The organism is Microbacterium sp. ZOR0019 (assembly GCF_000800925.1).
Lineage (GTDB): Bacteria > Actinomycetota > Actinomycetes > Actinomycetales > Microbacteriaceae > Microbacterium > Microbacterium aurugineum.
This window is the reverse complement of sequence record NZ_JRKC01000010.1, coordinates 1-56,107: the sequence shown is the minus strand read 5'-3', so window position 1 is coordinate 56,107 and position 56,107 is coordinate 1. Positions and strand designations below refer to the sequence as shown.

Annotated in this window: 59 protein-coding genes and 1 tRNA gene (1 of these 60 cut by a window edge); 45 read left to right on the top strand and 15 right to left on the bottom strand. The window is 68.0% G+C overall.

Features of this window, described 5'->3' with window-relative positions; all coding sequences use genetic code 11:
* A protein-coding gene (cydD, locus tag L978_RS03295; RefSeq protein ID WP_047520247.1) for a thiol reductant ABC exporter subunit CydD crosses the window boundary here: on the top strand, positions 1–739 show its 3' portion. The gene continues 920 nt to the left of window position 1, outside the view; the window shows 739 of its 1,659 coding nt (coding positions 921–1,659); its start codon lies beyond the left edge, outside the window; its stop codon occupies positions 737–739.
* Complete coding sequence (gene cydC, locus L978_RS03290) at positions 736–2,403, top strand: thiol reductant ABC exporter subunit CydC (protein WP_047520245.1); 1,668 nt, start codon at positions 736–738, stop codon at positions 2,401–2,403. The genes cydD and cydC overlap by 4 nt, the downstream gene beginning before the upstream one ends.
* 18 nt (positions 2,404–2,421) lie before the next feature.
* Here the strand turns inward: cydC and L978_RS03285 are convergent, their stop codons facing one another.
* Complete coding sequence (locus tag L978_RS03285; RefSeq protein WP_047520243.1) at positions 2,422–3,198, bottom strand: hypothetical protein; 777 nt, start codon at positions 3,196–3,198, stop codon at positions 2,422–2,424.
* A 130-nt stretch (positions 3,199–3,328) separates the two neighbouring features.
* Here L978_RS03285 and L978_RS03280 point away from each other — a divergent pair, with 130 nt between their 5' ends.
* Positions 3,329–4,375 (top strand): hypothetical protein, encoded by a 1,047-nt coding sequence (locus L978_RS03280; protein WP_047520242.1) that lies wholly within the window; start codon positions 3,329–3,331, stop codon positions 4,373–4,375.
* A 54-nt stretch (positions 4,376–4,429) separates the two neighbouring features.
* Positions 4,430–4,520 (top strand) — tRNA-Ser (locus L978_RS03275).
* A gap of 132 nt (positions 4,521–4,652) precedes the next feature.
* On the opposite strand, the gene L978_RS03270 is transcribed toward L978_RS03275, so the two are convergent.
* Positions 4,653–5,087, bottom strand: a complete 435-nt coding sequence (locus tag L978_RS03270; RefSeq protein ID WP_052193294.1) for a Fur family transcriptional regulator — start codon at positions 5,085–5,087, stop codon at positions 4,653–4,655.
* Positions 5,080–6,081, bottom strand: coding sequence for a GTP-binding protein (locus L978_RS03265; protein ID WP_052193293.1), 1,002 nt, complete (start codon positions 6,079–6,081; stop codon positions 5,080–5,082). The genes L978_RS03270 and L978_RS03265 overlap by 8 nt, the downstream gene beginning before the upstream one ends.
* Positions 6,082–6,155: 74 nt before the next feature.
* Here L978_RS03265 and ykgO point away from each other — a divergent pair, with 74 nt between their 5' ends.
* Positions 6,156–6,278 (top strand): type B 50S ribosomal protein L36, encoded by a 123-nt coding sequence (gene ykgO, locus L978_RS03260; protein WP_023951906.1) that lies wholly within the window; start codon positions 6,156–6,158, stop codon positions 6,276–6,278.
* Between the two features lie 421 nt (positions 6,279–6,699).
* Here ykgO and L978_RS03250 read toward each other — a convergent pair whose 3' ends face one another.
* The 3 genes from L978_RS03250 to L978_RS03240 all read right to left on the bottom strand — a co-directional run bounded on the left by L978_RS03250 (position 6,700) and on the right by L978_RS03240 (position 8,903).
* The gene (locus L978_RS03250) at positions 6,700–7,335 is read right to left on the bottom strand and encodes a hypothetical protein (RefSeq protein WP_047520237.1); all 636 of its coding nucleotides are present in this window, start codon (positions 7,333–7,335) and stop codon (positions 6,700–6,702) included.
* Between the two features lie 491 nt (positions 7,336–7,826).
* Positions 7,827–8,096, bottom strand: a complete 270-nt coding sequence (locus tag L978_RS03245; RefSeq protein ID WP_047520235.1) for a hypothetical protein — start codon at positions 8,094–8,096, stop codon at positions 7,827–7,829.
* Positions 8,097–8,252: 156 nt separating this feature from the next.
* The gene (locus L978_RS03240) at positions 8,253–8,903 is read right to left on the bottom strand and encodes a response regulator transcription factor (protein ID WP_047520233.1); all 651 of its coding nucleotides are present in this window, start codon (positions 8,901–8,903) and stop codon (positions 8,253–8,255) included.
* Between the two features lie 378 nt (positions 8,904–9,281).
* Between L978_RS03240 and L978_RS03235 the strand changes: the two genes are divergently transcribed.
* Positions 9,282–10,394 carry a sensor histidine kinase gene (locus L978_RS03235; RefSeq protein ID WP_231554959.1) on the top strand — a complete coding sequence of 371 codons (1,113 nt, stop codon included), beginning with the start codon at positions 9,282–9,284 and terminating at the stop codon, positions 10,392–10,394.
* A 108-nt stretch (positions 10,395–10,502) separates the two neighbouring features.
* The gene (locus L978_RS03230; protein WP_047520231.1) at positions 10,503–10,970 is read left to right on the top strand and encodes a hypothetical protein; all 468 of its coding nucleotides are present in this window, start codon (positions 10,503–10,505) and stop codon (positions 10,968–10,970) included.
* A 134-nt stretch (positions 10,971–11,104) separates the two neighbouring features.
* On the opposite strand, the gene L978_RS03225 is transcribed toward L978_RS03230, so the two are convergent.
* Together L978_RS03225 and L978_RS03220 are read right to left on the bottom strand one after the other, a co-directional pair.
* Positions 11,105–12,301, bottom strand: coding sequence for a 4-hydroxybenzoate 3-monooxygenase (locus L978_RS03225; RefSeq protein ID WP_047520229.1), 1,197 nt, complete (start codon positions 12,299–12,301; stop codon positions 11,105–11,107).
* An 87-nt stretch (positions 12,302–12,388) separates the two neighbouring features.
* Positions 12,389–13,141: an IclR family transcriptional regulator gene (locus L978_RS03220; RefSeq protein WP_047520228.1), complete on the bottom strand. Its 753-nt coding sequence runs from the start codon at positions 13,139–13,141 to the stop codon at positions 12,389–12,391.
* Positions 13,142–13,258: 117 nt separating this feature from the next.
* On the opposite strand from L978_RS03220, the gene pcaH reads away from it, so the two are divergent.
* The 10 genes from pcaH (at position 13,259) to L978_RS03170 (ending at position 22,620) form a co-directional block, all read left to right on the top strand.
* Positions 13,259–14,080 (top strand): protocatechuate 3,4-dioxygenase subunit beta, encoded by an 822-nt coding sequence (gene pcaH, locus L978_RS03215; RefSeq protein ID WP_197055609.1) that lies wholly within the window; start codon positions 13,259–13,261, stop codon positions 14,078–14,080.
* Positions 14,077–14,637 carry a protocatechuate 3,4-dioxygenase subunit alpha gene (gene pcaG / locus L978_RS03210; protein WP_047520227.1) on the top strand — a complete coding sequence of 187 codons (561 nt, stop codon included), beginning with the start codon at positions 14,077–14,079 and terminating at the stop codon, positions 14,635–14,637. Before pcaH ends, pcaG begins: the two co-directional genes overlap by 4 nt.
* A gap of 36 nt (positions 14,638–14,673) precedes the next feature.
* Complete coding sequence (locus tag L978_RS03205; protein ID WP_047520225.1) at positions 14,674–15,957, top strand: lyase family protein; 1,284 nt, start codon at positions 14,674–14,676, stop codon at positions 15,955–15,957.
* Positions 15,954–16,730, top strand: a complete 777-nt coding sequence (locus tag L978_RS03200) for an alpha/beta fold hydrolase (protein ID WP_047520223.1) — start codon at positions 15,954–15,956, stop codon at positions 16,728–16,730. The genes L978_RS03205 and L978_RS03200 overlap by 4 nt, the downstream gene beginning before the upstream one ends.
* Entirely contained in the window at positions 16,727–17,140 is a 414-nt protein-coding gene (gene pcaC / locus L978_RS03195; protein ID WP_047520222.1) for a 4-carboxymuconolactone decarboxylase, read from the top strand. Before L978_RS03200 ends, pcaC begins: the two co-directional genes overlap by 4 nt.
* Positions 17,137–17,886, top strand: a complete 750-nt coding sequence (locus L978_RS03190) for a 3-oxoacid CoA-transferase subunit A (RefSeq protein WP_047520221.1) — start codon at positions 17,137–17,139, stop codon at positions 17,884–17,886. The genes pcaC and L978_RS03190 overlap by 4 nt, the downstream gene beginning before the upstream one ends.
* Entirely contained in the window at positions 17,883–18,518 is a 636-nt protein-coding gene (locus L978_RS03185; protein WP_047520218.1) for a 3-oxoacid CoA-transferase subunit B, read from the top strand. The genes L978_RS03190 and L978_RS03185 overlap by 4 nt, the downstream gene beginning before the upstream one ends.
* Complete coding sequence (locus tag L978_RS03180; protein WP_047520216.1) at positions 18,515–19,684, top strand: thiolase family protein; 1,170 nt, start codon at positions 18,515–18,517, stop codon at positions 19,682–19,684. The genes L978_RS03185 and L978_RS03180 overlap by 4 nt, the downstream gene beginning before the upstream one ends.
* Positions 19,685–19,804: 120 nt before the next feature.
* Positions 19,805–21,112: a C-glycoside deglycosidase beta subunit domain-containing protein gene (locus tag L978_RS03175; RefSeq protein WP_047520214.1), complete on the top strand. Its 1,308-nt coding sequence runs from the start codon at positions 19,805–19,807 to the stop codon at positions 21,110–21,112.
* A 29-nt stretch (positions 21,113–21,141) separates the two neighbouring features.
* Positions 21,142–22,620, top strand: coding sequence for a C-glycoside deglycosidase beta subunit domain-containing protein (locus L978_RS03170; RefSeq protein ID WP_047520212.1), 1,479 nt, complete (start codon positions 21,142–21,144; stop codon positions 22,618–22,620).
* 14 nt (positions 22,621–22,634) lie between these two features.
* Here L978_RS03170 and L978_RS03165 read toward each other — a convergent pair whose 3' ends face one another.
* Entirely contained in the window at positions 22,635–23,564 is a 930-nt protein-coding gene (locus tag L978_RS03165) for a LysR family transcriptional regulator (RefSeq protein ID WP_331437060.1), read from the bottom strand.
* A 235-nt stretch (positions 23,565–23,799) separates the two neighbouring features.
* On the opposite strand from L978_RS03165, the gene L978_RS03160 reads away from it, so the two are divergent.
* The 14 genes from L978_RS03160 to L978_RS03100 all read left to right on the top strand — a co-directional run bounded on the left by L978_RS03160 (position 23,800) and on the right by L978_RS03100 (position 35,903).
* Complete coding sequence (locus L978_RS03160) at positions 23,800–24,705, top strand: ABC transporter substrate-binding protein (protein ID WP_231554958.1); 906 nt, start codon at positions 23,800–23,802, stop codon at positions 24,703–24,705.
* Entirely contained in the window at positions 24,705–25,124 is a 420-nt protein-coding gene (locus L978_RS19100) for a hypothetical protein (protein WP_231554957.1), read from the top strand. Before L978_RS03160 ends, L978_RS19100 begins: the two co-directional genes overlap by 1 nt.
* Positions 25,125–25,195: 71 nt before the next feature.
* Positions 25,196–26,134 (top strand): carbohydrate ABC transporter permease, encoded by a 939-nt coding sequence (locus L978_RS03155; protein ID WP_231554956.1) that lies wholly within the window; start codon positions 25,196–25,198, stop codon positions 26,132–26,134.
* A 1-nt stretch (position 26,135) separates the two neighbouring features.
* Positions 26,136–26,972 (top strand): carbohydrate ABC transporter permease, encoded by an 837-nt coding sequence (locus tag L978_RS03150; RefSeq protein WP_047520208.1) that lies wholly within the window; start codon positions 26,136–26,138, stop codon positions 26,970–26,972.
* Between the two features lie 4 nt (positions 26,973–26,976).
* Positions 26,977–27,351 (top strand): nuclear transport factor 2 family protein, encoded by a 375-nt coding sequence (locus L978_RS03145; protein ID WP_052193291.1) that lies wholly within the window; start codon positions 26,977–26,979, stop codon positions 27,349–27,351.
* Positions 27,352–27,364: 13 nt separating this feature from the next.
* Positions 27,365–28,159, top strand: coding sequence for a TIM barrel protein (locus L978_RS03140; protein WP_047520206.1), 795 nt, complete (start codon positions 27,365–27,367; stop codon positions 28,157–28,159).
* The gene (locus tag L978_RS03135; RefSeq protein ID WP_047520202.1) at positions 28,156–29,688 is read left to right on the top strand and encodes a GMC oxidoreductase; all 1,533 of its coding nucleotides are present in this window, start codon (positions 28,156–28,158) and stop codon (positions 29,686–29,688) included. Before L978_RS03140 ends, L978_RS03135 begins: the two co-directional genes overlap by 4 nt.
* A gap of 92 nt (positions 29,689–29,780) precedes the next feature.
* A complete protein-coding gene (locus L978_RS03130; RefSeq protein ID WP_047520201.1) occupies positions 29,781–30,176 on the top strand; it encodes a C-glycoside deglycosidase beta subunit domain-containing protein in 396 nt (131 codons plus the stop codon).
* On the top strand, positions 30,173–31,288 hold the full coding sequence (locus L978_RS03125; RefSeq protein WP_047520198.1) for a sugar phosphate isomerase/epimerase family protein: 1,116 nt from the start codon (positions 30,173–30,175) through the stop codon (positions 31,286–31,288). Before L978_RS03130 ends, L978_RS03125 begins: the two co-directional genes overlap by 4 nt.
* 14 nt (positions 31,289–31,302) lie before the next feature.
* Positions 31,303–32,340 (top strand): sugar phosphate isomerase/epimerase family protein, encoded by a 1,038-nt coding sequence (locus L978_RS03120; RefSeq protein WP_047520196.1) that lies wholly within the window; start codon positions 31,303–31,305, stop codon positions 32,338–32,340.
* Positions 32,341–32,389: 49 nt separating this feature from the next.
* A complete protein-coding gene (locus L978_RS03115) occupies positions 32,390–32,806 on the top strand; it encodes a C-glycoside deglycosidase beta subunit domain-containing protein (protein WP_047520194.1) in 417 nt (138 codons plus the stop codon).
* Complete coding sequence (locus L978_RS03110; RefSeq protein WP_197055608.1) at positions 32,803–33,963, top strand: Gfo/Idh/MocA family protein; 1,161 nt, start codon at positions 32,803–32,805, stop codon at positions 33,961–33,963. The genes L978_RS03115 and L978_RS03110 overlap by 4 nt, the downstream gene beginning before the upstream one ends.
* A gap of 52 nt (positions 33,964–34,015) precedes the next feature.
* Positions 34,016–35,032, top strand: coding sequence for a sugar phosphate isomerase/epimerase family protein (locus L978_RS03105; RefSeq protein WP_047520192.1), 1,017 nt, complete (start codon positions 34,016–34,018; stop codon positions 35,030–35,032).
* Between the two features lies 1 nt (position 35,033).
* A complete protein-coding gene (locus L978_RS03100) occupies positions 35,034–35,903 on the top strand; it encodes a ThuA domain-containing protein (protein WP_047520190.1) in 870 nt (289 codons plus the stop codon).
* A 42-nt stretch (positions 35,904–35,945) separates the two neighbouring features.
* Here L978_RS03100 and L978_RS03095 read toward each other — a convergent pair whose 3' ends face one another.
* The 3 genes from L978_RS03095 to L978_RS03085 form a co-directional block, all read right to left on the bottom strand.
* Positions 35,946–36,929: a restriction endonuclease subunit R gene (locus L978_RS03095; RefSeq protein WP_047520187.1), complete on the bottom strand. Its 984-nt coding sequence runs from the start codon at positions 36,927–36,929 to the stop codon at positions 35,946–35,948.
* A gap of 32 nt (positions 36,930–36,961) precedes the next feature.
* Positions 36,962–37,375 (bottom strand): hypothetical protein, encoded by a 414-nt coding sequence (locus L978_RS03090; RefSeq protein ID WP_047520185.1) that lies wholly within the window; start codon positions 37,373–37,375, stop codon positions 36,962–36,964.
* A 74-nt stretch (positions 37,376–37,449) separates the two neighbouring features.
* The gene (locus L978_RS03085) at positions 37,450–38,712 is read right to left on the bottom strand and encodes an ROK family protein (RefSeq protein ID WP_052193290.1); all 1,263 of its coding nucleotides are present in this window, start codon (positions 38,710–38,712) and stop codon (positions 37,450–37,452) included.
* 124 nt (positions 38,713–38,836) lie between these two features.
* On the opposite strand from L978_RS03085, the gene L978_RS03080 reads away from it, so the two are divergent.
* From L978_RS03080 to L978_RS03030, 11 genes are all read left to right on the top strand, one after another.
* A complete protein-coding gene (locus L978_RS03080; RefSeq protein WP_047520183.1) occupies positions 38,837–39,889 on the top strand; it encodes a Gfo/Idh/MocA family protein in 1,053 nt (350 codons plus the stop codon).
* The gene (locus L978_RS03075) at positions 39,886–40,641 is read left to right on the top strand and encodes a hypothetical protein (RefSeq protein ID WP_047520181.1); all 756 of its coding nucleotides are present in this window, start codon (positions 39,886–39,888) and stop codon (positions 40,639–40,641) included. Before L978_RS03080 ends, L978_RS03075 begins: the two co-directional genes overlap by 4 nt.
* Before the next feature lie 65 nt (positions 40,642–40,706).
* Positions 40,707–41,723 (top strand): VOC family protein, encoded by a 1,017-nt coding sequence (locus L978_RS03070; RefSeq protein WP_047520344.1) that lies wholly within the window; start codon positions 40,707–40,709, stop codon positions 41,721–41,723.
* A 77-nt stretch (positions 41,724–41,800) separates the two neighbouring features.
* Complete coding sequence (locus tag L978_RS03065) at positions 41,801–42,778, top strand: fumarylacetoacetate hydrolase family protein (protein ID WP_047520179.1); 978 nt, start codon at positions 41,801–41,803, stop codon at positions 42,776–42,778.
* The gene (locus tag L978_RS03060; RefSeq protein WP_047520177.1) at positions 42,775–43,767 is read left to right on the top strand and encodes a cyclase family protein; all 993 of its coding nucleotides are present in this window, start codon (positions 42,775–42,777) and stop codon (positions 43,765–43,767) included. Before L978_RS03065 ends, L978_RS03060 begins: the two co-directional genes overlap by 4 nt.
* 40 nt (positions 43,768–43,807) lie before the next feature.
* On the top strand, positions 43,808–44,941 hold the full coding sequence (locus L978_RS03055; protein WP_047520175.1) for an FAD-dependent oxidoreductase: 1,134 nt from the start codon (positions 43,808–43,810) through the stop codon (positions 44,939–44,941).
* On the top strand, positions 44,938–45,960 hold the full coding sequence (locus L978_RS03050) for an amidohydrolase family protein (RefSeq protein WP_047520173.1): 1,023 nt from the start codon (positions 44,938–44,940) through the stop codon (positions 45,958–45,960). The genes L978_RS03055 and L978_RS03050 overlap by 4 nt, the downstream gene beginning before the upstream one ends.
* Positions 45,957–46,946, top strand: a complete 990-nt coding sequence (locus tag L978_RS03045) for a fumarylacetoacetate hydrolase family protein (protein ID WP_047520171.1) — start codon at positions 45,957–45,959, stop codon at positions 46,944–46,946. The genes L978_RS03050 and L978_RS03045 overlap by 4 nt, the downstream gene beginning before the upstream one ends.
* Positions 46,947–47,071: 125 nt before the next feature.
* A complete protein-coding gene (locus tag L978_RS03040; protein WP_047520342.1) occupies positions 47,072–48,589 on the top strand; it encodes an MFS transporter in 1,518 nt (505 codons plus the stop codon).
* A 20-nt stretch (positions 48,590–48,609) separates the two neighbouring features.
* On the top strand, positions 48,610–50,190 hold the full coding sequence (locus tag L978_RS03035) for a GMC oxidoreductase (protein WP_047520169.1): 1,581 nt from the start codon (positions 48,610–48,612) through the stop codon (positions 50,188–50,190).
* 9 nt (positions 50,191–50,199) lie between these two features.
* Positions 50,200–50,964 carry an SDR family NAD(P)-dependent oxidoreductase gene (locus tag L978_RS03030; protein ID WP_047520166.1) on the top strand — a complete coding sequence of 255 codons (765 nt, stop codon included), beginning with the start codon at positions 50,200–50,202 and terminating at the stop codon, positions 50,962–50,964.
* Between the two features lie 52 nt (positions 50,965–51,016).
* Here the strand turns inward: L978_RS03030 and L978_RS03025 are convergent, their stop codons facing one another.
* Positions 51,017–51,661, bottom strand: a complete 645-nt coding sequence (locus L978_RS03025) for a TetR family transcriptional regulator (RefSeq protein ID WP_052193289.1) — start codon at positions 51,659–51,661, stop codon at positions 51,017–51,019.
* Between the two features lie 101 nt (positions 51,662–51,762).
* On the opposite strand from L978_RS03025, the gene L978_RS03020 reads away from it, so the two are divergent.
* Positions 51,763–52,581: an SDR family oxidoreductase gene (locus L978_RS03020; protein ID WP_047520164.1), complete on the top strand. Its 819-nt coding sequence runs from the start codon at positions 51,763–51,765 to the stop codon at positions 52,579–52,581.
* 66 nt (positions 52,582–52,647) lie between these two features.
* On the opposite strand, the gene L978_RS03015 is transcribed toward L978_RS03020, so the two are convergent.
* Entirely contained in the window at positions 52,648–53,100 is a 453-nt protein-coding gene (locus L978_RS03015) for a DUF805 domain-containing protein (RefSeq protein WP_047520162.1), read from the bottom strand.
* A 61-nt stretch (positions 53,101–53,161) separates the two neighbouring features.
* Positions 53,162–53,941 carry a CPBP family intramembrane glutamic endopeptidase gene (locus L978_RS03010; protein WP_052193288.1) on the bottom strand — a complete coding sequence of 260 codons (780 nt, stop codon included), beginning with the start codon at positions 53,939–53,941 and terminating at the stop codon, positions 53,162–53,164.
* Between the two features lie 200 nt (positions 53,942–54,141).
* On the opposite strand from L978_RS03010, the gene L978_RS03005 reads away from it, so the two are divergent.
* Positions 54,142–55,191: a type IV toxin-antitoxin system AbiEi family antitoxin gene (locus L978_RS03005; protein ID WP_047520160.1), complete on the top strand. Its 1,050-nt coding sequence runs from the start codon at positions 54,142–54,144 to the stop codon at positions 55,189–55,191.
* A complete protein-coding gene (locus L978_RS03000) occupies positions 55,181–56,023 on the top strand; it encodes a hypothetical protein (protein ID WP_047520158.1) in 843 nt (280 codons plus the stop codon). The genes L978_RS03005 and L978_RS03000 overlap by 11 nt, the downstream gene beginning before the upstream one ends.
* Positions 56,024–56,107 lie beyond the last annotated feature (84 nt).

Sequence of the window (56,107 nt, the reverse complement as noted above, 5' to 3'; positions counted from 1 at the left end):
GTTCGAGGTGCTCGATGCGGCGCGGACAGGTGCACGGATGCAGGAGCTTCCGACGGATGCCGGACGAATCGCCGTCGAAGCTCCCGACATCCGTTCATCCGTCCTGCAGGTGGACCGACTGGAAGGCGCGGCGCTCGTGGTCGAGGGGGTGCAGGTGCGCGATCTGCCCCCGGTGTCCTTCACCGCGACGCCGGGGACGATCACGCTGATCGAGGGACCCAGTGGCTCGGGCAAGTCGTCGCTTCTCGCGGCGCTGCGGGGCGCTGCCGACTACGAGGGGACGGCCGTGTTCGCCGGGCAGAGTCTTCGCGGGCTCGCTCCGGCCGGGTGGCTGGCCTGGGCAGGGCAAGCACCGGGGCTGATGCGCGGCACGGTCGCAGACAACGTCGCCCTCGGAGACCCGGCACCGGATGCCGGCCGCGTCCGCTCAGCGCTGGATGAAGCACGTGCCGAGAGCATCGACGCAGCACTCGAACTCGGTGTGCAGGGGAGTGGGCTCTCGGGCGGTCAGGCGCAACGGGTGGCCGTGGCGCGCGCGCTGTATCGGCAGCAGACCGATCCCGGACGTGTGCTCGCCCTGGACGAGCCCTCGAGCGCGCTGGACTCGGAGACCGAGGAACGGTTGTGGCAGTCGTTGCGCGCGCGGGCGGATGCCGGAGCGACGATCCTGCTCGTGTCGCACCGGCGGTCGGCGCGCCGCATCGCGGATCAGGTCGTGGCGCTGGGGGTGGACGCATGACCGGACTGACGCGCGGACAGCGGGTCCGCAGCATCCTTCGGCTCGCGCAGCCGTCGGTCGGACGCTTCGTGCCCGGTCTCGTCTGGGGTGTGCTGTCCGCGGCGGCCGCCGTGAGCCTGCTCGCGGTCAGTGGCTGGTTGATCGTGAGCGCCTCGATCGTCGACTCGCTGGTTCCGCTGTCGATCGCCGTGGTCGGCGTCCGGTTCTTCGCTGTGTCGCGCGCCGTCACCCGCTACCTCGAACGTCTGAGCGGGCATGATGCGGCACTGCGTCAGCTCGCCTCCACACGCGCCGACATGGTGCGTCGACTGATCCCGCTCTCGCCGGCCGGACTCGGCTCGACCGACCGCGGTCAAGTGCTCACGGCCCTCGTCGACGACGTCGAGAACCTGCAGAACCTCCCGCTGCGGGTGGTACAGCCGCTGGGGGTCGCTGCGCTCGTCGCGGTGGGTGCCGTCGGTTTCATCGCGTTCGTCTCGCCGCCCGCCGCCCTCACCCTCGCCGTCTGCCTGCTGGTCGCCGCGGCCGCGGCGATCGGACTCGGCTGGGTGTTCGGCTCCCGCGCCGAAGCACTCGTGTCCGCGCGTCGGGCTGAGCTCTCGGCGGCGCTGGTCGATTACTTCGCGAGCCTCGATGTCCTCCTCGCGTATGGGGCGGAGGAGCAGGCGCGGGCACGGATCACCGCCGCCGACGGGGAGCTGCGTCGGCTCGTCTCCCGCGCATCGCTGGCGCAGGCCGTCGCTGCCGGGGTGGTCTCCGCGGTCGCCGGAGCGGCGTCGGTGTGGGCGCTCGCCGCCGCGTCACCCGGCCTCGTCGACGGGGCGATCGACGGGCCGTGGTTGGCCGTGGCGGTGCTGGTGCCGATGGTGGTGTTCGAGATCTTCGGCGCCGTGCCGATCGCTGCGGCGTCGTGGCGGAGTGTCCGATCGAGCGCGGAGCGCATCGTCGACGTGCTGCCCGACCGGATGCCGCCGGAGCTGCGTTCCGACGCGGGCGAGGATGTCGAGGTCGACGGCACGCCGGTGGTGCGGATGCGCGACGTGCGCGCGTCCTGGCCGGGGGGAGCTCCGGCGCTCTCCGGCGTAGACCTGGATCTCCGACCCGGTGAGCGGGTGCTGGTGACGGGATCGAGCGGGGCCGGGAAGAGCTCGTTGGCCGCGGCCCTCGTCGGTTTCCTCCGTGTGGAGGGCGAGTACCGGATCGGGGACCGCGACGCGTCGGAGTTGTCCGGTCCGACGCTGCGCCGGGTCATCGGCCTGTGCGAGCAGAGCCCGCAGCTGTTCGACGAGGACATCCGTCAGAACCTGCTCTTCGCGCGCGACACCGCGGATGATGCGGAACTCTTCGCCGTGCTCGACCGGGTGGGGCTCGGGGAGTGGGCGCGGGAGCGCGGCGGTCTCGATGCGCGGGTCGGCGACCGTGGCGCACTCGTGTCCGGCGGGCAGGCGCAGCGGATCGCGCTCGCCCGGGCCCTGTTGCGCGGTTTCCCGGTGCTGGTGCTCGACGAGCCGACGGCCGGGGTCGACCCCGAGGCGTCCGATGCGCTGCTGCGTGATCTGCTGGCGGCTGCGGGGTCGCAGTCCGTGCTGCTGATCTCGCACGTGGTGCCGCCTGCGGGCACCGTCGACCGCGTGGTGCGACTCGACGGCGGACGCACGCTCTGAGTGAGCAACCCGCGCGGGTCAGGCGTTCATGTCGACGGGCGGTTCCATCACGATGCCCTGCGCTTCGAAGGCACGGCGGCGCTCTTCGATGCGGCGGTGCAACTCGACCTGCGCCTCATCGACGAACTGCGGATCGAGGTCGACGGAGGGCGGATGCGGGTCGCCGTGGTTCGCGGCGATATACGCGTCGAGTTCGGGGCCGCTGGTCCAGGAGGTGATGAGCGCGTAGCGGGGTGCGGTGCCGCGATGCCAGACCGCGTGCCAGAAGCGTTGGGTGTCGACGATGATGCGCGAGCCGGCGCGGAGCGGCAGCCGGACCTCGGTCGCCGGGTCGAAGCGGTCGGCGCGCAGGATCAGCATCGACTCGGTGTCGTCGGACAGATTGAAGAATCCGCGGACGACCCAGCCGGTGCCCTCTTCGTTGAGGCGGTTGTTGTCGTCCTGATGCAGGTTGTAGATCGCATCGGCGTACTCGTTCGGCTGCAGCTCGATCACGCGGCACCGTCCGATGCCCGCGCCGGGCTCCAGTGCGCGACGCTGCAGGGTGGGCGCGATCGCCACCTGGGAATCGATCCACACGCCGTCCTTGTCGGTGCGCGGCGGCGTGTGGTTCCAGAAGCCGTTGCAGTCCACATCACCGGCGTAGCTGGCGAGCGGGGCGAAGCGCGTGACGCCGGAGGAGCGCCAGCGGACGTATTCCAGGTCGAGCCATTCGGCGGGGTTGCCCGGCGCGGAGTGATCGTCGAGGACGACGTAGCCGGTGTCGGCCAGCGCCTCCGAGGTGATGAAGCCCATACTGCGTACCCTTCCCGTCATCGCTGCCCCCACAGGCGGCGGGTTCTTAGGACATCCTAACTCTTCGGGCGTCACGGCGCCCGGTGGCCGGCCGGGGAAAAGCGCGGAATCCCGCCGATATCCTGGGGTGATGACTCAGCCGCAGGGCGCCCTCCTCGTGGGCAGTGTGAACTTCGACGATGCCGAGACGACGATCCGCACAGCCGTGGATGTGCTCGGCGCCCGCCTCCGGCGCATCCCGGACGGCGAAGTCGGCAAGCGATTCCACTGGATCATGTTCCAGCCCGATGTGATCGGCCAGGCCGAGGGAATCGAGCGCATCGGCGACGAGCCCATCCCGTTCCCGGCCGGGATCGACGCCCGTGGTCTGCGCATCGGTGAGGGCGTGGACGCAGCGGGCATCGAACTTCCCCCGCTCGGATACGCGGCGGCCGCGATCGAGTCGTACGCGGTGTTCACGCGCCTCCGTGCGGAGGGTCTCGTGTCGGCCGAGGTGCGGTTCCAGGTGTCGCTGCCGACACCGCTCGCTGTGATCTCCTCCTTCTTCCGTGGGGACGACCGGGCGGCGATCGAGCCCGTCTACACCGCCGCGATCCTGCGTGAGCTCGAGGAGATCCTCGAGGCGATCCCGCACGATGACCTTGCTGTGCAGTGGGATGTGGCCAGCGAGATGGGCATCATCGAGCGAGCAGCCGGTTACGGAGCGGTCATGGAGGCCTGGTGGCCCGGTGATCCGTTCGACGGCCTCGTCGCGCGGCTGGCCGAACTGATCGACGCCGTGCCGGCAGGCGTGGAGGTCGGCGTGCACCTCTGCTACGGCGACGCGGGGGAGAAGCACTTCATCGAGCCGACCGATTCCGCGACCCTGGTCCGCTACGCGAACGCGGTCCTGGCGGCGACGGCGCGTCCCCTCACCTGGTTGCACCTGCCGGTGCCGATCGAGCGCGACGACGAAGGCTACTTCGCCCCTCTCGCCGACCTCGCACCCGTCGAAGAGCTGTACCTCGGACTCGTCCACCGCGAAGACGGCGCGGAAGGAGCCGCGCGCCGTGTCGCCGCCGCCCGCCCGTTCGCGGAGCGGTTCGGGGTCGCCACCGAGTGCGGCATCGGTCGTGCACCGGCCGGATCGACCGAGGGCATCCTGCGAACGCACGCAGAGGTCGCCGCCGCCTGGTGAACGCTCCGAGCGCCCGATTCGCGCGCTCGCCCGCTCTCGCGTAAGCTATTCCGCGGTGACGTGTCCGAGCGGCCGAAGGTGCAACTCTCGAAAAGTTGTGTAGGGTAACCCCCTACCGTGGGTTCAAATCCCACCGTCACCGCCATGGAAACCCCCGAGAAATCGGGGGTTTTTCCGTATCCTGGGGCGGGGCGTGGTGCTTTTTTGGTGCGGATTCTGGCGGTGCCGCTCGTGGTGATGAGCGGCCTCACCAGTGTGCGAGGCGTCGACGGGGCATTCACACAGTGCAGAGCGCGCAGCGTCCCTCCACCTCGAGCACCACATGCTCGAGGTGGAATCCCTCGGCTTCGACCGCCTCGTTCAGCCAGTCGACGGGCGGTTCTATGTCGGCGCCGCGAGCGCAGGATCGGTACACCACGTGATGGTGGCTCACGGCGACACTGCACGCGCGGAACGACTGGTGGCCGGACCGCCACAGCGTGTCGGCGAGCCCTGACTCGGCGAAGGCGTTCAAGTGCCGGTACACCGTCGCCAGCGCGACGGGAACCGGCCCGTCCTGCAGACGGTCGTACAGACTCTGCGCCGACACGAAGGACGGGCTCTCACGGAGTGCCGCGAGGACGGCGTCACGCTGCACCGTCCGTCGCGCGGCGGCGGGTTCGTGTTCGTCGGAGGCGCCGCTGATGTGGGTGGACGGTGCGTTGTCAGTCATCGGAGTGCACGTGTGTCGTCCACTGTGGGAAGGGGTCCGCGAAGCGCATCCAGGTACGCACGTCGGTCAGGAGCTCCTCGTCGTCGAGCAACGCGGCGTCGAGCGCGCCTGAGAGGGCGACGGCATCCATGTCGATGCCGATGAACGCCAGATCCTGCCCGAGAGCGAGGGGAGGCGTGGGGGAGTCGTCGTCACGCGCGAGCGGCTCGAGCGAGATCATCTGGCCGACCTGATCCCAGCGGCCGACCAGGCCGGGTCGCGTGGCGAGTCGACAGAATCCTGCCGATCGGATGATCGCTCCGTGTCGACCGCTGCCGAACTCGTCGTTGAGAAGGCGGTGCAGTCGGCCGGGGTGGAAGGGGCGCAGCCTCTCGTAGCGGAACGCGGTCACGCGGGCGTCTCGCATGTGTGGGTCATGCTCCTCGTTGAGCACGTGGACCCAGCCTGGTTGGTGGGCCTGCTCGGAGTGCGGTGCGGGTGTGGCCGTTGCAGCGGACCGCTCCAGGCTGATTCGCGCGGCGGGAGCCAGATGGCTCAGTGTCGCCAGAAGGATGGACAGGTCCCGCGTCTCGACCGAACCCCAGCCGGTCACCATGACGGTGCTCGCGTGCTCGACATGCTGCACGAGCCGCAGAGCCCGCGCGACGTAGAGAGTGCCGTCCGCATACGACGCCGCGACGTAGTCCTCCGCCATGAGGTCGTCGAAGAACGTGCCGGCATCCACGACGCAGACGAGCTCGGCAAGTCGCACGCACTCATCGTCCGTGAACGCGCCGATCGCCGCTTCGACGGCGGCATCGGCGGGTATCTCGACCACGAGACGACCCGTCGCGGGGATGTCGCGAACGAGAGCGGCGGCGTCGTTGACCGACGCGCGACGGAGCGCGGACGCGGTCACGTGCGCGCATCGCTGAGCACGCGCGTGGCGTCTCGCGACGGCGGTCCGGGCGCGTTCGCGGTGACCGGTGATGAGGGTGACTTCGGTGAACGACAAGGGGGCTCATTTCCATCGGGGGCGCTCGATCGTCTATGTTGAACATGATAACCGTTATCAATAGGGAGGTGACAATGAAGGTTCGCGCATCGATCAAGTCGCTCAAGAACCAGCCCGGCGCCCAGGTGGTGCGTCGTCGGGGCCGTGTGTATGTGATCAACAAACTCAACCCCCGATTCAAGGGCCGACAGGGCTGAATCGCCCTCGACAGGCTGATTCGCCCCCGCCTGCACTCGTATCCGGCCGGACGATCGTCACGGGCACCCTTCCCTCAGAACCCTCGCCGGCCTCGCCCGGCTATGAAAGGTGCATTATCTGACCACAAGCACCACAGAGCCGCCCGGGCAGCGTTGCCACGGGCGGCTCATCTCGACGCGGTCTAGTCGGTGACCAGTTCCCAGCTAGAGGTTCTCACTTCTCATGGTCCTGTTCCTGCGCTGGACGAACTTGGCTCCCAAACCTGCACCGACGACGACGACCGGAGTGCCGATGAGGAAGATGGTCGATGATGCCGACGGAAATCCAGTCGCAAGCAGCGCGAGGAGTACCAGGGCCGCGATGACGACCCCTGTGAAGATCAGCCAAGAACGCATGAGCCTACCTCTTTCAGATGCCTACTCAGAACGGTGCGGACGAACGACAGTTGATCACGGAACCACCCTGGACGTCGTACCACCACAGAGTGCGACCACCGCTGCAGATCCCATTCGCGACGAGGTAGGTGGTGGCGACGCCGACGACGATCCCGATGACTGTGCAGGCAGCCCAGCCGACGGCCGGGATCAGACACAGAGCCGCGGCGACCGCAGCTCCACCTCCTGCAGCGAGAGCCTGTTGGTCGACGGTGTTGAAACCGACGGCCATCTTGATGCCGGAGAAACGCACCTCGAGGAAGGGCGTGATCACGTCGCTCGGCACTGTGGTGGACGCCGAGGCATCCGCTTCGATCGCTGCGCGGACATCAGCAGCGCTCGGTAGCGTCAGCGAGCCTTCGGGTACGACGTATTGGTAGAACGTGTAGCCGTCTTCGGTGACCTCGTTTCGCTCCACAGGCGAGGCTTCGAGCTCTTCCAGTCCTTGGAGGAACACATCGGGGTCCAGTGCGGCCCCACCGTTCGGCGACATCGCATCGAGGTCTTCCGAGGAGAAGAACATCGAATCGTCCGGTAGCGGTTCCGACGCTTGCGCCGGCGTGGCGATCGTTCCGAGCGCGAGCGCCGCCACAACCCCGAGCACAGCGGTTTTGAACTTCATCGTTGCTCCTCCGTCTCTCTGCGGTTCCGTGCTGAACTGCGCTCTCAACCTACGAGCGAAACGCGACGCGAAACGGGTTCATAGCCCTGGGGCTACAGAAATCAGAAAGGGCGGTGCGTCCACGCATGCTGTGCCATCTTCACCCTCGCGGGGACGCAAGAACAGGGGAGGAAATGAGACTCAGAAGAAGGAAGTCGGGTTCGCCATCGCGACCGCCCTCACCCTGATCGATGTTGCGCCTGCTGCTGCTCAGGCGGCGACGGCGGACTCGGCACGGGGAACAACGGCTGAGAGTTCAGACTTCTCCAGTCAGGTCCCGGGTCTTTCCCGTGGGACGAGTATGCGCAGGCCGCGAGGCTCCGCGGAATCGACGTGGACTCGGAGTCGCTACGGGATCCGCCCCGCACCGTGCTCATCTCGGACGAGTCGCCCATCGCGGATGCCGGCTTCACCATGGCGTCGTCGTAGTGGCGCTCGCGGCCGAGCGTCCTTCAGGGTGTGGCGTCGTCCGCTGCCGTGCCCAGCCTCAGGGGCATCGGCCGCGCGTTGCTGGGCACCAACTCGCGGCTCATCACTTTGGCGTGCCCCTGATGGCGCTGGACGGCGATCGCCGTCGCGAGGGCGATGACAAAGCTGGCCATCGCCACGCCCCACGCGACCGCGGCGAGCTGGACGGGGAGGAGCATCGATGCCAGCAAGAATGCGACCCCGACGAGCGGAAGGATGATCGTAAGACGCTGCGTGATGGTCCGAGTCATCATCGCCTCTCTTCTGGAACCGGAGATGTGGCCAAGCAGTCGCCGACGGCGATGACCGCCTACATCGTGCGTGCCTGTGCTGTGCCGGATCAAGGGATCCGGGTGTTTCGTAGCCCCAGGGCTACCGATCACTTCCGAGTCCACGCAGGCGCAGGAAGTTCAGAGGGCGATGATCCCGAGCTCCGTCGCGCGGAGGACGATCTGGAGTCTGTTCTCGACGTCCCACAGCTGATTGATGTGGCGGATGTCCGCCTTCACGGTGCTCTCGGCGTAGTGGAGTTCGTCTGCGATCTCGGCGTTGGAGCGACCCTTTGCGATCAATCCGATGATCTGCCGCTCGCGGTCACTGAGCGCAGGCACGTCGGAGACGTGATCGTCGCCCGCTTCGATAGCCGCGCGGACGAACCTCTCCTGCACCTCTGGGGAGACCACCCGGTCACCGGCGTGGGCGGCGACGATGGCGTCGATGATCTGCGCAGGGGTGGAGTTCTTGACGAGGTACCCGCATGCACCGGCGCGCAGGACCTCGAGCGCCTGCCACTCCGTGGTGAACGTCGTCAAGGCGAGGACGCGGCAGCGAGGGTTCCACTCGAGAATGCGGCGGGTCGCCTCGACGCCGCCGATCTCGGGCATCCTGATGTCCATCAAGACGACGTCGGGATCTGTGGCTTTCGCGGTGTCGACGACCTCGGACCCGTCGGTCGCTTCCCCGACCAGAATGACGCGATCGTCGTCAGAGAGGAATGCGCGCAGTGCGTGCCTGACCAGGGCTTCATCGTCGACGACGAGAACGCGTGCGGCTTCACTCACGTCTTCACGGTATCGCGGGCCTCGAGCTGGATCTCTAGCCCTGGGGTCATGACTTCTCGACCTGACGAGCATCCCTCGTAGGGTGGACGGAGCTACCGTAGCGCCTGTCGATGCTGATCTGAGGCTCGGCGAAGGTGGTCGGCCGAATGGAGGAGACCAGCGTGGGACTCATCAGCGGATATGTCGTGAACGTCCTGGGGCGTGTGCTCACGGAGCAGAACGCCGACCTCGGCGACTGGCTATGCAAGGTGATGGGCATCTGTGCCTGACGGCCTCGCGCCGTCCGGTCGTCGCCGGGAACCGCTCCTCGCTGGGCGCGGATCGGTCGGGAGGATGCTGCGTTCGCCGAGGTTCTGGGAGCCTCGGACACTCCATCCTGTGGCGCGTCTACTTCTGATCGTCATCATCGGCGTCCTCCTGGCCGTCGCCATCGGGTTCGCCGTCGAGGGTGGTGAGTTCACCCGGTACGACCTTCTCGCCATCGTCTTCTACCTGGGGCTCGCGGCGTTCGCGTGGCATCCGATGACGGCGGCGTTCATCGTCATGCTGATCAGTAGCGTCGGCGTCGTCTTCACCGGGAGCGGCGGCGATCTCCTCGAGCTGGCGATCTCGCTCGGACTGGTCGCCGTGACATGCGCGCCGTGGGTGATCATCATCCACATCGTGGTGCTGGGAGCGCTGACCGCATATGTGGCGGTCGAAACGACGACGCTCGCAGCCGGCGGCGTTTACGGCATCGCCGGCATCGCGACGATCGCGTTTCTCGTCGGCGTCGCCTTCAGGCTCGTGACCGCGAGAGAAACGATCCTTGTCGCTGAGCGTGCTCGTGTCGAGCGAGACCTGGAAGCCCTTGCCCGAGAAGACCAGGAACGCATCGCCGACGAGCTCCACGATGGAATCGCACACGATCTCACGCTCATCCTGTTCCATGCCCGCGCCCTGCCCCGCCAGCCCGACGATGCCGCACGACAGGTGTCACTCACCACGATCGAAGACTCCGCCGAGCAGGCCCTGCAGAGCATCCAGTCGTTGCTCTCGCTCATGCGCGACACGACCACAGAGGCTCCGCCACCACAAGAGACCCGGTACGAAGGAAACATCATCGTTGCGATCGCGGCTCTCAGCGAGCTTCTGCGTGATGCGGGGATCCCGGTCACGCTCGATGCGCCGAGCACAGCACTCGACGTGCAGCCGGTTGTGGAGCGCGTTCTGATCGAGACGGGGATCGAGGCCGTCATGAACATCATCAAGCACGCCCCGAAGTCGAGATCCGCGAGGATCCATATCGATAGTCGGCCCGATCACGTCGAGCTGGTTGTCACGAACGTCGGCGCTTCGTCACACCGTTCGAATCTGCCCTCGGGCGGGCGCGGGTTGAGGCGCGCACGTCAGCGCCTCAACCAGATTCACGGGCGCCTGCAGGCAGGGCCGACCGACGGCGGATGGGAGCTGCGAGCGATCATCGCGACGGAATCCGACGTCAACGCCTGAGCCACGAGCGGCGTCGGCAATGATGTGCGACGTGGGGTGCGGCGCAGCTGTGCGAGCCCTCAATGTTCAACACTGAAAAGCGGACCCTGTGGGCGGTAGCCTCCGGGTGTGGGATTCTCGACCCTGGGCCTGATCATCAGCCTCGCTGTGCTCGCCCCCATCCTGCTGCTGGTGCTGTTCCCGCCACAGACCCCGCCGCCCGTCGCACATGTGCCACGCGCGCTCGGATGGATCGAACGCGCGGGTCAGGCCCTGTGCCTGGTGGTGCCCGCGATCACCCAGCAGGGCGAACTCGCCGGTTGGTGGGCGATCCCCACGTTCTGCGGCCTAGGTGGCTACTACGCACTATGGGCCCGCTACCTGCTCACGGGGCGGGAAGGGGCGACACTCTATCGGCCGTGGTGGGTCGTTCCCGTGCCGATGGCGGCCCTCCCGGTCGTCGTGTTCCTCAGCGCCGCTGCCTGGCTGAGTAACCCGTGGATCGCCGCCGCTGCTGTCGTCCTCGCCGTCGGCCACATTCCCGCGTCCGGGGTCATCGCACGCGCGCTCGCGCCCGCCGACAACGACAACTCCTGATATCGCCTGACGGTGTTGCCTTGCTGCCACGCTCCGTAGCGACTGCCGGCACCCTCGCGAACAGCGTGTCCGGGGTGCGGTGCATCACTATGCCGCGCTGGGTGCGCGCAAGCATGTCCTCGCCGCGAAGCCGTTCACGAGCGCCCGGGCGAACCTTCGTGCGGCCAACCCGTGTACGCCTCGGCGAGGAACGTCTGCCCCGCCTCCGACTCGACGACCGATCGCAGCTCGCCGATCTGGCGCCGACGGTCGAAGTCGCTCGCATCGCGTGCGGTGTGCAGCATGCTCGTCATCCACCAGGAGAAGTGCTGCGCTTTCCAGATGCGCTGCAGTGCCGTCTCGGCGAAGGCGTCGATGAGGCGGGCGTCGTTCTCGAGAAGAAGCGCCTGCAGAGCGCGGTCGAGCAGCACGACGTCGGCGACCGCGAGGTTCATGCCCTTCGCCCCGGTCGGCGGAACCGTATGGGCCGCATCGCCGACGAGCACCGCGCGCCCGTGCCGCAGCTCGTGCGCCACGAAGCTGCGGAACCGGAGGACGTCGCGCTGGATGACGGGTCCGGTCGCGAGGGCGGTGCCCGGCACCCGCGCCTGCAAGGTCTCCCAGATCTCCTCGTCCGACAGGGCGCCCGGGGCAGCGTCCGGATCGCATTGGAAGTACATGCGCTGCACGGTCGCGCTGCGCTGACTGATGAGTGCGAAACCCTCGGCGGAGTTGCTGTAGATCAGTTCGTCCGCGCTCGGCGGGGCCTCGCACAGGATGCCGAACCACGCGAACGGGTACTCCCGGAAATAGCCGCCGGTCGACGAACCGGTGACCGCGGGGCGGACGACGCTGCGCGAGCCGTCGGCGCCGACCACGAAGTCGGCGTCGATCCGCACCGCGTCGCCGTCCGCAGTGGTCGCCGTCACCCACGGCCGATCGGTCTCGACGTCGCCGACACCGGTGACCTCGGTCTCGAATCGGAGGTCCTGGCCAGCCGCGAGCCGCGCGGCGATCAGGTCCTTGAGCACCTCGTGCTGCGGGTACAACCAGACGCTCCGCCCCGTCAGTGACGGGAAGTCGATGCGGTGTCCCTCGCCCTCGAAGCGCAGTTCGATGCCGTCGTGGCGGGTGCCGACCGCGAGCACCCGCTCGCTCGCGCCGGACTCACTCAGCACCCGGACGGTCTCCTGTTCGAGGATGCCGGCGCGGATGGTCGACTCGATCTCCGCACGGCTCCGGCGGTCGAGCACGATCGATTCGATTCCGGCCTCGGCGAGGAGGTGTGACAGCAGAAGACCTGCGGGCCCGGCGCCGACGATCGCGACACGGGTGCGGACGGTAGTGGTCATGGCGTCTCCTTCGACGGATGTTCGCCAGTCAGTGTGGGCGACTCCGTGGAGCCGGACTCAAGCTCTACCGTTGAATGGGATTCCGCGTCATCGGCGTCCGCCGAGTGCGCGCTCGATCTCCCGTGCGGCGGCGAAGAGCTCCCGGAGCGCGGGTTCGGTCGGTGCATCCCTTCGGAGCACGACCGAGAGCGCGGCCGCCACGTCACCGGTCTCGTCGTGGACGGGCACGGCCACGCCCGTGGATACCGCCTCGATGTAGCCGGGGGCGACGGCATGTCCGATCGTGCGCACCTCGGCGAGCTTGCGGCGGAGGAGCGACGGCTCCGTGATGGTCTCGCTCGTCACCGACATCAGCGGACCCGAGAGCACCCGCTCCTGCAGCGCGCGATCCGCGTAGGCGAGCAGCACGAGGCCGGAGGACGACGCGTGCAGCGGAAGGCGCCCGGCGATGCGTGTCACGTTCGATCCGGACTCGGGACTGCTCAACCGCTCGAGGAACAGCGCCTCGTCCTGTTCGAGGATCGCGAGCTGGGTGTGCTCGCGCACCCGCGACTGCACACGCTCCATCGACGGCATCGCGGCCTGTCGCAGCCGCAGGGCGTGCGACGACCGGGTGGCGAGCTCCCACAGCCGCATGCCGATGCGGATGCGCCGGTCATCATCGCGTTCCAGCATCCCCGCGTCCACCAGCTCGCCGACGATGCGATGCGCGCTGGAGGCGGGGAGGCCGGCGCGCCTGCCGATGTCGGCTGCGGTCTGCACCGTACGCGCCGGGGTGAAGGTCTCGAGGACGCGGATCAGACGCTCCGTCACGGAATCGCCGGAGGGGGAGTTGGCCATGCCGAGATCATGCCACACCCGAGAGTATCGACTCCCATTCAGTGGGAATGTGCCACCGATGCTGAGCGGGAGGGAACAGGATGCTGTCATTGTCACCGCCGTGTCGAAGGAGACGCCATGACCTCTGCACCCGGAACCGCCGTCGCGGCTCCCGAGACGCTGCTGGCCTCACCGGACCAGGTGACGCAGGCCAGCATCACACAGGAGATCGCCGACGTGCACGCCTCGCTCGCCGACCGCGCGGCGACGGGGGAGCGGCTTCCCGCCACGATCCGTGATTTCCGTCCGTACCGGTCGAGCATCCTGAGGCATCCGACCAAGAACCCCCAGCTCGTCGATCCGGAGACCATCGAGCTGCTCTCGCCCGCGTTCGGACAGCGCGATGTCGCGGCGATCGAATCGGACCTCACGATCCAGCACTCCGGTGAGCCTCTCGGCGAACGGATGACGGTGCGCGGGCGACTGCTCGACTCGTGGGGGCGCCCGATCGCGAACCAGCTCATCGAGATCTGGCAGGCGAACTCGGCCGGTCGATACATCCACCAGCGCGATCAGCACCCTGCTCCGCTCGATCCGAACTTCACGGGCGCGGGAAGAGCGGTGACGAACGACCACGGCGAATACCTCTTCACCACCATCAAGCCGGGCCCGTACCCGTGGAAGAACCACGTGAACGCCTGGCGCCCCGCGCACATCCACTTCTCGGTGTTCGGCTCTTCTTTCACCCAGCGCCTCGTGACGCAGATGTACTTCCCCGGAGACCCGCTCTTCGCGCTCGATCCGATCTACAACACCATCTGGCGGCAGAAGGACCGCGACGCCCTCGTCGGGGTGTACGACCACGACCTGACATCGCCGGAGTGGTCGACGGGCTACCGCTTCGACATCGTCGTCGACGGTCCCGATGCGACCTGGTTCGAACAGGAGGACGACGCATGACCGTGCCCGCGAGGACCCACCGGCCCACACCGGGCCAGACCGTCGGCCCGTTCTTCGCCTACGGCGTCGAGTATCCGAAGATGCACGAGGTCGCGTTCCCGCACGCGCCGGGAAGCATCCTGCTCGGCGGCACCGTGCGTGACGGAGCGGGGAACCCGATCCCCGATGCCTTCATCGAGATCTTCGGAGCGGACGCCGACGGCGCAGTGCCCCGCGTACGCGGAGCCTTCCGCCGCGACGACCACTCCTTCACCGGCTTCGGCCGGGCCTTCGCGAACGACGATGGTCACTACGAGTTCTGGACGAGGAACCCGGGTGCCTCCCCTGGGCGTGCCCCGTTCTTCGCCGCGACCATCTATGCGCGTGGTCTGCCCGACAAGCTGCACACCCGTATCTACCTGCCGGACGACGTCGCCGCGCTCGCCGCCGATCCGCTGCTCTCATCGCTGACCCCCGAAGAGCGGAACACCCTGATCGCGATCCGCACCGACGAGGGAGGGTTGCAGCACGACATCCGCCTGCAGGGCGAGGGGGAGACGGTGTTCCTTGTCTATTGAACGCATGAGCCGCGCCGTGCAGGAGAGAGGACACGGATGACTTCCTTCGACCTCGGACTGCTCTCCCCGCTCACGGTCGGGCATGATCGCCTCGTCGGCGACAGGGCGGTGCTCGATGCGCTCCTCGCCGCCGAGCGGGCGCTGGTCGCGGCATACGCGGACATCGGGATGCTGGCGTCCGACGAGCATACGATCATCGACGCGGTGTTCGACCACGTGATCGACGCGGACGCGCTTGCGGCGGATGCCGTCGCGGGCGGCAACCCGGTGATCCCCCTGGTCGGTCAGCTCAGGGCCCTCGTCGCCGCCGATCAGCGGGTGTGGGTGCACCGCGGCGCCACCAGCCAGGACATCATCGACACCGCACTCATGATCGCCGCCCGCGCCGCCGTCGACCGGCTGCGGGAGTCGCTGAGCAGCGTCACGGCGAACCTCGACGACGTCGTCACGCGACACGGCGACACCGTGGTGGCGGCACGGACGCTCACGCAGCACGCCGTGCCGATGACTCTCGGTGCCCGCATCGCCACCTGGCGGCGCGGCATCGATCGCGCCCTCGTGCGCCTGGACGCGCTCACCCTCCCCGCCCAACTCGCCGGTGCCGCGGGGACACGCGCCTCGTTCCTCGAGATCACGGGATCCGCGGTCGACGCCCGGGCTCTCGTCACAGCGTTCGCCGCGCGGGTCGGTCTCGACGACGCCCCGGAATCCTGGCAGATCACCCGGTGGCCCGTCACCGAACTCGGCGATGCGCTCGTGCAGGCACTCGATGCGCTCGGCAAGATCGCCGGCGACGTCGCGACCCTCAGCCGCACCGAGATCGGAGAGCTCAGGGAAGGCACGCGTGGCGGATCGTCGACCATGCCGCAGAAGCAGAATCCGGTCGCGTCGACCCTCATCCGCTCGGCAGCGCTTCGTGCCCCGCAGCTCGGTGCCACGCTTCACCTCGCGGCCGCGCTCGCCGCGGACGAGCGCCCGGCCGGTTCCTGGCATGCGGAATGGCCGACCCTGCGCGAACTCCTGCGCCTGGCGCTCGGCGCTTCGGCCCATGCCGTCTCACTGTCCGAGAACCTCCGGGTGGACCCCGACGCCGCGGCGCACAACCTCGCGCTCACCGGTGGCCTGCTGGTCAGCGAACGTCTGGCGCTCGTGCTCGTTCCGCTGATCGGGCGCGACCGCTTCGACGCGCTCATCCGAGAGGCGGACGCGGGGGCGGACCTCGGTTCGCTGCTGCGCGCGCTCCCCGAGGCCGCCGACCTCGACATCGCCGACCTGATCGACCCCGCTGCCTACACCGGCGAGCGCGGAGACCGCTCATGACCACGATCGCCGTCACCGACCCGGTCGGCCCCGCCGATGCCCCGCTCCTCGTGCTCGGCCCCTCGCTCGGCACGTCGACGATCCTCTGGGAGGGCGTCGTCCCCGCACTGGCACGGACTCACCGCGTGGTCCTCTGGGATCTGCCGGGGCACGGGGCGGCGCCCCCGGCGGATGCGCCTTTCTCCGTCGCGGATCTCGCCGATGCCGTCGCCGATGTCGGGGCGGATCTCGGGGCTGACCGCATCCGCTACGCCGGGGTGTCCCTCGGCGGCGCCGTCGGTCTGGAGATCATGCTCCGGCATCCTGAACTCGTCGAGAGTGCCGCGATCCTCTGCTCCGGCGCCGCGATCGGAATGCCGGAGGGCTGGCATGACCGGGCGGCCCAGGTGCGCGCGCAGTCGACGTCGTCGCTGATCATCGGGTCCGCGCAGCGCTGGTTCGCGCCCGGCTCGGTCGCCGCGCACCCCGACATCACCGGACGGCTGCTGCACGTGCTGCAGGACACCGACGACGAGAGCTATGCCCTGTGCTGTGAGGCGCTCGCCGAATTCGACGTCCGGGACCGCCTCGGCGAGATCCGGACGCCGGTGCTCGCGGTCTGGGGCGCACATGACGCGGTGACGCCGGAGACCTCAGCCCGCGAGATCGCCGACGGCGTGCGCCACGGTCGGGCTCGCGGCATCCCGGAGGCTTCGCACCTCGCGCCGGTCGACGATCCCGTCGCGGTCAGGCAGCTGTTGACCGAGTTCTTCACGAAGGAAGGCCGATCATGACCGGACTCACCGATGACCAGCGCCGAGCGCAGGGGATGGCGGTGCGCCGCGAAGTGCTCTCCGATGCGCACGTCGACCGCGCGATCGCCGCGACCACGGACCTCACCGCGGACTTCCAGGACTTCATCACCCGGGTCGCCTGGGGAGATGTGTGGTCTCGTCCCGGACTCGATCGCCGGTCGCGATCGATCGCCGTGCTCTCCTCGCTCATCGCGCACGGGCACCACGAAGAGCTCGCGATGCATCTGCGCGCCGCACGGCGCAACGGTCTCACCATCGAGGAGATCCGCGAGGTGATCCTGCAGTCGGCCGTCTACTCCGGTGTCCCCGCCGCGAACACCGCGTTCCGGATCGCCGGCGAGGTCTTCTCGGCACAGCCCGGTGATCACGACGGCGAGGGCCGCTCGTGATCGACAAGACGGTTCCGGATGCCGTGACGGCAGTGGCAGGGATCGCCGACGGCGCGACCGTGATGATCGGCGGTTTCGGCCGGGCAGGACAGCCCGTCGAGCTCATCGACGCGCTCATCGCCCAGGGAGCGCGGGACCTCACGATCGTCGCGAACAACGCGGGGAACGGGGACATCGGTCTGGCGGCTCTGCTCGCGGAACGCCGGGTGCGACGGATCGTCTGCTCCTTCCCGCGTCAGCACGACTCCTGGGTGTTCGACGGTCTGTACCGGGCAGGGGACATCGAGCTCGAGATCGTCGCGCAGGGCAACCTGGCCGAGCGCATCCGCGCTGCGGGCGCGGGTATCGGGGCGTTCTTCTCTCCCACGGGCGTGGGCACGCAGCTCGCGGAGGGCAAGGAGGAGCGCACGATCGACGGCCGCCGTTTCGTGCTGGAGTACCCGATCTCCGCGGATGTCGCCCTCGTCAGCGCTCGGGCCGCCGACCGCTGGGGCAACCTGGTCTATCGGGAGACCGCCCGCAACTTCGGACCCGTCATGGCCACCGCTGCGACCACGACGATCGTGCAGGTCGACGAGATCGTGCCCCTCGGGTCCCTCGACCCTGAAACCGTCGTGACGCCGGGGCTGTTCGTGGATCGGGTCGTCGCGGTCGGACGACGCGCCTGGCTCGATGGCGACGGCTTCACCGGAGGCGTCGACATCGAAGGGCGCCCGCTGGCCACCGGAGCGGAGAGTGGACGATGAGTACCCGGATCACCCGCGACGAGCTGGCGGCGCGCATCGCTGCCGACATCCCCGAGGGTGCGATCGTCAACCTCGGTATCGGCGCCCCCACGCTGGTCGCGAACTTCCTGCCGGACGACCTCGAGATCGTCCTGCACACCGAGAACGGGCTGCTCGGGATGGGACCGGCGCCGGCATCCGATCGCATCGATCCCGACCTCATCAACGCAGGGAAGCAACCGGTCACGGCCCTCGCCGGAGCCTCGTACTTCCACCACGCCGACTCCTTCGCGATGATGCGCGGCGGGCACCTCGACATCTGCGTGCTCGGAGCGTTCCAGGTGGCGCAGAACGGCGACCTGGCCAACTGGTCGACGGGGGCACCCGGAGCCATCCCGGCGGTCGGTGGAGCGATGGATCTGGCGATCGGTGCGAAGCAGGTGTTCGTGATGACCGATCTGCTCGCCAAGGACGGCTCATCCAAGCTCGTGGACGACTGCACGTACCCGCTCACGGGCGTGGGGTGCGTCACACGCGTCTACACCGATCACGCGATCTTCGACGTCACGCCGGCAGGGTTCTCGGTGCGAGAGACGTTCGGCGAGAACACCCTCGAGACGCTCCGCGCTCTGACCGGATTGGAACTCTCATGACCGCCTCCTTCGTCTACGACGCCGTCCGCACCCCGTTCGGGCGCGCGGGCGGGGCGCTCGCCGGGATCCGCCCCGACGACCTCGCCGCCGTGACGCTCCGCGCCGTCGTCGAGCGGACGGGCATCGACCCCGCACGCATCGACGACGTGCTCCTGGGCGATGCGAACCAGGCCGGCGAGGACAACCGCGACGTCGCCCGGTTCGCCGCGCTCCTCGCCGGCTTCCCGACGACGGTGCCGGGCGCGACGGTCAACCGGCTCTGCGGGTCGAGCCTCGAGGCGGTGATCCAGGGGTCGCGGGCGATCGAGTCGGGCGATGCCGAGATCGTGATCGCCGGGGGCGTCGAGTCGATGAGTCGCGCGCCGTTCGTCGTAGAGAAGTCGGCGAAGCCGTGGCCGGCGGTCGGCAACCAGCAGATGTGGAACACGGCGATCGGCTGGCGGATGACGAACCCCGCTCTGCCGAAGGAGTGGACGATCTCCAACGGGGAGTCCGCCGAGAAGCTCGCGACGATGTTCGGGATCTCGAGGGACGAGCAGGATGCCTTCGCGTTGCGCAGCCACCAGCGTGCAGCGCAGGCCTGGAACCGCGGTGTCTTCGCGGACGAGATCGTCGAGGTGCCCGGCGCTGCGCTCACCCGCGACGAGGGCATCCGCGAGGACTCGACCCTCGAGAAGCTCGGCGGGCTGCGTGCGCTGTTCGCGACCGAGGGCACGGTCACCGCCGGCAACTCGTCACCCATCAGCGACGGTGCCTCCGCCGTGCTGCTCGGGAGCGAAGGGGCCGTCGGCACCGAGCCGCTCGCGCGCATCGCGGGTCGCGGCGTGTTCGGCAACGACCCCGACGTGTTCGGCATCGCACCGGTCGAGGCCGCGAACCGTGCGCTCACCCGTGCGGGGCGCACCTGGTCCGAGGTCGACCTGGTCGAGCTGAATGAGGCGTTCGCGTCCCAGTCGCTGGCGTGCCTCGCGGGATGGCCGGACGTCGATCCCGAGATCGTGAACGTGCACGGCGGTGCGATCGCGATCGGGCATCCGTTGGGTGCATCTGGCGGGCGTGTCCTCGCGCGTGCCGCCCACGAACTCCGCCGACGGGGGAGCGGCGTGGCCGTCGTGGCGTTGTGCATCGGCGTCGGTCAGGGCATCGCGCTGGTGCTCGAACGCTGATCGCGCGCTCTTCGATTCTGCTTATGCGGAGATAGACAACACTTATGCTGATTACAGGCATAAGGGCGATAGCCTGAGGGGGTCGCGACGACGCGACCCACGAAGGAGAGTCACCACCTCATGCTTCTCGAACGAGACATTCTGCAGGCCACCGGATTCCGCAACGTCCGTGACGGCGACGGAGCGATCACCGGCTTCCAGATCCGACTGCGGATGCCGTCGTACCGCGGAATGGCCGCGTCGCTCATCGACGGCGTCGCCGTCCGTGTCGGTTCCGTCGTCGACGTCCCTGCCGAGGTGCCGCTGTGGACTCTCGGCGGCACGACGTACACGCTGCAGGAGCTCTGGGACGGCGACGGCGTGCGTTGGCCGCTCGATGAGGCCGCCGTGGTGACGGTGCCGTTCCCCGGCGGCCTGCCCGACGGTATCCATGAGGTCTCGATCGAGCTGCGGTTGCGCATGTCGTACATCCCGATCGAGCACCAGCCGTCGACGTACCGGGAGACCCGGCACATCACGCTCACTTCGGAACTCGACGGCGGGCCCTTCCGGTACGGCGTCTCGCTGTACAGCTACATGACCGACTTCGGCACCGTGCTCGACCTCGAGACGGCCTTCGCACACGTGGCCTCCGTCGGTGCGACGGGCATCGAGATCCTGGGCGAGGGGCATATCGCGGGTTACCCGAACCCGACGACCGCGTGGCTCGACCGCTGGTATGAGCTGCTCGACGCTCACGCGCTCGAGCCCACCAACTACGGCTCCTGGATCGACACGCGCCTGCACTCGAGCGGTCCGAACGCCCGCGATCTCACGGGCGTCGAGGGCGCGGAGCTCCTCCAGCGCGACCTCCGGCTCGCGAAGCAGCTGGGATTCCGTTTCGTCCGTCCGAAGATCGGCGTGGTCACGAGCGATCTGGTTCCGCACCCGGCATGGACGGAGTCTGTCGAGCGGTCTCTCGACCTCGCCGCCGACCTCGACGTCATCATCGCGCCCGAGATCCACTCCCCGACCCCCATCAAGCACGAGGTCGTCGACGACTACGTCGACCTCATCGAACGCACGGGAACGAAGCACTTCGGCATCCTGCTCGACACGGGGATCTTCCAGGACCGGCCGATCGCGCTGAAGCCGGGGGAGCTGCCCGGCCAGCGCCCCGCCTTCATGGACGGCATCGCCGTCGATCCGGCCGACATCGCCGACATCGCGAAGTACGTCGTGTTCATCCAGGCGAAGTTCCACGACATCGACGAGAACCTGAACGATCTGCAGATCCCGTGGGAACCGGTACTCCGCGCCCTGAAGGATGCCGGATACCGTGGCTATCTCTCGAGCGAGTACGAGGGTGTGCGCGATCCGTGGCGTTCGATCGAGCAGATCCGCCGCCAGCACTCCCTTCTGCGTCGCGTCGTCGCAGGCCTCGACTGACCGACCGCGCACCGGCGAAAGGACGCATCATGCCGAACGGACTCATCCAGGAGGACAGCCTGCGGGTGCATCCCGATGGCGCAGCCCTCGCCCTCACCCTTCCCTGGTACCGCAGCCTCTGGCTGTCCTCCGTGAGCACGATCGCGGTGACCATCGACGGCGTCGAGCTGCCGTCCGAGCGCTTGCGCTTCGAGCTGGACGGCAGGAGCTACGGCATCGACGAACTCCCGGACCAGAGCGAGACGCTCTGGTACCTGCAGAAGCACCCGCTCCTGGTGATCGCGCGCGACGAGCCCGTCGTCCTCGGTGAGGTGCACCGGGTCGACGTCGCCGCCGACCTGCGGCTGCCCTACATGCAGATCGCCCCCGGTCAGGACGGTGGGCCGGGCATCTACGTGCCCAACATCGTGCGTCAATCGCTCGATCTCACGGTCACCGATGGTCCGGCGGCCCCGCCGGCGATGGTGGCGGCCGATGCGCCGCCGCCTCCCGCCACCGAGGAGGACCCATTCCGACTCGGTCTCACGCTCTACTCGGCCAGCGCCGAGTTCCGAGCCGGCTGGTTCGACTTCGACGGACTTCTCGACCGCGTCGCTGACCTCGGCATCGGCCCGGGGATCGAGATCGTCGCATCGCAGGTGCTGCCGACCTATCCGGTCGTGTCCGATGACTTCCTGCGCACCTGGCGTGCCGCGTTCGACAGGCACGGATTCGTCGCCAGCTCGTTCGGGGCGAACCTCGATATGGGGCGTCGCCGTCACCGCGACATGACGCCTGATGAGGAGTTCGAGTTCAGCGAGCTCATGTTCCACGGGGCGAAGAAGCTCGGCTTCCCGCTCGTGCGTATCCAGAGCGCGAAACCCGACCTGCTGCGTCGCCTGCTCCCCGTCGCCGAGAGGCTCGAACTGAAGCTCGCGTACGAGATCCATGCGCCGCTCGGACCCAACGCCGAGCCGATCCTCGCGGTGCGCGAGACCTACGCTGAGCTCGACTCCCCGCTGCTGGGCTTCGTCGCCGACTTCTCGTCCACCATGCACGCGATGTCTCCCACCCTGCTCCGCGGGGTGCAGCGCGCCGGACTCGACGACGACGCGCTCGAGACGCTCCAGCAGATCTGGGCCACCGACGCCACGATGCGCGAGCGCCAGGAGGAGTTCATCGGGTACCTCCGTGGACGCGGCTTCGATCCCGGTCGGCTCGGTTCCTTCGCCCATCTGGCCTTCAACATGCACGGTCATGTGGCGCCGGCCGAGTGGGCGGACATCATGCCGCAGATCATGCACGTCCACGCGAAGTTCTACGACATCGACGAGGCGGGACAGGAGCCGGCGATCGACTATCCCGAGCTCGTGCGGGTGTTCGTCGAGGGCGGCTATCGCGGATTCTGGTCGAGCGAATGGGAGGGACACGCCTTCGCCGAGCTGGGGGAGGTCGACCCACTGTTGCTGGTGCGCCGCCAGCACGACCTCATCCGCGCGAGCATGCGGAGTGCGTCCGTCGCAGGCTGACGGCTCGTCTTCACTCAGTCCACGGAGGGCAGCGTGCGCGCGGCCTCGGCGAACAGCTCGCGCATCCAGGCGTGCTCGGGGTCGCGGCCGTGGACGGGGTGCCACCACAGAGCGTTGACGATCGGCGTCGCGGCGAACGGCAGGGGGACGACGCGAATGCCGGGGACGGCGGAGATCGTCGGGATCACCGCCGACTGCACGAGCCCGATCCGGTCGGTGCCGACGATGAAGTGCGGGAGCGAGAGGAAGCTCTCGACGACGACCGCGATGCGCGGTTCCACGCCCATCTGCTGGATCTGCCTCGCCGCGGAGGTGAAGGCCGTCCGCGACTGGAACGTCAGCACCCAGGGCGCGTCCGCGATGCGCGCCATCGTGAGCTCTTCCGAGCCGAAGTGGTCGTCGTCGACGATCGCCACCCAGTCGTCACGCCAGAGGTCCGTGTACGGCATGTCGGTGACGTGTCCGTGCGGGATGACCATGCCGTCCACGGAGCGCAGTCGACTGAGGGCATCGTCGACGATCGTCGGGTTGTGCAGCATGAAGCGGAATCGCACACCGGGGGCACGCTCGGCGGCGAGGGCCGACACCGCCCGTCCGATCGTCACGAATCCGTAGTCGGAACCGTAGATCGAGAACTCCCTGGTCGATTCCGAGGGGGACCACGAGGCCTGCGTCTCGAACACGCGTCTGGCTGACTCCAGCGCGGTCGAGGTGTGCTCGGCGAGGCGGACGGCGAGAGGGGTGAGTTCGTAGCTGTTGCCTCGACGAGCGAGGATCTGATCACCGAAGTGGATGCGCAGCTTCGAAAGCGATGCGCTCAGTGCCGGTTGGCTCAGATGCAGACGTTCGGCCGCGCGCGTGACGCTGCGCTCGGTGAGCAGGGCGTCGAGCGACACGAGCAGGTTCAGGTCGAGTCGGGAAAGCTGGGCATGATCGGTCACCACGATGTGATCCTCCGGGCCGAGAGCGGGTGCGGTCCACTTCGGAGTGTATCAATCGGAGCGATGGGGTCGCCGCTGGGTATCGACCTCGACTATGACCGAGGTCGACGGGCCACGGTGCATCGAGGGGAGCGCGACTTCGCTTATGCTCCACATCGAGAAGACTTATGTGTGTTTCTGGCTTATCGAGGTCATACTGAATTTCACAGCAGGCGGCTCAATGGACGAGACGCCGACGATGAAGTCAGAAAGGCTGATCATGACACAGCACGGTCATATTGTTCGGCGGCGTCGCGCAGCTCTTGTCGCGGTCCCCGTGATCGGTGCCCTCGCCCTGGCCGGGTGCTCGGGCGGTGACGACGCCGGTGGCGATGACGCGGGCGGCGACAAGGTCGAGTTCTCTCTCGCCTACTCCACTTCGAACAACCTGGACAGCCCCTTCGAGGCGCTCGCCGAGGCGTACGAAGAGGCGCACCCGAACGTGACGATCACGCTCAACCCGGTTCCCAACGACACCTACGGAGACACCCTCCGCACGCAGCTCCAGGCGGGCAACGCCTCCGACGTCATCCAGACCGAGGCAGGCAGCGGGCAGACCCGCTCGATCATCCCGCTGGGTGAGGGCGGCTTCCTCGAGCCGCTCGGCGACTATGCGCAGGACCTCATCCCCGACGGGAGCGAGTCGATGTTCGTCGTCGACGGCGAGACCTACGGTCAGCCGCTGGTCCTGCAGTACACCGGGCTCATCTACAACCAGACCACCGCGGATGACGCGGGCGTCGACGGCTTCCCGACCGACTGGGACGAGTTCATCGGGCTCTGCAAGGACATGCGCGACCAGGGCAAGACCGCTCTTCTCGTCGCGGGAGCGGCAGCGCCGAACGCCGGCATGCTCGCCATGAACATCTCGGCGACTCGGGTCTACGCGGAGAACCCGAATTGGAACGCCGACCGCATCGCCGGCGACACGACTTTCGCCGACACCGAGGGATGGAAGGACACGTTCCAGGCCATCATCGACCTGAACGAGGCCGGCTGCATCCAGGACGGCGCTGTCGGCGGCGGCTTCGATGTGCTGACCAACGGCATCACGAGCGTGCGGGTCTCGGCTTCTTCGGTCCGCTCGGCTCTGCCTCCGAGCTGATGCAGGCAGCGCCCGACCAGGAGTTCGTGGCGCAGGCGTTCCCGCCCGAGGGCTCCGGTGACCAGGCCTTCGGCGTCGCCAGCCCGACGTACTCCCTGTCGATCACCGCATCCTCGAAGAAGAAGGATGCAGCGGCGGACTTCCTCGAGTGGGTGGCGGAACCGGAGCAGGCAGGCCTCTTCGCCGAGGTCTCCGGCGGTCTTCCGATCACCGGCATCGCCGACGTCGACTTGTCCGACACCGTCTATGCGCCCGTCCAGGATCTGCTCAAGAACGGTGAGTTCACCGCTCTGCCGAACCAGTCGTGGCCGAACGCCGCGGTCTACGAGGCGCTCGCCACGGGCGTGCAGGGAGTGCTGACCGGTCAGTCCACGGTGGACTCGGTCCTCGAGTCGCTCGACGCGGCCTGGGAGCAGTAAACACGACCAGCGGTGGCCGCCGTTCGCGGCGGCCACCGCTTCACCATCGAGAGAGTGAAATGACTGCGACGATGCAATCTTCCGAGACAGAGGCCGTCGTCGTGCCGCGGCAATCGCCGCAGCGGCGCGGCGGAACACCACGGCGGCCGGGCCTTCTCAAATTCGGTCACTGGTGGTGGGCGCTGCCGGGTGTCGTGCTCGTCATCGGCATCCACTACGTCGCGACCAGCGTCGGCGGCTTCTTCGCCTTCACCGATTGGACGGGACTCGGAGCCTTCGAGTTCCTGGGCCTCGAGAACTTCGCGAAGATCCTCACCGACCCCTCGAAGCTCCTGGCTCTGGGGAACACCCTCTTCCTCGCCTTCCTCTCGGTCATCCTCTCCAACGTCGCAGGACTCGCCCTGGCCCTCGGCCTCAACCGGATGATCAAGACCCGGTACGCGCTCCGCGTCCTGTTCTTCATGCCCGTGGTGCTGAGCCCGCTCGCGACCGCGTACATCTGGAAGTTCATCTTCGAGTTCAACGGACCGATCAACCTCGCGCTCCAGGCCGTCGGCCTCGAGAGCTGGGTGCGACCGTGGCTCGCCGACCCCACCTTCGCCATCTGGTCGGTGCTTCTGGTGGTCGTGTGGCAGACCACCGGATTCGCGATGGTCATCTACATGGCCGGCCTCGCGTCCGTGCCGGTGGAGATCGAGGAGGCCGCGGCGATCGACGGTGCCGGTCTCTGGCAGCGCTTCGTGCACATCACCGTCCCGTCGATCCGCCCGGCGATCGCCATCGCGACGACCCTGGGCATCGTGCAGGGACTGCGCATCTTCGACCAGATCATCGCCCTCACCGGCGGCGGTCCGGCCGGCGCCACCGAGACGCTCGCGACCCAGGTCTACAAGCAGGCGTTCTCGCTCGGCAACTTCGGCTACGGAGCGGCGCTCGCGCTGATCCTGACCGTGATCATCCTGTTCTTCGCCGCGATTCAGCAGCGCATCACCCAGGCCCCGGAGGACTGAGATGTTCCGTTACACCAAGCTCACGCTGCTCCGGGAGATCGGTCTCTGGGTGCTCGCCCTGGTCTTCCTCGCACCGTTCTACTTCCTCATCATCATCGCTCTGAAGCCGGATGCCGAGGTCTTCAGCACGTCTCCGCTGGCGCCGCCGACGGCTCCGACGTTCGACAACTTCGTCAACGTCCTCACCGCGACCGGCAACTCGAACGTGCTGATGGGACTGCTGAACTCCGTCCTGATCACCGCGGGAAGCATCGTCGCCCTCGTGATCCTCGGGGCCCTCACCGGATACGTCATCGCCCGAAGCACGACGCGCTGGGGCAAGCTGGCGTTCTCGCTCTTCCTCATCGCGATCGTCCTGCCGACGCAGCTGGGTACCGTGCCGCTCTACATCGGCGCTCGAAGCCTCGGTCTCACCGGCTCGATCTGGGGCATGATCATCCTCTACACGGGCATGATGCTGCCGCTGTCGATCTTCCTGTACTCGAACTTCTTCCGGGGCATCGGGACGGAGTATGAGGAGGCGGCGACGATCGACGGTGCGAGCCGCACGCAGGTCTTCTTCAAGATCGTCTTCCCCTTGGTCGGACCCGCCACCGGCACGGTCGCGATCTTCGTCGGTCTCATCGTCTGGAACGACTTCTTCACGTCGCTGATCTTCCTCGGTGGATCGAGCGTGCAGACCCTCCCCGTGGCGATGTACTACTACATCGGCTCGTTGGTCTCGCAGTGGAACCAGATCTTCGCGATCGTCATCGTCTCGATGATCCCGATCCTCGCGTTCTACCTGTTCGCGCAGAAGCGCTTCATCCAGGGCTTCGCCGGCGGACTGAAGGGCTGAACGGATGCCGAACGACAACCGCGCCTCCTTCGAGGAGTTCTGCCGTCTGTTCTACACCGAGAAGCGCGTGGCCGATGCCTTCGCGTTCCTCGTCTCCGCCGACTACCGCCAGCACAATCCGAGCGTGCCGGACGGACCGGCCGCGGCGATCGAGATGCTGACCCCGAAGTTCGACGGCTCGCCCGATGCGCGCTTCGAGATCCAGCGGATGATCGTGGACGGCGATCTCGCCATGGTCCACGTCAGGGCTTCGCGGCCGGGCGCACCGGATGCCGCGGTGGCGGACATCTACCGATTCGAGGACGGCGTGATCGTCGAGCACTGGGATGTCCTGCAACCCGTGCCCGAGACATCCGTCCACGACCACCCCATGTTCTGAACCGAAGGAAATCATGTACCAGTTGGCACCCAACATCGAGCTCCTCTTCACCGAGGCAGGCGACTACCATGACCGCGTCCGGGCGGCTGCTGCGGCGGGATTCTCCTCCGTCGAGATGTGGGGCCCGACCGGCGTGGATGCACCCAGCACGCCCAAGGACCTTCCGGCGCTCAAGGCCGCCTTGGAAGAGACCGGGACCACTCTCGAGGCGCAGCTCGCCGAACCTCGCACGCAGTTCATGATCCCGCCGTGGGACCACTCCGAGTTCTTCCGGAAGCTCGATGAGGGCGTGGAGATCGCGCGGGAACTGGGCACGCCACGGATCGTCGTGGGCAGCGGCACCGGTTTCGGGGGATGGAAGCGTCAGGTGCAGCTCGACAAGCTGATCGAGATCTACCAGAAGGCGATCGCGCAGATCGACGGCTCGGGGGTCACCCTCGTGCTGGAGCCCGTCAACGTCCGCGTCGACCACCCCGGATCACTGCTCGACCGCACGAGCGAGGCGGTCTACGTGGCGAGGGGGGTCGACTCGCCGTCCTTCGGGGTCCTCTACGACATCTACCACTCCGCTGTCGAAGGCGAGGACATGCGGGCCGAGCTCGCGGGGGCGGGCGATCTCATCCGCTACGTCCAGCTCGCGGATGCGCCGGGCCGCGGTGAGCCCGGCGCCGGCTCGATCGACTGGGTCGAGCGTCTCGGATGGCTGCGCGCCTCGGGATACGACGGGCCGATCGGGCTCGAGTACTACCCGACGATCGAAAGCGCCGCGTCCGTCCGGCACATCGTCGAGGTGGCGGCCCGCGCATGACACGCTCCTATCCTGCCGAGGTCGACGTCGTCATCGTCGGCAGCGGCCCTGCCGGTGCGTCCTATGCACGGGTGCTGTCCGAGCGTGCACCCCACGCTCGCATCGCCCTGTTCGAGGTGGGTCCGACGGTCACGGACCCGCCCGGTGCCCACGTCAAGAACATCGCGGACCCGTCGCTCCGCGCGGAGGCGCAGCGACGCTCGGAAGGGCCACGAGGCGGCACCGCTGCCACAGTGGCCTCGCCCGGCGCGGTGAAGAGCGGTGAGCGACGCGGACGGCCCGGTACGTTCCTCCTCGAGGAGGGGTTCGCCGCAGATGGCGAGGACGGTCTTCCGGTCCTCGCGATGTCCAGCAACGTCGGCGGGATGTCGGCACATTGGACGGGCGCATGTCCGCGGCCGAACGAGTCGGAGCGCATCGGCTTCATCGACGACCTCGACGAGCTCCTCGCCGAGGCGGACCGTCTCCTCGGCGTGACGACGGACGCTTTCGAGGGCGCGCCGTTCAGCGACCTGGTGCGTGAGCGTCTGGCGACCACCGCCGACGAGGGTCGGGAGCCGCACGCACGCGTGCAGAGGATGCCGCTCGCGGTGCATCGTCGCGACGACGGAGTGCTCGTCTGGTCGGGCGCGGACGTCGTGTTCGGCGACGAGACCCGGGCCAATCCCCACTTCACTCTGTTCGACGACTCCCTCGTGACGGCGGTGCTCGTCGAGGATGGCCATGCCGCAGGAGTGCGGGTCAACGACCGGCGCTCGGGTGACGAGCACGAGGTCCGGGCGCGGGCGGTCGTGATCGCGGCCGACGCGCTGCGCACTCCACAGATTCTCTGGGCATCCGGCATCCGTCCCGATGCCCTGGGGCGATACCTGAACGATCAGACCCAGGTGGTCTATGCGACCCGGATCCGGGACATCGCGGCTGCGGTTATGGGGGCTGCAGGCGGTGCGGATGCGCCCCCGGCCGCGGGGATCGGTGCGACGAGCGGCGTCACCTGGGTGCCGTACACGGACGCGAAGCCCTTCCACGGTCAGGTCATGCAGCTCGATGCGTCTCCGATCGCGCTCGCAGAGGACGACCCCGCGGTGCCGGGGTCGATCGTCGGGCTCGGGCTCTTCTGCGCGAAAGATCTGCAGCGCGAGGATCGTGTGGACTTCTCGGACGAGCGGCTCGATGGATACGGGCTGCCGGCGCCGCAGATCCACTACCGGCTCACCGCTCGAGACCACGAGGTGCTCGACCGGGCACGTGAGGAGATCGTCCGCCTCGCTGCTGCGGTGGGCGAGCCGCTGGGCGAACGCCCGTTCACGCTGCCGTTCGGTGCATCGCTGCACTATCAGGGCACCACGCGCATGGGAGCGGTCGACGACGGGGAGAGCGTGTGCGGTCCGAACAGCGAGGTCTGGGGGGTTCCCGGGCTCTACGTCGCGGGCAACGGGGTGATCCCGACGTCCACCGCGTGCAACCCGACCCTCACCTCGGTGGCGCTCGCGGTGCGCGGGGCGCGCGCGCTCGCCGCTCACCTGTGAGACGACGACATCTCTTGCTTCCGTCTGATTTAGACATTAGTGTGTAGGAATACGAAAGAAGAGGGCAACGCTCTCAGGACGAGGAGGTCCCGGTGATTCCCGACCGCATCATCGAGCAGGGAACGCTCACGACGGATGGCACGCGCGTTGCGGTGGAGGTGAGGGTGCCGTGGTACCGCGCCCTGCCGGCCTCTTGCATCGGCCAGGCCGGCCTCACCATCGACGGCACGCCCGTGCCGACCGAGTCGCTGCGCTGGGAGATGAACGGTGCGATCTTCACCTTCGACGAGCTGGCGACGAACGTGGAGAGCTGGTGGTTCCCCGCCGACTCGGCCGTGCTCTCCGGAGAGCTGCCGATCTCGGCAGACGCAGACCATGAAGTCGCCGTCGATCTGACCCTGTACATCCCCTACATCGTCATCAGCGACAGCGAGGTGCTCCACATCGAGGAGCGCGACATCAAGACCATGAAAGCGGTGGCGGCATGACTGCTCAGCTCGGAACGCCCATTCAGGGGGTCACCCTCTACAGCTTCACCCGCGCCTTCCACGGGCGTGAGTACGATCTGGACGGCCTCGTGCGCAAGGTGGCCGCGAACGGGTACGGTCCCGGCATCGAGATCATCGGATTCTCCAGCTTCCGCGGCTTCCCCGATCTCGACGACCGCTTCATCGGATCGTTCCGCGACCTGCTTCAGGAGGTCGACCTCGTCCCGACCTCCATCGCCGTCAACGCCGACATCGGCCTCCGTCGCGACCGCCTGCTCACGCAGGAGGAGCTCATCGAGTACATGAGCCGTCAGATCGAGGCCACCGCGCGCCTGGGCTTCCCGGTCGCCCGCGTGCAGATCTCGATCACGCCGGACTCGATGGAGCAGCTCGTGCCCGTGGCGGAGAAGTTCGGCGTCACCCTCGCGCTCGAGGTCCACGCCGACCAGTACGCGTCCCACCCGCGCATCCTCGCGCTCCGGGATCGCTACGAGAAGATCGGCTCGCCGCTCCTCGGCTTCACCATGGACTGGGGCGCGACGGTGACCGGCTTCGCTCCGTCCCTGCTCGAGGCGTACCGTCGCCGCGGTGCGAGCGACGAGCTGCGCGCCGCCGTCGTCGCCCTGTGGGACGAATTCTCCGAGCAGGGTCCGCCCGCGGATCAGGGTGAGCACGGTCAACGTTTCGGCCGATTCATCGGTCTCGCCGCGCAACATGGACGTCCGGACCTCGGCATCGACTTCGGGATCAACGGCACGGGTCTCTTCGGCCCGGCGCGCGTGGACGACTGGCTCGAGATCATGCCCTGGGTGCGGCACGTGCACGGCAAGTTCTTCGGCATCGACGAGAACGGCGAAGAGCCGTCCGTGCCGGTGCGCGAACTCATCGGACTGCTGGTGGAGAACGGCTACTCCGGAGCCATCTCCAGCGAGTACGAGGGCTGGCACTGGAACCACTGGCAGAGCCCTTTCGACATCATCGCCGGTGAGCAGGCCGTGCAGCGCGCCGCCGCAGAGGACGCCGGGTCCCGCATGATCACAGACCCGGCCGAAGCGCGTTCCGTGCTCGCCGCCCACCACGCCGGCCACCAGGCCGTGACCGTCCGCAGTTGAGAGGACCCCAGAGAATGACTGAAGAAAACGGCATCGCAGGCACCGGCATCCGCCTCGGCACCACGCTCTATTCGCTGACCAGTGAGTTCGCCGCGGGACAGTACACACCGCAGACCCTCATCGCGGCCGTGGCGGAGAACGGCATCGGCCCCGGCGTCGAGTTCAACATCGCCCAGCTACTGCGCACCTACCCCGACGTGGACGACGCGTTCGTGAAGCTGTGGTTCGACACCCTCGACGAGCATGGTCTCGAGCCCAGCGCAGTCGGGACGAACCTGGACATGGGACGACGCAAGGACCGAGACATGACGCCGGACGAGGAGCATGACTTCCTCGCGCGGCAGCTGAAGACCGCGAACACTCTCGGCTTCCGGAAGATCGTCATCCGCTCTGCGGGCAAGGAGCTGCTGCGCAGCCTCCTTCCGCTCGCCGAGGAGTATGACCAGTACCTGGGCTACGAGATCCACGCGCCGCAGGGACCGAACGATCCCAAGGTCGTCAGCATCCGGGAACTCTACGATGAGCTCGGCAGCGACCGTCTCGGTTTCACGGCCGACTTCTCGTCGACCATGCACAGCCTCTCGCCGACCCTGCTCCGCACGCTCAGCCAGATGGGCATGGACGAGAAGCACTTCCCGGTGATGGACGAGATCTGGCATGAGCCGACTCCGATGCATGTGCGCAACCAGAAGTTCGAGGACTACCTGATCGGCGAGGGTGTCGATCCGCTCCGCTTCGGCCCGTTCACCCGTCTGGCCTTCAACATGCACGGCCTGGTGCCCGCGGAGGAGTGGCTGGACATCATGCCCCAGATCTTCCACGTGCACGCGAAGTTCTACGACATCGGCGCAGACGGGGAGGAGCCGGCGATGGACATCCCGCGCATCGTGCGGCAGTTCGTCGAGGGCGGCTATCAGGGGTTCCTCTCCAGCGAGTGGGAGGGGCACGCGTTCAGCGACCTCGGCGAAGCCGACCCCATCGACCTCGTCCAGAAGCAGCACGCACTCATGCGTGCCGCCGTCGAGGACGCCGCTCGGACCGCACGGGTCTGACCGGTCCTCCTCACCGACACGATCAGCACGACTTCAAAGGAGCGCCGTCATGGCCACTCACAACTCACTGTTCGCCGACTCGGACGTGCACCGTACGGCATCCGGGATCTCGGTCTCGTTGCAGATCCCCTGGTACCGGAGTCTCTGGCTCTCGGCCGTCGACAACGTCGAAGTGCGGGTGAACGGCACCGCGATCGACCGCGACCACATCCGTTTCTCGCTGGGGGGACGCGAGTACCGCGTCGAGGAGTTGCCGGAGCAGTCCGAGACGCTGTGGTTCCTCTCCGATCGCCCTGACGTGCTCGTGGACCTCGATGCGCCGCCGGCGGCGGGTGCCGAGATCACGGTCGAGGTCGTGCTCACGATGCGTCTGCTCTACATGCAGATCATGCCGGGCGCCGACGGCGGCCCCGGACGCTACGTCACCAACCGCGTCCCTGTCGAACGAACCCTGGTGCTCGCATGACCCTGCGGGTCGCGATGATCGGGTACGGCTTCATGGGAGCCGCGCACTCGGTGGGATGGCGACAGGCGCCAGCCGTGTTCGAGCTCCCGGAGGCGGTCGAGATGGCCGTCGTCGTCGGGCGCACGGAGACGGCCGTGGCGGCGGCGGCCCGACAGTGGGGATGGCAGGAGGCTGCGACCGATTGGCGTGCGGTGATCGCCCGCGACGACATCGACATCGTCGACATCGTGACCCCGGGGGATTCGCACGCGGAAATCGCCATCGCCGCGCTGCGCGCCGGCAAGCACGTCATCGTCGAGAAGCCGCTCGCCAACACCGTGGCTGAGGCGGAGGAGATGGCGGAGGCCGCCTCCGCGGCCCGTGCCGCCGGTGTTCGCTCGATGGTCGGCTTCACCTACCGCCGGGTGCCGGCCGTCACCCTGCTACGGGATCTCATCGCCCAGGGTAAGGTCGGCCGAGTGCAGCAGGTGCGCGCCGCGTACCGCCAGGACTGGCTGGTCGACCCGGAGATGCCGCTCGCGTGGCGGCTGCAGAAGGAGCATGCCGGATCCGGCGCGCTCGGTGACATCGGCGCGCACATCATCGACATGACGCGATTCGTCACAGGGCAGGAGATCGTCCGGGTCTCCGGCACGGTCGACCGGATCGTGAAGACCCGTCCGCTGCAGGGAGAGGGCTCGGGTCTGAGCGGGACGGCGGCGGAGGGCCGCGGCGAAGTCACGGTCGACGACGTGGCGATCTTCACGGGGCGCCTGGCCGACGACACGCTCGTCTCCTTCGAGGCCACGCGCTTCGCGACAGGGCGCAAGAACGCCCTGTCGCTCGAGGTCTCCGGCGATCGCGGTGCGCTCCGTTTCGACCTCGAAGACCTCAACGTCCTGCAGTTCTACGACCGCACCGCCGATCCGGCGCTGCAGGGATTCACCCGCATCCTCGTGACCGAGAGCGAGCATCCCTATCTGTCCGCATGGTGGCCCGCCGGGCACATGCTCGGCTATGAGCACGGTTTCGTGCACCAGGCGAAGGACTTCGTCGAGGCGGTCTCCGCCGGCGAGGATCCCTCCCCGTCCTTCGAGGAAGGGCTCGAGGTCCAGCGTGTGCTGGAGGCCGTCGAGGCCAGCTCGAACGACGGGAGCCGCTGGGCCGACACCACCTGAGCGGCCCCCATAGACACCCGCCACGACGGGACACACCCAGAAGGAGACGACGATGTCCAGACCGATCACCCTCTTCACCGGCCAGTGGGCCGATCTGCCGTTCGAGGAGGTGGCACGGCTCGCGGGCGAGTGGGGTTACGACGGCCTCGAGATCGCGTGCTGGGGCGACCACATCGATGTCTCGCGCTGGGACGACGAGGCCTACGTGCAGAGCCGCAAGGAAATCCTGGCGCGCAACGGTCTGAAAGTCTGGACCATCTCCAATCACCTCGCCGGCCAGGCGGTGTGCGATGATCCGATCGACGCCCGACACCGCGACATCCTCTCCGACAGGGTGTGGGGCGACGGCGAACCGGAGGGTGTGCGTCTCCGCGCGGCGGAGGAGCTCAAGGACACCGCGCGCTTCGCGGCGAAGCTCGGCGTATCCACCGTGACCGGCTTCACCGGGTCGTCGATCTGGAAGGCCGTGGCGATGTTCCCGCCGGCATCCGAGGAGTGGATCGCCGCCGGATACCAGGACTTCGCGGACCGTTGGAACCCGATCCTCGACGTGTTCGAGGAGGTCGGCGTGCGGTTCGCGCTGGAGGTGCACCCTTCGGAGATCGCGTACGACTACTGGACCGCGAAGGCGACTCTGGAGGCGATCGGCCACCGCAAGAGCTTCGGGTTCAACTTCGACCCCTCGCATTTCGTGTGGCAGCAGCTCGACCCGGTCGCCTTCGTCCTCGACTATGCCGAGCACGTGTTCCACGTCCATGTGAAGGAGTCGGTCACCTACCTCGACGGCCGCAACGGCCGGCTGGGCTCGCACCTGCCGTGGGGCAACCCGCGCCGGGGATGGACGTTCGTGTCGACCGGCCACGGAGCGGTGCCGTGGGAGCCGATCTTCCGCGCCCTCAACTCCATCGGCTACGAGGGCCCGACGAGCGTGGAGTGGGAGGACGCGGGCATGGATCGTCTCGTCGGCGGACCCGAGGCGCTCGCCTTCGTCCGCAAGCTCGCCGAGATCACCCCGCCGCACGCGCAGTTCGACTCGGCTTTCTCCACCCACACCGACGGATCGCACTGACATGGCGGACATGCTGAGCGCCCTCATCCTCTCAGGTCATATGACCCGGGAGCACGACAACGAGTTCCGCAGCTTCCGCAAGCACAACGAGTGGATCACGGCCCTCCTCGAAGACACCGGCCGGTTCCGGGTCCGCGTCATCGAGGACCCGCGCGGTCTCGGCGCCGACATCATCGACAAGTACGACGTCGTGATCGTGGTCTTCGAGGGGCGCGACGGCTTCTTCGACAAGGCTGTCGGCTTCGGTGCCGAGACCGACGCCGCGCTGCTGAAATTCGTGCGGGAGGACGGCAAGGGCATCGTGTGGTTCCACGGCTCCTCCGTGCAGGAGGACGACTGGGGCTATCCCGAGGAGTACAACGTCATGCGTGGCGCGAAACTCAACCTGTCGACGGGTCTGCGCCCGCGGCCCTGGGGTGAGGCGCTCGTGCACACGGCCGAGCCACGCCACGAGATCACCGACGGCATCAGCGCGACGTGGACCGTCACCGGTGACGACATCCTCATGGGCGTGGAGATGTACGACGGTGCGCAGGTGCTGCTCAGCGTTTTCGATGACCTGGAGTCGTATGAGAACGCACCGGTCTGGCCGATGAAGCACTACCCGGTGGACATCCCGGATGAGGGGCTCAGCGGGATGATCGGTGTGAACACGCACCAGCCTGTCGCGTGGATCAACGAGTACGGTGCCGGCCGCAGCTTCACGGTCACGATCGGTCACGACATCGACACGTTCCGTCGCATCGAGTTCATCCGCATGTTCCCGCGCGGTGTGGAGTGGGCGGCGACCGGCGAGATCTCCCTCACCGGTCCGGATCGTCGCGGCGAGCGGCGGTTCCTGCCCTGGCCGTACTACAACCAGGAGGGCTGAGTCGACGCCTCCGCACCCGCGTGGGTGCGGAGGTGACGCTGGTCAGATGCCGGCAAGCGCTGCTCGCGCGAGGTCGAGATGCCGACGCGTGGCATCCGCGGGCGTCACATCCGCGATCCACTCGTGTCCGCCCCACTCGCTGCAGAGCGTGCCGGCGAACCCGGCCACCCGCAGCTCGCGAGCGAGGTCGGCGATGGGCCGGGAGATCCGACCGTCGGTGTCGTCGAGGTCCCAGAACTTCAGGTGTGCGCCGGCGACCAGGGAGATCACCCCGCGGAGGTCCCGCGCGTCGGATCGGCCGAATCGCACGATGAGATTCATGAACATCGTGTGCACGGACGGCGGCACGGTGCCGCCCCGCACTGCGGCGAGGACCGCGTCGTGTGTCTCGGGCGCGCGCCACGCCGTGCTCAGCTGTTCCACCAGCGCCTCGTCCACGCCGCCGCGTCGCAGCACGTCGATGTAGCTCTCGGGCAGCGAGGGCATCAGCATGCTGATGTCGAGGAGAACGCGGACGTGCGGGTCGTCGAGCGCCGCGATCGCGTCGAACGCGTCGGGTTGAGCCTGCGGTGTCTGCTGCCCCTGGGCCTCTTCGAACAGCACGAGGTCGAGATCGTGCAGCACCGGCAGTAGCCGCTCGAGCAGCTCCCGGCCCGGCTGCCCGATCGGCACCCGCACGCCGAGGGCGCCGGCCTGGTGGGCGGCGCGCAACTGCGGCAGGAGGAAGTCGTAGCGTTCCTGATCGGTGCGCCGTCGTCCGTCGGGTGTCCAGTCATCGATGCTCGCACCGACGATGCTGATCCGGCCGCCGACCGCGGCCAGCCGCTCGCGGAGTTCCCGCGCCTCGGTATCCGTCGGCGCCGGGAAGCCGCGCCAGACCTGGCCGGCCTCGACCTCGATCGCCGAGGCGACGCCGTCAGCGACGATGTCGACGGCGATGTCCGCGGCGGTGCGCTCGGCGCGGATGACGTCGGGCGTCCAATTGAACGCACTGGCGGTGAGCGTCCAGTCATCGGGGTCGGTCATGGCTGCACTCGCATTCGATCGGGGCGGGCGGGTCACGCGGCGTCGCGTGACACGTCGGGTCGGGGGAGCCGCACGTCGACCGCGCACGCGCGCTCTTCGCGGAAGGGGAGGGCGAGCGGGGTGTCCGGTCCGCCGGGGAGATAGGGGATGAGCAGGGTGAACGAGACCACCAGGACGTGCGCGCCGGGGTTCAGGGCAGGGATGCCGACGAGCACGATGCGATCCTGCACGAACCACCACCGGTCAACGCCTTCAAGTTCTTGCGGGGCGAGGTCGCCGTCGGCGAGTCGGATGCGGAGGTCGTCGACGGGGGAGCCGTCGACCTCGAGCCGGAGCCCTCGCAGGCACGCGAGCGGAAGAGAACGTATCCACGGAAGCGAGAGTCGCAGCGCGGACCCCTCGCCGTCGGCTGTGAGGGCGTCCTCGCGCAGGATGGCCAGAGTCATGTCACTCCTTCGTGCTTCTTCAGAACATAAGCTACCGACTTATGCCTGATTCGGGAAGAAGTGGAAGGGAGTGGTCAGGCGGGTGACGTGACGTGCACCGTCGGGCGTCCTCCCGAGAACCAGCGGGGGAAGGTGGTGACGAACAGTGTCTCGATCGCGAGGGCAGCGCCGCCACGCAGCGGCTCCTGCGCATCGTTCACCGACGGGACGATCTGGAGGTCGCGTGTCGCGAGGGGGAGCGAGAGCTCGTAGACGCGCTGCCGCACCTCGGCGAGGAAGAGCTCGCCCGCCGCGGCCGCCGCGCCGCCGATGATGAAGATCTTCGGATTGAAGACGTTGACCAGCGTCGCCGCCGCCTCCCCCACCACGCGCGCGGAGTGCTGCACGAGGCCGATGGCGAGGCTGTCCCCGTTCTCGGCCGCCCTGGCGATGGCCTCCGGTGTGAGCTGTCCGCCGGTGTGTGCGGCCTCCGCGAGCTGGCCGGTGGCGCCGTTCTCGATCGCGCGACGGGCATCGCGCACCAGCGCCCACCCGCCGGCGACCGCTTCGAGACAGCCGACCTTGCCGCAACGGCACGGTTCCTCCGAGCCGCTCACCCGCACGTGGCCGATGTCACCGGCGGCACCGTTCGCGCCGCGATGCACCCTCCCCTGGGAGAGCAGGCCGGACCCGATCCCCGATCCGATCTTGCAGTAGATCAGGTCGTCGGTTGCGGCGTCGCGTCGAGCGCGCTCACCGAAGACGAGCAGGTTGACGTCGTTGTCGATCCAGGCGGGGGCGTCGAAGTGCTCCTGGATCGCGCCGCGCACGTCGAAACCGTTCCACCCCGGCATGATCGGCGGCGCGACAGGTCGTCCGTGCGCGAAGTCCACCGGGCCGGGAAGGCCGACCGTCACGGCCCAGACCGGTGCTTCCCCCTGCTTCGTCAGCAGGGCATCGGCCAGCTCCATCGTGCGGGCGAGGGTCTTCTCCGGTCCGCTCGCGATGTCCCAGGGCTCGTGCGTGTGTGCGATGAGCGTCCCGTCGAGATCGGCGATGCCCACGCGGATGTGCAGGGCGCCGAGCGCACAGACGACGATCAGCCCCTGCTCACTGCGGAAGCGCAGGGTTCGCGCCGAGCGGCCTCCGGTCGAGGGGGCGAGCTCGCTGTCCGCGAGGAACCCCATCTCGATCGCCTGGTCGATGCGCTGGGTGACGACCCCTCGGCCCAAGCCGGTGATGCGTCCGATCTCGGGCCGCGTCATCGCTTCGCCCGTGCGGACCATGTTGACGATGCGGAGGAGGCTCGTCACCTCGTCCGTCTGAGCGGAGAAGCGGAGGGTCGATTCGCTGGCCATGGCACATCCTGACATGAAGAAGAGTCCGTGCCCCGTTGATGTGCGAAGTGTCGAGATCGCCGCATCTTATGTAGGCTTTCGGCTTAAGTGGGAAGTTTAGCCCCTTCTGCGAGGAGATCGACGCATGGCGAAGAAGCCGTACGGGGTGGGGATCATCGGCGCAGGCCCAGGCGCCCGGGCGTTGCATGCGCCGACGCTCGCCCGCCTCGGTGACACCTTCGCCGTCGTGCACGTGGCGGACTCCGGAAGCGGTGCCGCCGGTCGGCTCGCCGACTCATTCGGTGCACGCTCGTCCACCGGGGCCGAGTCGCTTCTGGGCGACCCCGAGGTGGATGTGGTGGTCATCTGCAGCCCGCCGGAGCACCACGCGGCGCAGATCCTCGCGGCGCTCGACGCGGGAAAGCGTTCGATCCTCTGCGAGAAGCCGATCGGACTGACGCACGAGGACGTGGATGCCGTGATCGACGAGTGCCGCGCGCGAGGGGCGGCACTCGTCGTCGGGACGAACCACGTCTACGACCCCGCGTGGACCAGGGCGAAGAAGCATCTGCTCGCGCACGGGGGCCGCATCGACTCGATCACCGTGAGCCTCGCGCTCCCTCCCAACGACCGATACCACGCGGTCGTCAGCGAGGAGACAGCGGCGTCGTCGAATGCCGCGCGCCCGGCTCCCGACTGGAATGATCCCGGGTTCGCCTCAGCTGTGGTGCACAGTCTCGTGCTCGGACTCGCGGTTCACGACCTCCCCCTCATCAGGGACCTCGCACCGCGGTTCGAGCGGATCGTGTACGCGCGGCCGGTGCCACCCATCGGCTATGCGATCGGTCTGATCGCCGATGGCATCCCGATCTCGCTCACCGCCGTCATGCTCCCCGGAGGGGCGGATGCCGCCTGGGTGCTGCGCGTGTTGACACAGGCCGACGAGGTGGAGGTGTCCTTCCCCCCGGCCTTCGTGCACGCGGGTAGCGCCGGCGTCGAGGTGCGCGCGCTCCAGGGGGGTCGCACCGAGCATCGCCGCGAGCCGGTGGACGGCTACGTCGCCGAGTGGCGTGGTCTGGCTGCCCTCCTCTCGGGGGAAGAGGCGGTCGAGTATGACGAGATCAGGGCGGACGCGCACTACGCGGTCGACATCGCCGACGCCGCAGCGGCATGGATCCGTGACGGAGCGGCATCGTGACCGGTGTGCGCGTGTTCGCCGCCGACGACGAGTATCGCATCGCACTGGCCGAGCTCACCGCATCGGCGGTCGTCGCCTCGGACATCCACGACGCGGACATCGTGATCGGGTCTCGGAGGTCGAAGAGCAGAGGCGACCAGCTCGTGCTCTTGTCCGCCGGTCGCGGGGTGCCGATCGACCCACCCGCGGCATCCGTCGTGATCGATCGTGCGTGGTTCCGGACGGACGTCGCGCAGGAGCTCGTGGGGGAGCGCGGATGGTTTCCGCGCATCGAGGTCGAGGTGACGGCGCCGGTCCGCGAGTTGCACACCGTGCTGACAGATGTGGTGGCGTGGGTTCGGACGCTCGCCGATGCCGGACTGCGACCCGGTGTCGGTGCCGCGACGCGCGCTGGGGGGATCGCGGAAGCGCGCGCGGGCGACGCGGTCGTGACGTTGCAGATCCGGCAGCGGGAGACGGGCACACCGGTGCTGAGGGTCGCCGGCATCGGGCCTCGCCGCGTCGAGATCCGCATCGATGACGATCGTCGAACGCCGCGGGTTCGCGTGGCCGATGAAGCGGGCGAACTCCTGCTGCCGATGCGATGGGAGGATCCCGCCCGGGTCGCCCTGCGCCGCGCCGTCGAGGCGTGCCGATCCGGTGCGGTCGTCGCCGACTTCGACGAGTACGTGTGCGATTCGTCGATCGCTGCCCAGCTGCTTCAGCTCATAAGTGAAGGTGATGACGGGGATCGGCAACCACGGATTCCCTGATGAGCCTCGGCTGGCGATAGTGGATACGCGGCCGGATGACACGGCCGGTATCGAAAGGATCGATGATGATCAAGCTTCTCTCCCACCTCTCGTACGTGGCGATCACGTCGCCCGACGTCGAGGCCTCCGTGGAGTTCTACAAGACCCAGGTCGGCCTCACCGAGGTCGCTCGCGAAGACGGTCGCGTCTACCTCCGTTGCTGGGGCGACTACTACGCGTACTCCGTCGTCGTCGTCCCCGGTGACGAGCCCGCCCTCGAGACGATGGCATGGCGCACCTCGAGTGCCGAAGCTCTCGAGGAGGCCGCGAAGCGCGTCGAGGCGGCCGGCATCCAGGGGGAGTGGATCGACGGGTTCAAGATCGGACGCGCGTACCGGTTCACCGGCCCGTTCGGCCACGACATGACCCTGCACTGGGATGTCGAGCGTCACGTGTCCACGACCGATGCCGCGTCGATCTACCCCGACCGGCCGGAGAAGCGCAGCAAGATCGCCGGCGCACCGCGTCAGCTCGACCACGTCACCGTTGCGACCTCCGACGTCGACGCCTTCGTGAAGTGGTACGTCGACGTCCTCGGATTCCGCTTCATGGCCCGCACGGTTCTGGATGAAGCGCCCATCTCCGTGTTCTCGGTGCTCACGACGAACGAGAAATCGCACGACCTGGGCGTCGTGCTCGACGGGTCGACCCGCGCCGGTCGCGTGAATCACTACGCCTTCTGGGTCGACACCCGCGAGGAGCTGCTCATCGCCGCAGACACCCTGATGGAGAACGGTGTCCCGATCGAGTACGGCCCCAACATCCACGGCATCGGCGAGCAGACGTTCCTCTACTACCGCGAGCCGTCGACGCTGCGCATCGAGCTCAACACCGGCGGGTACCGCAACTACGTCCCGGACTGGGAGGCCAACACCTGGAAGCCCTCGCTCGGCTCGAACAACTTCTACCGCAACGGTGCGATGCCGATGTCGATGACGGAGTCGTTCCCGCCGGCGGACGGGCCCTCGGCGACCGAGGAGGGCGTTCCCGACGAGATCAAGGAAGCGCTCTTCAACCCCTACGCCAAGCACGGACAGGGCTGACGAGAGCAGGATGCCGGTCGCGGGAGGGCGACCGGCATCCCTATCCCTTCCCTCCGCTCGACACGCACGATCAAGGAATGACGATGACGTCCCGCAGAGAACTCGACAGCCGCTTCGCACTCGCACGCTTCCGCGACGGAGACGGGGTGAGTCTCGGCCTCGTCTCCGGCGACCGCATCCGTCCGGTCGGACCCGCAGAACTCGGTGCGGACGGCCTGAACGCCTTCCTCGCGGACGCGTTCGCGGGGTGGGAGCGGCTCGCAGCCCTCGTCGACGCCGACGGTCCGTGGCGGCCGCTCGCGGACGTGACGCTCACCGCCCCCGTCGAGCCGCGCCAGGTGCTGCAGACCGGCGCCAACTACCGCCAGCACGTGATCGAACTCGTGGCGGCCGGTCTCACGCAGAACACGGACCGCACTCCCGAGGAGGCCAGAGCGTTCGCGGCCGACATGATGGATGAGCGGGCCGCGAACGGCGAGCCCTACTTCTTCATCGGGCTGCCCGCATGCGTCGTCGGTGACGATGAGCCCCTCCTGCTTCCCTCATACAGTGAGGTGCACGACTGGGAACTCGAACTCGCGGTGGTGATCGGTCGCGAGGCGTTCCGCGTCTCCCGGGAGGAGGCACTCGACCACGTCGCCGGCTACACGATCGTCAACGACGTCACCACGCGCGATCTCGTCTTCCGCAAGGACATGAAAGAGATCGGCACCGACTGGTACCGAGCCAAGAACGCCCCTGGTTTCCTCCCGACCGGGCCGTTCCTGGTTCCGTCAGGGTTGATCGATCCCTCCGACGTCCGCGTGACGTTGGAGCTCAACGGCGAGACCAAGCAGGACTCCTCGTCGAACGATCTGCTCTTCGACGTGCCCGCTCTCGTGTCGGCGGCGAGCCAGACCATGCCGCTCCTCCCCGGCGACCTCCTCCTCACGGGCAGCCCGGCCGGCAACGGTCAGCATTGGAAGCGCTTCCTCCGGGACGGCGATGAGATGCGTGGCGCCATCAGCGGTCTCGGCGCCCAGATCGTGCGTTGTGTCGCCGAGGTCCGCTCGTGAGCGCCGCCGACGAGGACCCGAGGGGCCTCGACCGCACCGACCCCGCCGCGGAGATCGCCCGCAGAGCCGAGGCGTATCGGAACTGGGGTCGCTGGGGCGAGGATGATGTGCTGGGTACCCTCAACTTCATCGACGACGCGGCGAGGGTTCGCGCGGCACAGCTCGTTTCGAGCGGGCGTGTCGTCTCGCTCGCACAGAGCTTCGACACCGACGGTCCGCAGAAGGGCTGGCGTCGACGCACGAACCCCGTGCACACGATGACGGACACCGGCACCGACGCCGAGCGCGCCAACCAGGGCTTCCCGCACGGCATGGGTGGTGCAGACGACGTGATCGCGATGCCGCTGCAGTGCTCGACGCAGTGGGATGGTCTCGGCCACATCTTCGACCACGGCGTGGCGTGGAACGGTCGACGGGCGGGAGACGTCGTCACGAGCGACGGTGATCTCGTGACCGGTATCGAACACGCGGCCGGCGTCATCGTCGGACGCGGTGTGCTGCTCGACATCGGCCGGCACCTCGAGCCCGACACGGGCGAGCTGGCAGACGGATACGCGATCACGGTCGCCGACATCGAGTCGTGCATCCGCGCGCAGGGTGTCGACGTCGGCAGAGGCGATATCGTGCTCATCCGCACCGGGCAGTACGCCCGGACCCGCCGCGAGGGGTGGGGTGACTACGCCGGTGGTGCCGCCCCCGGGCTCTCGCTCACGACGGCCGGCTGGCTGCACCGCACCGAGATCGCCGCGATCGCGACCGACACCTGGGGGTTTGAGGTGCGTCCGAACGAGTTCGATGCTCCGGCGTTCCAGCCGCTCCATCAGGTCGTGATCCCGAACATGGGCCTCACGATCGGTGAGATGTGGAACCTCGACGAGCTCGCGGACGCCTGCCTCGAGCGAGGAAGCTGGGAGTTCCTCCTCTCGGCCCCGCCCCTGCCCATCACGGGGGCGGTCGGTTCCCCGATCAACCCCGTCGCCATCCTCTGACCGCCGCCACCCACCAGCCCCAGAACAGAGAGGTTCTGTCATGACCGCAGTCAACCGCGTCGCCATCGTCGGCGCCGGAGTCGCCGGACTCGCCGCCGCCATCCAACTCGCCCGCGCGGGGGTGACGGTCGAGGTCTTCGAGGCCAAACCGGAACTCAGCGCCAAGGGCTCCGGCATCACGTTGCAGGGCAACGCGCTCCGTGCCTTCGACCAACTCGGGGTCTGGGCGGAGATCGAGGCAGCGGGCAAGGCGTTCGAAGGGCTCAACCTCCGCGCCCCCGGCCCCGGTGCCCCGATCGTCGCGTCGCTGCCCGATCTGAAGACAGGTGGTCCCGACTACCCCTCGACGATGGGGATGTCGCGGCCCGACCTCGCTCGCATCCTTCTCGCCGCCGCCGAACGGGCCGGCGCGCACGTCACGTTCGGTGCGACCGCGACCGGCATCGAGCAGACGGCCGACGCGGCTGAGCTCGTGCTGGACAGTGGACCGGCCGGCTCCTTCGACCTCGTGATCGGTGCGGACGGCCTCAACTCCGCCGTGCGCGGCCTCATCGGCATCGACGCGAAACCGGAGCCCACCGGGATGGGCATCTGGCGAACCTTCGTCTCACTCCCGACCGACGTCGAGCGCAGCGAGCTGTACTACGGCGGGCCGATGTACATCGCGGGCTACACGCCGACCGGCGACGACACGATGTACGCGTTCCTCGTCGAGAAGGCGCAGGACCGGTTCGGGGTCGATGCCGACGAATCGCGCCGGATCATGCTCGAGCAGTCTCGCGCGTACGACGGTCCCTGGAACGCCATCCGCGCCGACATCGAGGCGGGTGCCAGCGCGAACTACACCTGGTTCACGCGCCATCTCGTCGAGGGCGACTGGAACCGCGGACGTGTCGTCATCATCGGAGACGCCGCCCACAGCTGCCCTCCCACCATCGCGCAGGGCGCCGCGCAGGGACTCGAGGACGCGATCGTGCTGACCGAACTCCTCGTCGACCACGACGTCATCGACGAGTCGCTGTGGGCCGAGTTCCATGCGCGCCGCGTCCCGCGCGCCTCGGCGATCGTCGACGCGTCGGTGCAGCTCGGCCAGTGGCAACTCGACGGCGTGCGGGATGCGGACACCGGCGGGCTCATGTTCCGTGTCGCTCAGCTCACGGCGCAGCCGGCATGAGCGCCGAGCGTTCGGTGACGGTCGACGTGCACGCGCACGTCCTGCTGCCGTCGCTGCAGGCGGGGGTCGAGCAGCGCGCCCCGGAGCTGGTCGCCGAGGCGGCGGCGCTGGAGCTGCGGCGCAACGGCGCGGAGAGCCTGAAGATCAATGGCGGCATGATCGGCTCGCGGATCGGGAAGCTCACCGACATCCACGCTCGTCTCGCCGACATGGACGAGCAGGGCGTCGACACGCAATGGGTGAGCGCGTCGCCGAACCACTTCTACCCGTGGGCGCCGGAGGGTATCGCCGTCTGGGCGGCCGGTGAGGCGAACCGGTTGATCGCAGAGCACGTCGCGCACGCCCCGGACCGACTGATCGGTCTCGGCCTGGTGCCGCTGCAGCATCCCGACCGCATCGTCGAGTATCTCGACGATGCGGTGCTCGGGCGCGGGCTGGCGGGCGTCGAGATCTCCTCGTTCGCCGGCGACGTCGAACTCTCCCACCCGGGTCTCGAGCCGTTCTGGGCGCGCGCTGCGGAACTCGGCTGCGTGGTGTTCCTGCACCCCTTCGGCTGCTCGCTCGACGAACGACTCGACCGCTTCTACCTGTCGAACACGGTGGGGCAGCCGGCTGAGAACGCCGTCGCCCTCTCGCACCTGATCTTCTCGGGCGTGCTCGACCGGCACCCCGGTCTGCGGCTCGTGGTCGCGCACGGGGGCGGATACCTGCCTCTGTCGATCGGACGATCCGACCGCGCATGGACGGCCAGGCCGGAGGCGCGGGGATGCGAGCATCCGCCGTCGAGCTATCTGCGGAAGCTGTGGTTCGACACCGTGGTGCACGACCCGATCGCCCTGCGGCGCCTGGTCGAGACGGTCGGCGGTGCGCGAGTGCTGCTGGGCAGCGACTACCCCTTCGACATGGGGCTGGATGATCCCCTCGCTTTCGTACGGTCGGCGGATCTGCCGAACGAGATCGTCGATCGCATCGTCGGTGCCAACGCGCGCGCGCTTCTCGACGCCAAGGTGCGCGCGTGAGGCTCGCGCGGTGGGCGGTCGACGACTCAGTCCTCGAGGGTGTCGTCGTCGGTGATGGGGTCGTGGCCTTCCCGGACGGAGTCTCGGTCGCGTCGCTCCTGGCCGACGGACTCGAGACGGCCCTGATCAGGCGGTCTGAACTCGAATCGCGTCCGGGGAGGCCGCTCGCGGACGTCGTTCTGCTCCCGCCGCTCGTTCCCGCCTCGGTGCGCGACTTCGTGGCCTTCGAGGAGCATGTCGAAGGGGTGAGCGCCGCGGTCGACGGGAAGAGCGAGGTCGTGCCGGAGTGGTATGACGCGCCGACCTTCTACTTCACGAACCCGCACACGATCCGCGCGACCGGGGAGCGGGTCGATGTGCCGGAGACGCGTCGTCTCGATGTCGAGCTGGAGCTCGCAGCGGTGATCGGCTCGGTGCGGGGATCGACCGGCGAGAACCTCGACACCGCCGCTGCCACCGCGCACATCTTCGGCTACACGGTCATGAACGACTGGTCCGCCCGCGATCTCCAGTCGCGCGAGATGAAGGTGCGCCTCGGGCCCGCGAAGGGGAAGGACTTCGCGCTCACTCTCGGGCCGTGGATCGTGACGGCCGACGAACTCTCGCCGTTCGTGGACGAGGAGGGATTCCTCGCGATCCGTGCGGAGCTGCACATCAACGGCGAGCTCGTGGGTGAGGACCTCGTCTCGAACATGGGCTGGCCTTTCCCGGAACTGGTGGCCTACGCCTCTCGCAATTCGATCGTGGTTCCCGGCGATGTGCTCGGCTCCGGCACGGTCGGAAACGGCGGCTGCCTCGGGGAACTCTGGGGGCGGAACCCGGATGCCGCGCCACCACCGCTCGAACCGGGGGACACCGTGCGGATGCTCATCGAAGGCGTCGGCGAGATCGTCAACACGGTCGGTGCACGGGTGCCCGCCCCTCCTATCCCTCGCGCTCGTGTGCGCACTCGCAGGCGCACGCGTGCCATGGAGAACTTTGGTTGAAAAGCGACGAAAGTAGCGATATGCTGGAGCAGACGTCGGGGCTCATCGAGTCCGTTCGCTCGGCATGGTCGCCGCAGCGGCACACCAGGTCGCGTCGATCACCCGGTCGTACGGGTGCACACGTCATGACTCTGTCTCCTCTCCGCCTCCGGCTGCTCGTCGGATCCCTTCTCGTCGTGTCCTTCCTCGGCGCACTCGATCACACCATCGTCTCTACCTCGATCGCCACGATCGGCGGTGGGTTGGGGGCGCTCGAGCAGATGAGCTGGATCATGGTCGGGTACACGCTCGCAGCGACGGTGATGCTCCCCGTGCTCGGAAAACTCGGCGACGTCGTGGGGCCGCGCCGGGTGTTCCTCGTCTCGCTGCTGCTGTTCATCGTCTCCTCCGCCGTCTGCGGGTTCGCGCCGAGCATCGAATGGCTCGTCGGCGCCCGCATCGCCCAAGGGTTGAGCTCGGCCGGGCTCCAGCTGATGTCGCAGACCATCATCGCCCGGGTCACGAGTCCGCGTGAGCGTCCCCGATTCATGGCGATCGTCGGGTCAGCGTTCCCGGTCGCCATCGTCGTCGGCCCTCTTCTCGGCGGCCTCATCACCGACTACCTGAGCTGGCAGTGGGTGTTCTGGGTGAACGTTCCCGTCGGCCTCATCGCTCTCGTCATCGCGATGACGGCGGTGCCGGCGCTCCCCGGGGGCGCCCGCCCGCGCTTCGACATCCCGGGCGCTGTGGTCTTCACCTTCTCGCTGGTGGCTCTCGTCCTCGCCGTCACCTGGTACGGCGATGCGACGCTCCGGTCGGTGTCGCTGGTGTGCCTCGTTCTCGCGGTGTGCGGACTCGCAGCGCTCTTCCTCATCGAGCGGCGGGCCGCGGCTCCCCTCTTTCCGCTGCCGTTGTTGCGGGATCGGACCATCGCCGCGTGCCTCGGGCTCTCCGCGATCATCGGCGCGGGACTCTTCGCGATGACCTCGTACCTTCCCACCTACTTCCAGATGGCGTTCCGCACCAGTGCGACACTGTCCGGTGTGGTGCCGATCGCGACAGTGCTCGGGATGCTGGTGGGCAACCTGTTCACGGGCTACCTCGTCGCACGCACCGGCCGGTATCGCGTGTATCCGATCATCGGCACGATCCTGGGCGCGTCGGGAATGCTCGGCATGGCGGCGTTGCCGCTCGGTGCGCCGCTGTGGGCGCCGGCCGCTCTGATGTGCGTGGTCGGTCTGGGCACCGGAGCCTTCATGAACTTGATCGTCGCCGTCGTGCAGAGCGCAGCACCGCAGGATCAGCTCGGATCCGTGACGGCGATGAGCAACCTCGTCCGCCAGGTCGGCTCGACCCTGGGAACCGCAGCCATCGGCGGAGTGATCGGCTTCGGCGTCGCGATGCTGCTGCCTTCGTCGCTCGACCCGTCGACGCTCACGCCGCAGTTGGTCCACACGGCTGCGGACGCCGTGCAGGATACGGTCGCCGTGATCTACCACGACCTCTATGCCCCGATCTTCGCGGCGCTCGCCGCCGTCTACGCGCTCGGCATCATCGCCGCGGTCCGGCTGCCGGCAGGGCGGCTCTCGGACGAGCTTCCGCCGGTGGCCCCTACGTCCTCAGTCCCGACCGACGTCACGTCGGCGTCCACGTCCGCCATCTGACCGCCTCGAAGGAGAGCACCATGACCGACTCACCCCTCATCGCCGTCGTCGGCAGTGGCCCGATCGGGTCCGCATACGCGAGGACGATCCTCGAGCAGTCGCCGACGGCGCGCGTGATCATGCTGGAGGCCGGCCCGCAGGTGACCACGCCTGCCGGCTCGAGCGTGCGCAACATCGTCGACCCGGACGAGAAGGCGAGGGCGCGGGAGATGTCACAGGGTCCGCAGGCCGGAGCCTTCCGTGAGTCGCTGGGCATTCCGGCCGGAGCCGTGGTGGAGGGCATGTTCACGGCACGCCAGGGCACCCACCTGCTCGATTTCGGGGGAGAGGGATCCGCTCACGCCGCGACGTTCCCGGCCGCTGCCGCTGCGACCAACGTCGGTGGCCAGGGGGCGCACTGGACGTGCGCGATCCCGCGCCCGGCGTTCAGCGAGAAGCTCCCGTTCATCGACGACGCGGAGTGGGAGGATCTCATCACCACCGCCGAGGGGCTCCTGCACCAGCAGAGCGCTGCGTTCTCGGCCTCACCGATCGGGGCTGCCATCCGGTCGCTGCTCGAGGGCGAGTTCGGGGCGGAACTGCCCGACGGATACGGCGTGAGCACGTTGCCGGTCGCCGGTGATCCACAGTCGGACGGCTCGATGCTGTGGGCCGGCGCCGACACCGTGCTCGGCCCCCTCCTGACCGAGGGGAGTGACCTCGCCTCCCGGTTCGAACTGCGCGACCTCACCCTGGTGCGCCGGATCGAGCACGAAGACGGGGTGGTCAGCGGCGTGACGATCCAAGACCTCCGTACGGGCGAGCAGTCCGTCCTCTCGGCAGACGCGGTCGTCATCGCGGCAGACGCCTTCCGTTCCCCGCAGTTGTTGTGGGCATCCGGCATCCGTCCAGCGCCGCTCGGAAGGTACCTCACCGAGCACCACGTCGTCATCACCACGATCGCGCTCGACGCTCCGCGCATGGCCGACCTCGTCACGGAGGAGGAGTTGGAGGGAGAGCTCGCACGACGCGCGATGAACCCCGCCGACCCGGTGGCGGCGGTGAACCGCATTCCGTTCTCGGAGCCCGACCATCCGTTCTCCTTGCAGGTGATGTACGCCGAGAACCCGCCCTTCCAACTCGACCCGGCTCATCCCGCGGCCGGCAACCGGTGGGGCTACGTGAACATGGGGTACGGCGTGCGCAAGCACCCGCGTATCGAGGACGGCGTCTCATTCTCGGATGACGAGCTCGACTACCGCGGGCTTCCCAACATGACGATCGAGTACGCCCGGACCGAGGTCGAAGAGGCGGAGATCGCTGAAGCCACTGAACGCCTGCGTCGTGCAGGCCGCGCGTTGGGCGCGTTCGTCGCCGAACCGCGCCTCCTGCCGAACGGCTCGAGCCTGCACTACATGGGAACCGTGCGCTGCGGCACGGACCCCGCGGTGTCGGTCACGGATCCGTACTCGCGCGTCTGGGGGTTCGAGAACCTCGTCGTGGGTGGGAACGGCCTGATCCCGACCGCGAACACCATGAACCCGACCCTGATGAGCGTCGCCATCGCCGTGCGCGGAGCGAGAGCGCTCGCCGCACACGTCGGATCACGGACGGCCGACTGAGGCGTCCCGATGTCCGGCGCGGTGCAGCAGGATCTTCATGAACGGGTCATCGTCGTGACGGGAGCGGCCGGCGGTCAAGGGTTGCAGGAGGCCTTGCTCCTTGCGTCGCGTGGCGCGGCCGTGATCGCCACCGATATCGCCGATGACGCGCCCGACACGATCGTCGAGGCCGGGATCGAATACCACCGTCTCGATGTCGCCGATGAAGAGGGGTGGGCGCGGCTCGCCGGTGCCGTGGCCGCGCGGCCCGTGAGTGGTCTCGTCAACAACGCGGGGATCACGTATCGGGCACGAATCGAGCAGACGACACGGGAGGAGTGGGACCGCGTTCTCGCGATCAACGTCACCGGCGCGATGCTCGGCATCCGTACGCTCGCTCCGATGATGGGACAAGGATCATCCATCGTGAACATCGGCTCCTCCGCCGGACTGAACGCGCACTACCCCGCGGCGTACACGACGTCGAAGTGGGCGCTGCGGGGCCTCACGCACGTTGCCGCCACCGAGTACGGCGCGCGCGGCATCCGGGTCAACATCGTCCACCCCGGATTCATCGAGACGCCGATGACGGCGACCGCACCCGCTGCGATGAGAGAGGCTCAGCGGGAGCTGACGCCACTCGAAGGGTTCGGGACGTCGGCGGACGTCGCCGGTGTCGTGGCGTTCCTGATGTCGGACGCGAGTCGGTACATCACGGGCGCGGAGATCCCCGTCGACGGCGGGTTCACGTCTTCGTCGGGCGCGAAGTACATGGCGGATCGGACCGCGCCCTGACCGAGTCTCCAGAAGGTGGCGCATCCTCCGGTTTCGTCGTCGGGGAGTCGACTCAGCCCGAGTGGGGGTCGGCGCCACGGTCGGTCGTCGTGCGGATCGTCTGGAAGGCGGCCATGGCCGTGTCGAGGTAGTCACCGAACGGAGCGCTCCGGTCCGAGGCGAACCAGGCACTGCGTGCGGCCTGCATGCAGGCGAAGGCGGCACCCACGAGTGCGGCGGCGGTGGGGTCTGCGGGGTCCGGATCCTGGCCGGTGAGCCTGGTGGCGACGCGTCCGATGAGGAGCTGCTGGACGCGCTGCATCCGCTCGAGGTATCGAGCGTTCAGCTGCGGAGAGCTGCGCACGATCTCGTCCATCGCGTCGTTGCGCGCACGCTGCCGGTCGTCCTGGACGTAGTCGAGCGTGATGTCGAAGACGCGACGCAGCGACACCCAGACCGGTTCCTCGGCGGGGCGGTCGTCCAGCGCTTCCGCCATGCGATCGGCGAACAGGTCGTACTTGCCGATCACCAGGTCGTCCTTGGAAGGGAAGTAGCGGAAGAACGTGCGCTTGGACATCCCCGCCGCTGCGGCGATCTGATCGACGGTCGTCGCGTCGTACCCCTGGGCGACGAACAGATCCTGCGCCACCGACGTCAGCTCGGTCTGCACGAGCCTCCGTGTGCGAACGCGCATCGGCAGGGGCGTGTCCTCGCTCATGTCTCCATGCTAGCACCGAGGGCGTACTTGACACCCGGTGTCAAAACAGCCATATAGTTGCACATGGCGTCACAAGACGTCGAAGAACATCGAGGAGCATCATGAGCAAGGTCTGGTTCGTCACCGGTTCGTCGAAGGGCTTCGGCCGGGAGTTCGTCGTCGCGGCGCTGCAGAGAGGGGACAGGGTGGCCGCGACGGCGCGCAACACGGACACACTGCAGGACCTCGTGGAAGAGTACGGCGATGCCGTCCTTCCGCTTCAGCTGGATGTCACCGATCGGGACCAGGTCTTCGCCGCAGTCCGGGCCGCTCAGGAATCGTTCGGTCGGCTCGACGTCGTGATCAACAATGCAGGGTACGGGCTCTTCGGCACGGTCGAGGAGATCACCGCGCAGCAGCTGCGCGACCAGCTGGAGACGAACCTCTTCGGCGTCTTCCATGTCACGCAGGCCGTTCTCCCGCTTCTCCGCGAGCAGGGATCGGGACACATCATCCAGATCTCCACGATCGGCGGCGTCGCCGCGTTCCCGTCTCTCGGCGGCTACCACGCATCGAAATGGGCGCTCGAAGGCCTCACGGAGTCCCTCGCCCAGGAGGTCGCCGGCTTCGGAATCAAGGTCACCCTCGTCGAGCCCGGTGGGTTCGCCACGGATTGGGCAGGATCCTCCGCTGTGTCCGCCGACGCGCTTCCGGCGTACGCACCGCTCCACGAGGCGATGGCGGCGCGGATGGCCGGCACCGTGAGCCCCGAGCCCGTCGGATTCGGATCGGCGATCCTCAAGGTGGTCGATGCCGAGAAGGCGCCGCTGCGTGTGTTCTTCGGTGAACAGCCCACCCAGATCGCCCCGCACATCTATCAGCAGCGCCTCGACGAGTGGGCCGAGTGGGCCCCCGTCTCGCGCGAGGCCGAAGGCAAATAGCGGTCGGTCGCGCGGTCGTCAGCGAGTCCGCCAAGTTCGTGCGATGACGTGCTCGATCCTCGCGCCCTACCGGTCGAACCGGGCCCCGGCGGGACGCGCGCTCAACACGGTGAAGATGAACAGCACGATGGCGCCGATGATCGGGACGAAGACGATGAAGAACCACGCACCGCTGCGATCCGTGTCGTGAAGTCGCCGCCAGGTGAGCGCGAGGGCGGGAATGAGGATCGCCGTCGCGTAGATGAGGAACGCCACGCCGACCGGGCTCGCCAACGGAAAGGAACCTCCCGCTGCGAACGGTGACAGCAGGTTGACGGGTCGAAAGTCCCACTGCGGGTCGGTCATGGGTCCGAGGGCATTGAACGCCACGGCGACAAGCGTGTTCGCCAGCACCCACCACCAATACTCGCTTCGGCTGGCCCTCCCGCTGAACGTCGCGTACTTGCGAAAGAAGCGCGAGACCGCCTGCGGGAACGAGGCGCCGTAGAGGGGCGCGCTGAGGGCGGTCTGCGTCGTCACACCGAGAACCTCATCGAACGGCGTCCGGGTGAACTCTGCGACGACCGGACCGCCTCGGACTTCACCGGGTGATGCCTTCAGCGGTGTCGGTGCGGGTGCTGCGGAACGTGAACCAGACGACGGTGATGGCGAGGATTCCGATCGTCATCTGCAGCACGCCGAGCGCATTCGCCAGAGGCCCGGGGTTGCCGTGGCCCACGGCGAAGACGGAGAAGTCCCACACGGCGTGCAGCACCATCGCCCAGATGAGGGTCCCGGTCGTGCGACGCAGGATGTAGAACACGGTCCCGATCGCGAAGGCGCTGCCGACCTGGATGAGGGTGGGCACCAGATCCTGACCGAGGAAGAAGTTCATGAAGTGCATCAGGCCGAAGGCCGCGGAGCTGAGGAACCACACCCATACCTCGGAGAGGCGGCTCCGCAGGGCGACGATCATGAGACCGCGGGAGGTCATCTCCTCGGTGAAGCCGACGAGCAGCAGCACGAGTGACGCCGCGAAGAAGGCGCCGTCATAGGACGCCCAGTCGGTGACGGCGAGGGTGAGGATCGCGGTGAGCGCGAGGAGGATGGGCACGAAGACGGGCCACCGGTGATGGCTCCGGGCATCCTCGAACAGCGCCGGACGCCACCATCCGAGCACCGATGTCGTGATGGCGAGGAGGATGGTGGCGACGATCAGAGAGAGACCGCCGCCGAGGAACAGATTGCTCCCGCTGTCACCCCACTCGTCATAAGGGATCCCGCTCGCGACCTGCACGCCGAAGACGACGAGGACGTAGGCGATCCAGATCGCGAAGCCGATCCAGACCCGGGGACGGACGCGAAGCGCGGGAGAGCTCATGTGGTGATTCTGGCAGACGCGATATTTCGGATTTGCGTCGTGGTGACCGAGGCTCACCCCTGCGGTGAAGTCATCGGCGTGGATAAGGTTCGCAGACTCGATGGATTCACCGTGACTGGCCGCTAGAGTTGTCTTCTCCCGAGTGAGTTTTACTAGGTTAAATTGAGAATAGTCAGTAAATATCGATCGAGGAGATAACTATGGCATCGCGAGAAAACTCCGCAATCGCAATCTTGTTGCGCGTCCTGCCGCCAGAGTTTCACGTCGAGCCGCGGGCCGACGCGGTGGATGTCTCCCTCGGAACACGCCGCTGGGCCCTTCAGCCGATCTGGGCAGGTGAAGGCCTCCCCGCCGACATCCGTCGCATCCGGAACGACGTCCTACACGGACCCGCGGGGGTACACGGGCTCCCTGTCATCGCAGCTCGCCGAATGAGTTCGGGAGCTCGGGATCTCCTCGACGAATCGCAGCTTTCGTGGGTGGATGCGAGCGGGCGCGCGAGTATCGTCATTCCCGGGGAAGTGTACCTCGCACGACTCGACCCGGTGCCGGCAGATGCGGGGCGGCCGTTCACATGGTCGGGGGCCGCGCGGGCTGTCGCGGAGACTCTCCTCACCTGGAGAGTGCGACACCGTAACAACGTTCCTGACTCGATCGGCCGGGTCGGCGCGATCGCGGAAGCCGCCGATGTCTCTGTCGCCCATGCGGCGCGAGTCCTCCGACAGTTCGACGAACAGGGGTACACGGCGAAAACTGGTGCAGAGCGTGGGAGCACCGCGACACGTGAGCTGCGTGATCCAGGGCGCATGCTGAGTGACTGGGCTGGGCAGTACGCGCTGAAGGACAGGGCTCCGGCGGCGGACTTCCATGTTCCTTGGCGCGACCACGCCCAGAGCCTGTCGCTGATCGCCTCTTCCCTCAGCGCGTTGGACTGGGCGCTGACCGGTGCCGCGGCGGCGGATCGTATCGCCCCGTTCCTCACCAGCATTCCCACCGTGGACGTGGCCGTGCCGTTCAGTGCCTTGGCGGAGGCCCGACGAACGTTGTCGAGCCACGAAGACGTGCATGAAGTGGAACGCGGAGGGCGGGTGCGCGTGTTCACCGCTGATGAGTACCTCTTCGGTCTCACAGATGACCAGAGGGGCATTCGCGTCGCGTCGCCCGTCCGTGTTTACGGTGACCTTCTGCGCGAGCGGGGTCGCTCGGTCGATGCGGCGGAGCACCTGAGGGAGGTCGCCATTGGATTCTGAGACTCGCAGTCGCGAGGCCCGCGTCCGTGCGGAGGACGCTCTCGTTCGGTTCGCATTGCTCGCGGGCGAGCACGCGCGGGACTATGTCGTGATCGGTGGGCTCAATCCCGACTTCTTGGCGACCCGCGCACCCGTCCCTCACCAGGGGACGACTGACATCGATCTACTTTTCGCTCTCGGGTTCGACCGCGTCGCAGACGCTCCGGACTTCTCCTGGGTGGACACCGTGCTCGACGCGGGAGGGTTCGCATCAACGAACGGATGGCGCTGGGACGCGATGTCGGGGGACGCGAGAATACGTCTGGAGTTCCTCTGCGACGTCTGGGATCACACTGAGGACACGGTCCCGCTCCCGGGGTCAGCTCTCGCTGTGGCGAGCAAGATCGCCGGCCCCGCTGCTGCGCTTCACGACCCGGTGGAGCGTCGGCTCGCGGTTTCCTCAAGCGTGCGCACCTTCATGCCCGACGCTCCCGAAACGATGATGCTCCGTTTCGCGAATCTCGGCGGCTATCTCCTCGCCAAAGCAGCGGCAGCGCACTCGAGGATGCTCGATAAGGACAAGTACGACTTGATGTACGTGATCCCCTACAACCAGCACGGCCCGCGAGAAGCCGCTCGTGCCGTCGCTCGCCAGCTCGCCGCCACGGACGAGTCGTCGGATCGGGCGGAAATCCGGCGTGTGATGGAGCGCTACCTGGATTCGTCCGGGGTATGGGCGGGGGTGTTCGCCGAAACGATGCTCATCACGGGTGACACGGCGACTCGCGATCAGCTCCGCGCTGACGCGGCCGAAGGGGCTCGCTCGTTCCTGAACGAGCTCGAGAAAGCGTAGGAGCCCGCCCCGGCCGCCCGCGATCCGGAACATCTCAGCGCCAGGAATGACGAGGCGGGCAGGGCGTCCGATGAGGACGCCCTG

Coding starts and splice junctions, on each gene's coding strand:
- cydC (WP_047520245.1), top strand. CDS start 736: ATGACCGGACTGACGCGCGGACAGCGGGTCCGCAGCATCCTTCGGCTC.
- L978_RS03285 (WP_047520243.1), bottom strand. CDS start 3,198: ATGGGCTTCATCACCTCGGAGGCGCTGGCCGACACCGGCTACGTCGTC.
- L978_RS03280 (WP_047520242.1), top strand. CDS start 3,329: ATGACTCAGCCGCAGGGCGCCCTCCTCGTGGGCAGTGTGAACTTCGAC.
- L978_RS03270 (WP_052193294.1), bottom strand. CDS start 5,087: ATGACTGACAACGCACCGTCCACCCACATCAGCGGCGCCTCCGACGAA.
- ykgO (WP_023951906.1), top strand. CDS start 6,156: ATGAAGGTTCGCGCATCGATCAAGTCGCTCAAGAACCAGCCCGGCGCC.
- L978_RS03250 (WP_047520237.1), bottom strand. CDS start 7,335: ATGAAGTTCAAAACCGCTGTGCTCGGGGTTGTGGCGGCGCTCGCGCTC.
- L978_RS03245 (WP_047520235.1), bottom strand. CDS start 8,096: ATGATGACTCGGACCATCACGCAGCGTCTTACGATCATCCTTCCGCTC.
- L978_RS03225 (WP_047520229.1), bottom strand. CDS start 12,301: ATGACCACTACCGTCCGCACCCGTGTCGCGATCGTCGGCGCCGGGCCC.
- L978_RS03220 (WP_047520228.1), bottom strand. CDS start 13,141: ATGGCCAACTCCCCCTCCGGCGATTCCGTGACGGAGCGTCTGATCCGC.
- pcaH (WP_197055609.1), top strand. CDS start 13,259: ATGACCTCTGCACCCGGAACCGCCGTCGCGGCTCCCGAGACGCTGCTG.
- pcaG (WP_047520227.1), top strand. CDS start 14,077: ATGACCGTGCCCGCGAGGACCCACCGGCCCACACCGGGCCAGACCGTC.
- L978_RS03205 (WP_047520225.1), top strand. CDS start 14,674: ATGACTTCCTTCGACCTCGGACTGCTCTCCCCGCTCACGGTCGGGCAT.
- L978_RS03200 (WP_047520223.1), top strand. CDS start 15,954: ATGACCACGATCGCCGTCACCGACCCGGTCGGCCCCGCCGATGCCCCG.
- pcaC (WP_047520222.1), top strand. CDS start 16,727: ATGACCGGACTCACCGATGACCAGCGCCGAGCGCAGGGGATGGCGGTG.
- L978_RS03185 (WP_047520218.1), top strand. CDS start 17,883: ATGAGTACCCGGATCACCCGCGACGAGCTGGCGGCGCGCATCGCTGCC.
- L978_RS03180 (WP_047520216.1), top strand. CDS start 18,515: ATGACCGCCTCCTTCGTCTACGACGCCGTCCGCACCCCGTTCGGGCGC.
- L978_RS03175 (WP_047520214.1), top strand. CDS start 19,805: ATGCTTCTCGAACGAGACATTCTGCAGGCCACCGGATTCCGCAACGTC.
- L978_RS03170 (WP_047520212.1), top strand. CDS start 21,142: ATGCCGAACGGACTCATCCAGGAGGACAGCCTGCGGGTGCATCCCGAT.
- L978_RS03160 (WP_231554958.1), top strand. CDS start 23,800: ATGAAGTCAGAAAGGCTGATCATGACACAGCACGGTCATATTGTTCGG.
- L978_RS19100 (WP_231554957.1), top strand. CDS start 24,705: ATGCAGGCAGCGCCCGACCAGGAGTTCGTGGCGCAGGCGTTCCCGCCC.
- L978_RS03155 (WP_231554956.1), top strand. CDS start 25,196: ATGCAATCTTCCGAGACAGAGGCCGTCGTCGTGCCGCGGCAATCGCCG.
- L978_RS03150 (WP_047520208.1), top strand. CDS start 26,136: ATGTTCCGTTACACCAAGCTCACGCTGCTCCGGGAGATCGGTCTCTGG.
- L978_RS03145 (WP_052193291.1), top strand. CDS start 26,977: ATGCCGAACGACAACCGCGCCTCCTTCGAGGAGTTCTGCCGTCTGTTC.
- L978_RS03140 (WP_047520206.1), top strand. CDS start 27,365: ATGTACCAGTTGGCACCCAACATCGAGCTCCTCTTCACCGAGGCAGGC.
- L978_RS03135 (WP_047520202.1), top strand. CDS start 28,156: ATGACACGCTCCTATCCTGCCGAGGTCGACGTCGTCATCGTCGGCAGC.
- L978_RS03125 (WP_047520198.1), top strand. CDS start 30,173: ATGACTGCTCAGCTCGGAACGCCCATTCAGGGGGTCACCCTCTACAGC.
- L978_RS03120 (WP_047520196.1), top strand. CDS start 31,303: ATGACTGAAGAAAACGGCATCGCAGGCACCGGCATCCGCCTCGGCACC.
- L978_RS03115 (WP_047520194.1), top strand. CDS start 32,390: ATGGCCACTCACAACTCACTGTTCGCCGACTCGGACGTGCACCGTACG.
- L978_RS03110 (WP_197055608.1), top strand. CDS start 32,803: ATGACCCTGCGGGTCGCGATGATCGGGTACGGCTTCATGGGAGCCGCG.
- L978_RS03105 (WP_047520192.1), top strand. CDS start 34,016: ATGTCCAGACCGATCACCCTCTTCACCGGCCAGTGGGCCGATCTGCCG.
- L978_RS03100 (WP_047520190.1), top strand. CDS start 35,034: ATGGCGGACATGCTGAGCGCCCTCATCCTCTCAGGTCATATGACCCGG.
- L978_RS03095 (WP_047520187.1), bottom strand. CDS start 36,929: ATGACCGACCCCGATGACTGGACGCTCACCGCCAGTGCGTTCAATTGG.
- L978_RS03090 (WP_047520185.1), bottom strand. CDS start 37,375: ATGACTCTGGCCATCCTGCGCGAGGACGCCCTCACAGCCGACGGCGAG.
- L978_RS03085 (WP_052193290.1), bottom strand. CDS start 38,712: ATGGCCAGCGAATCGACCCTCCGCTTCTCCGCTCAGACGGACGAGGTG.
- L978_RS03080 (WP_047520183.1), top strand. CDS start 38,837: ATGGCGAAGAAGCCGTACGGGGTGGGGATCATCGGCGCAGGCCCAGGC.
- L978_RS03070 (WP_047520344.1), top strand. CDS start 40,707: ATGATCAAGCTTCTCTCCCACCTCTCGTACGTGGCGATCACGTCGCCC.
- L978_RS03065 (WP_047520179.1), top strand. CDS start 41,801: ATGACGATGACGTCCCGCAGAGAACTCGACAGCCGCTTCGCACTCGCA.
- L978_RS03055 (WP_047520175.1), top strand. CDS start 43,808: ATGACCGCAGTCAACCGCGTCGCCATCGTCGGCGCCGGAGTCGCCGGA.
- L978_RS03050 (WP_047520173.1), top strand. CDS start 44,938: ATGAGCGCCGAGCGTTCGGTGACGGTCGACGTGCACGCGCACGTCCTG.
- L978_RS03040 (WP_047520342.1), top strand. CDS start 47,072: ATGACTCTGTCTCCTCTCCGCCTCCGGCTGCTCGTCGGATCCCTTCTC.
- L978_RS03035 (WP_047520169.1), top strand. CDS start 48,610: ATGACCGACTCACCCCTCATCGCCGTCGTCGGCAGTGGCCCGATCGGG.
- L978_RS03030 (WP_047520166.1), top strand. CDS start 50,200: ATGTCCGGCGCGGTGCAGCAGGATCTTCATGAACGGGTCATCGTCGTG.
- L978_RS03025 (WP_052193289.1), bottom strand. CDS start 51,661: ATGAGCGAGGACACGCCCCTGCCGATGCGCGTTCGCACACGGAGGCTC.
- L978_RS03020 (WP_047520164.1), top strand. CDS start 51,763: ATGAGCAAGGTCTGGTTCGTCACCGGTTCGTCGAAGGGCTTCGGCCGG.
- L978_RS03010 (WP_052193288.1), bottom strand. CDS start 53,941: ATGAGCTCTCCCGCGCTTCGCGTCCGTCCCCGGGTCTGGATCGGCTTC.
- L978_RS03005 (WP_047520160.1), top strand. CDS start 54,142: ATGGCATCGCGAGAAAACTCCGCAATCGCAATCTTGTTGCGCGTCCTG.